Source organism: Symbiopectobacterium sp. (assembly GCF_047692315.1).
Lineage (GTDB): Bacteria > Pseudomonadota > Gammaproteobacteria > Enterobacterales > Enterobacteriaceae > Symbiopectobacterium.
In genome coordinates this window covers 1-57,671 of sequence record NZ_JBLLJS010000030.1, presented here as the reverse complement: position 1 = coordinate 57,671, position 57,671 = coordinate 1, and the positions used below count along the sequence as shown (strand labels likewise).

42 protein-coding genes and 21 pseudogenes (1 of these 63 running past the window's edge) are annotated in these 57,671 nt (G+C 53.7%); 33 read left to right on the top strand and 30 right to left on the bottom strand.

What is annotated here, in order from left to right; all coding sequences use genetic code 11:
• From ACMZI0_RS19515 to ACMZI0_RS19490, 6 genes and pseudogenes are all read left to right on the top strand, one after another.
• Window positions 1-873: pseudogene (locus ACMZI0_RS19515) on the top strand (zinc-binding dehydrogenase); it begins 419 nt to the left of the window's first position.
• 59 nt (window positions 874-932) lie between these two features.
• The gene (locus ACMZI0_RS19510) at window positions 933-1,055 is read left to right on the top strand and encodes a hypothetical protein (protein WP_415674194.1); all 123 of its coding nucleotides are present in this window, start codon (window positions 933-935) and stop codon (window positions 1,053-1,055) included.
• 15 nt (window positions 1,056-1,070) lie between these two features.
• Window positions 1,071-2,219, top strand: a complete 1,149-nt coding sequence (locus ACMZI0_RS19505; RefSeq protein ID WP_415674266.1) for an ABC transporter substrate-binding protein — start codon at window positions 1,071-1,073, stop codon at window positions 2,217-2,219.
• A 102-nt stretch (window positions 2,220-2,321) separates the two neighbouring features.
• A pseudogene (locus ACMZI0_RS19500) lies at window positions 2,322-2,858 on the top strand (glycoside hydrolase family 88 protein); the annotation flags it as partial.
• Window positions 2,830-2,955, top strand: a pseudogene (locus tag ACMZI0_RS19495) (hypothetical protein); the annotation flags it as partial. The pseudogenes ACMZI0_RS19500 and ACMZI0_RS19495, both read left to right, overlap by 29 nt.
• Before the next feature lie 130 nt (window positions 2,956-3,085).
• The gene (locus ACMZI0_RS19490; RefSeq protein ID WP_415674276.1) at window positions 3,086-3,277 is read left to right on the top strand and encodes a hypothetical protein; all 192 of its coding nucleotides are present in this window, start codon (window positions 3,086-3,088) and stop codon (window positions 3,275-3,277) included.
• A 130-nt stretch (window positions 3,278-3,407) separates the two neighbouring features.
• On the opposite strand, the gene ACMZI0_RS19485 is transcribed toward ACMZI0_RS19490, so the two are convergent.
• The gene (locus tag ACMZI0_RS19485) at window positions 3,408-4,376 is read right to left on the bottom strand and encodes a type IV pilus twitching motility protein PilT (RefSeq protein ID WP_415674193.1); all 969 of its coding nucleotides are present in this window, start codon (window positions 4,374-4,376) and stop codon (window positions 3,408-3,410) included.
• A gap of 22 nt (window positions 4,377-4,398) precedes the next feature.
• Between ACMZI0_RS19485 and ACMZI0_RS19480 the strand changes: the two genes are divergently transcribed.
• The 8 genes from ACMZI0_RS19480 (at window position 4,399) to ACMZI0_RS19445 (ending at window position 10,374) form a co-directional block, all read left to right on the top strand.
• A complete protein-coding gene (locus tag ACMZI0_RS19480) occupies window positions 4,399-5,109 on the top strand; it encodes a YggS family pyridoxal phosphate-dependent enzyme (protein ID WP_415674265.1) in 711 nt (236 codons plus the stop codon).
• Window positions 5,110-5,167: 58 nt separating this feature from the next.
• Window positions 5,168-5,989, top strand: a complete 822-nt coding sequence (gene proC / locus ACMZI0_RS19475; protein WP_415674192.1) for a pyrroline-5-carboxylate reductase — start codon at window positions 5,168-5,170, stop codon at window positions 5,987-5,989.
• A 44-nt stretch (window positions 5,990-6,033) separates the two neighbouring features.
• Window positions 6,034-6,588: a YggT family protein gene (locus ACMZI0_RS19470; RefSeq protein WP_415674191.1), complete on the top strand. Its 555-nt coding sequence runs from the start codon at window positions 6,034-6,036 to the stop codon at window positions 6,586-6,588.
• Complete coding sequence (yggU, locus tag ACMZI0_RS19465) at window positions 6,585-6,878, top strand: DUF167 family protein YggU (protein WP_415674190.1); 294 nt, start codon at window positions 6,585-6,587, stop codon at window positions 6,876-6,878. Before ACMZI0_RS19470 ends, yggU begins: the two co-directional genes overlap by 4 nt.
• 81 nt (window positions 6,879-6,959) lie before the next feature.
• On the top strand, window positions 6,960-7,565 hold the full coding sequence (gene rdgB / locus ACMZI0_RS19460) for an RdgB/HAM1 family non-canonical purine NTP pyrophosphatase (RefSeq protein WP_415674189.1): 606 nt from the start codon (window positions 6,960-6,962) through the stop codon (window positions 7,563-7,565).
• Window positions 7,558-8,694, top strand: coding sequence for a radical SAM family heme chaperone HemW (gene hemW, locus ACMZI0_RS19455; RefSeq protein ID WP_415674188.1), 1,137 nt, complete (start codon window positions 7,558-7,560; stop codon window positions 8,692-8,694). Before rdgB ends, hemW begins: the two co-directional genes overlap by 8 nt.
• A 190-nt stretch (window positions 8,695-8,884) precedes the next feature.
• Window positions 8,885-9,322: an MCP four helix bundle domain-containing protein gene (locus tag ACMZI0_RS19450; protein WP_415674187.1), complete on the top strand. Its 438-nt coding sequence runs from the start codon at window positions 8,885-8,887 to the stop codon at window positions 9,320-9,322.
• Between the two features lie 11 nt (window positions 9,323-9,333).
• Window positions 9,334-10,374 carry a methyl-accepting chemotaxis protein gene (locus ACMZI0_RS19445; protein ID WP_415674186.1) on the top strand — a complete coding sequence of 347 codons (1,041 nt, stop codon included), beginning with the start codon at window positions 9,334-9,336 and terminating at the stop codon, window positions 10,372-10,374.
• Between the two features lie 60 nt (window positions 10,375-10,434).
• On the opposite strand, the pseudogene ACMZI0_RS19440 reads toward ACMZI0_RS19445, so the two are convergent.
• The 5 genes and pseudogenes from ACMZI0_RS19440 to ACMZI0_RS19420 all read right to left on the bottom strand — a co-directional run bounded on the left by ACMZI0_RS19440 (window position 10,435) and on the right by ACMZI0_RS19420 (window position 14,344).
• A pseudogene (locus ACMZI0_RS19440) lies at window positions 10,435-10,901 on the bottom strand (GNAT family N-acetyltransferase).
• A 51-nt stretch (window positions 10,902-10,952) separates the two neighbouring features.
• Window positions 10,953-11,714 carry an FCD domain-containing protein gene (locus tag ACMZI0_RS19435; RefSeq protein ID WP_415674185.1) on the bottom strand — a complete coding sequence of 254 codons (762 nt, stop codon included), beginning with the start codon at window positions 11,712-11,714 and terminating at the stop codon, window positions 10,953-10,955.
• Between the two features lie 126 nt (window positions 11,715-11,840).
• Complete coding sequence (locus ACMZI0_RS19430; protein ID WP_415674184.1) at window positions 11,841-12,158, bottom strand: PTS sugar transporter subunit IIB; 318 nt, start codon at window positions 12,156-12,158, stop codon at window positions 11,841-11,843.
• A gap of 18 nt (window positions 12,159-12,176) precedes the next feature.
• Window positions 12,177-12,946 (bottom strand): annotated as a pseudogene (locus ACMZI0_RS19425) (glycoside hydrolase family 1 protein); the annotation flags it as partial.
• 70 nt (window positions 12,947-13,016) lie between these two features.
• Window positions 13,017-14,344: pseudogene (locus tag ACMZI0_RS19420) on the bottom strand (PTS sugar transporter subunit IIC).
• A gap of 135 nt (window positions 14,345-14,479) precedes the next feature.
• Here ACMZI0_RS19420 and ACMZI0_RS19415 point away from each other — a divergent pair.
• A pseudogene (locus ACMZI0_RS19415) lies at window positions 14,480-14,800 on the top strand (PTS lactose/cellobiose transporter subunit IIA).
• Window positions 14,801-14,821: 21 nt separating this feature from the next.
• Here ACMZI0_RS19415 and ACMZI0_RS19410 read toward each other — a convergent pair.
• The 9 genes and pseudogenes from ACMZI0_RS19410 to ACMZI0_RS19370 all read right to left on the bottom strand — a co-directional run bounded on the left by ACMZI0_RS19410 (window position 14,822) and on the right by ACMZI0_RS19370 (window position 25,450).
• Window positions 14,822-15,915 (bottom strand): annotated as a pseudogene (locus ACMZI0_RS19410) (sugar diacid recognition domain-containing protein).
• Window positions 15,916-16,210: 295 nt separating this feature from the next.
• Entirely contained in the window at window positions 16,211-17,653 is a 1,443-nt protein-coding gene (gene pyk / locus ACMZI0_RS19405) for a pyruvate kinase (protein WP_415674183.1), read from the bottom strand.
• 30 nt (window positions 17,654-17,683) lie between these two features.
• Window positions 17,684-18,829 carry a glycerate kinase gene (locus ACMZI0_RS19400; protein WP_415674182.1) on the bottom strand — a complete coding sequence of 382 codons (1,146 nt, stop codon included), beginning with the start codon at window positions 18,827-18,829 and terminating at the stop codon, window positions 17,684-17,686.
• 16 nt (window positions 18,830-18,845) lie between these two features.
• A complete protein-coding gene (locus ACMZI0_RS19395; RefSeq protein WP_415674181.1) occupies window positions 18,846-20,135 on the bottom strand; it encodes a GntP family permease in 1,290 nt (429 codons plus the stop codon).
• A gap of 408 nt (window positions 20,136-20,543) precedes the next feature.
• Window positions 20,544-21,806 (bottom strand): diaminopimelate decarboxylase, encoded by a 1,263-nt coding sequence (lysA, locus tag ACMZI0_RS19390; protein WP_415674180.1) that lies wholly within the window; start codon window positions 21,804-21,806, stop codon window positions 20,544-20,546.
• Window positions 21,807-21,914: 108 nt separating this feature from the next.
• Complete coding sequence (locus ACMZI0_RS19385) at window positions 21,915-22,661, bottom strand: ABC transporter ATP-binding protein (protein ID WP_415674179.1); 747 nt, start codon at window positions 22,659-22,661, stop codon at window positions 21,915-21,917.
• 1 nt (window position 22,662) lies between these two features.
• Window positions 22,663-23,457, bottom strand: coding sequence for an ABC transporter permease (locus ACMZI0_RS19380; RefSeq protein WP_415674178.1), 795 nt, complete (start codon window positions 23,455-23,457; stop codon window positions 22,663-22,665).
• Window positions 23,444-24,297 (bottom strand): annotated as a pseudogene (locus ACMZI0_RS19375) (ABC transporter permease). The gene ACMZI0_RS19380 and the pseudogene ACMZI0_RS19375 overlap by 14 nt, the downstream one beginning before the upstream one ends.
• 82 nt (window positions 24,298-24,379) lie before the next feature.
• Window positions 24,380-25,450, bottom strand: a pseudogene (locus ACMZI0_RS19370) (ABC transporter substrate-binding protein).
• 450 nt (window positions 25,451-25,900) lie between these two features.
• On the opposite strand from ACMZI0_RS19370, the pseudogene ACMZI0_RS19365 reads away from it, so the two are divergent.
• Window positions 25,901-26,819: pseudogene (locus ACMZI0_RS19365) on the top strand (LysR family transcriptional regulator).
• Window positions 26,820-26,827: 8 nt separating this feature from the next.
• Here ACMZI0_RS19365 and ACMZI0_RS19360 read toward each other — a convergent pair.
• Window positions 26,828-27,732 (bottom strand): annotated as a pseudogene (locus ACMZI0_RS19360) (LysR family transcriptional regulator).
• Between the two features lie 134 nt (window positions 27,733-27,866).
• On the opposite strand from ACMZI0_RS19360, the pseudogene ACMZI0_RS19355 reads away from it, so the two are divergent.
• The 4 genes and pseudogenes from ACMZI0_RS19355 to pspG all read left to right on the top strand — a co-directional run bounded on the left by ACMZI0_RS19355 (window position 27,867) and on the right by pspG (window position 30,869).
• Window positions 27,867-28,726 (top strand): annotated as a pseudogene (locus ACMZI0_RS19355) (MBL fold metallo-hydrolase).
• Window positions 28,714-29,328, top strand: coding sequence for a DsbA family protein (locus tag ACMZI0_RS19350; protein ID WP_415674177.1), 615 nt, complete (start codon window positions 28,714-28,716; stop codon window positions 29,326-29,328). Before ACMZI0_RS19355 ends, ACMZI0_RS19350 begins: the two are co-directional and overlap by 13 nt.
• Before the next feature lie 151 nt (window positions 29,329-29,479).
• Window positions 29,480-30,484 carry a tRNA dihydrouridine(20/20a) synthase DusA gene (gene dusA, locus ACMZI0_RS19345; RefSeq protein ID WP_415674176.1) on the top strand — a complete coding sequence of 335 codons (1,005 nt, stop codon included), beginning with the start codon at window positions 29,480-29,482 and terminating at the stop codon, window positions 30,482-30,484.
• 163 nt (window positions 30,485-30,647) lie between these two features.
• Window positions 30,648-30,869, top strand: coding sequence for an envelope stress response protein PspG (pspG, locus tag ACMZI0_RS19340; RefSeq protein ID WP_415674175.1), 222 nt, complete (start codon window positions 30,648-30,650; stop codon window positions 30,867-30,869).
• Window positions 30,870-31,203: 334 nt separating this feature from the next.
• Here the strand turns inward: pspG and ACMZI0_RS19335 are convergent.
• Window positions 31,204-32,194, bottom strand: a pseudogene (locus ACMZI0_RS19335) (quinone oxidoreductase).
• Between the two features lie 127 nt (window positions 32,195-32,321).
• Between ACMZI0_RS19335 and dnaB the strand changes: the two are divergent.
• Window positions 32,322-33,728, top strand: coding sequence for a replicative DNA helicase (gene dnaB / locus ACMZI0_RS19330; protein WP_415674174.1), 1,407 nt, complete (start codon window positions 32,322-32,324; stop codon window positions 33,726-33,728).
• Between the two features lie 62 nt (window positions 33,729-33,790).
• Window positions 33,791-34,870: an alanine racemase gene (gene alr / locus ACMZI0_RS19325; protein WP_415674173.1), complete on the top strand. Its 1,080-nt coding sequence runs from the start codon at window positions 33,791-33,793 to the stop codon at window positions 34,868-34,870.
• Window positions 34,871-34,959: 89 nt separating this feature from the next.
• Here the strand turns inward: alr and ACMZI0_RS19320 are convergent, their stop codons facing one another.
• Window positions 34,960-36,306, bottom strand: a complete 1,347-nt coding sequence (locus ACMZI0_RS19320; protein WP_415674172.1) for an amino acid permease — start codon at window positions 36,304-36,306, stop codon at window positions 34,960-34,962.
• A 361-nt stretch (window positions 36,307-36,667) separates the two neighbouring features.
• On the opposite strand from ACMZI0_RS19320, the gene ACMZI0_RS19315 reads away from it, so the two are divergent.
• The 5 genes and pseudogenes from ACMZI0_RS19315 (at window position 36,668) to ACMZI0_RS19295 (ending at window position 41,125) form a co-directional block, all read left to right on the top strand.
• The gene (locus ACMZI0_RS19315) at window positions 36,668-37,132 is read left to right on the top strand and encodes an Lrp/AsnC family transcriptional regulator (protein WP_415674171.1); all 465 of its coding nucleotides are present in this window, start codon (window positions 36,668-36,670) and stop codon (window positions 37,130-37,132) included.
• 265 nt (window positions 37,133-37,397) lie between these two features.
• Window positions 37,398-38,012, top strand: coding sequence for a YitT family protein (locus ACMZI0_RS19310; RefSeq protein WP_415674170.1), 615 nt, complete (start codon window positions 37,398-37,400; stop codon window positions 38,010-38,012).
• Window positions 38,013-38,109: 97 nt separating this feature from the next.
• Window positions 38,110-39,140: pseudogene (locus ACMZI0_RS19305) on the top strand (amino acid aminotransferase).
• Window positions 39,141-39,753: 613 nt separating this feature from the next.
• Window positions 39,754-40,533 (top strand): cache domain-containing protein, encoded by a 780-nt coding sequence (locus tag ACMZI0_RS19300; protein WP_415674169.1) that lies wholly within the window; start codon window positions 39,754-39,756, stop codon window positions 40,531-40,533.
• The gene (locus tag ACMZI0_RS19295) at window positions 40,478-41,125 is read left to right on the top strand and encodes a GGDEF domain-containing protein (protein WP_415674168.1); all 648 of its coding nucleotides are present in this window, start codon (window positions 40,478-40,480) and stop codon (window positions 41,123-41,125) included. The genes ACMZI0_RS19300 and ACMZI0_RS19295 overlap by 56 nt, the downstream gene beginning before the upstream one ends.
• Before the next feature lie 54 nt (window positions 41,126-41,179).
• On the opposite strand, the pseudogene ACMZI0_RS19290 reads toward ACMZI0_RS19295, so the two are convergent.
• Both ACMZI0_RS19290 and uvrA read right to left on the bottom strand, forming a co-directional pair.
• Window positions 41,180-42,831, bottom strand: a pseudogene (locus ACMZI0_RS19290) (methyl-accepting chemotaxis protein).
• A gap of 658 nt (window positions 42,832-43,489) precedes the next feature.
• Window positions 43,490-46,321 carry an excinuclease ABC subunit UvrA gene (gene uvrA / locus ACMZI0_RS19285; RefSeq protein WP_415674167.1) on the bottom strand — a complete coding sequence of 944 codons (2,832 nt, stop codon included), beginning with the start codon at window positions 46,319-46,321 and terminating at the stop codon, window positions 43,490-43,492.
• 305 nt (window positions 46,322-46,626) lie between these two features.
• Between uvrA and ACMZI0_RS19280 the strand changes: the two genes are divergently transcribed.
• Complete coding sequence (locus tag ACMZI0_RS19280; protein WP_415674166.1) at window positions 46,627-47,169, top strand: single-stranded DNA-binding protein; 543 nt, start codon at window positions 46,627-46,629, stop codon at window positions 47,167-47,169.
• Window positions 47,170-47,258: 89 nt separating this feature from the next.
• Here the strand turns inward: ACMZI0_RS19280 and ACMZI0_RS19275 are convergent, their stop codons facing one another.
• The 6 genes from ACMZI0_RS19275 to ACMZI0_RS19250 form a co-directional block, all read right to left on the bottom strand.
• Window positions 47,259-47,783, bottom strand: a complete 525-nt coding sequence (locus ACMZI0_RS19275) for a hypothetical protein (protein WP_415674165.1) — start codon at window positions 47,781-47,783, stop codon at window positions 47,259-47,261.
• Window positions 47,784-47,894: 111 nt separating this feature from the next.
• On the bottom strand, window positions 47,895-48,917 hold the full coding sequence (locus ACMZI0_RS19270) for a Rieske 2Fe-2S domain-containing protein (RefSeq protein WP_415674164.1): 1,023 nt from the start codon (window positions 48,915-48,917) through the stop codon (window positions 47,895-47,897).
• Window positions 48,918-48,935: 18 nt separating this feature from the next.
• The gene (locus ACMZI0_RS19265; protein ID WP_415674163.1) at window positions 48,936-49,244 is read right to left on the bottom strand and encodes a recombinase-like helix-turn-helix domain-containing protein; all 309 of its coding nucleotides are present in this window, start codon (window positions 49,242-49,244) and stop codon (window positions 48,936-48,938) included.
• On the bottom strand, window positions 49,241-49,564 hold the full coding sequence (locus tag ACMZI0_RS19260) for a Rieske (2Fe-2S) protein (RefSeq protein ID WP_415674162.1): 324 nt from the start codon (window positions 49,562-49,564) through the stop codon (window positions 49,241-49,243). Before ACMZI0_RS19260 ends, ACMZI0_RS19265 begins: the two co-directional genes overlap by 4 nt.
• 209 nt (window positions 49,565-49,773) lie before the next feature.
• Complete coding sequence (locus ACMZI0_RS19255; protein WP_415674264.1) at window positions 49,774-49,869, bottom strand: hypothetical protein; 96 nt, start codon at window positions 49,867-49,869, stop codon at window positions 49,774-49,776.
• Entirely contained in the window at window positions 49,829-50,290 is a 462-nt protein-coding gene (locus tag ACMZI0_RS19250) for an SDR family oxidoreductase (protein WP_415674263.1), read from the bottom strand. Before ACMZI0_RS19250 ends, ACMZI0_RS19255 begins: the two co-directional genes overlap by 41 nt.
• 280 nt (window positions 50,291-50,570) lie before the next feature.
• Between ACMZI0_RS19250 and ACMZI0_RS19245 the strand changes: the two are divergent.
• Window positions 50,571-51,331: pseudogene (locus ACMZI0_RS19245) on the top strand (LysR family transcriptional regulator).
• A 7-nt stretch (window positions 51,332-51,338) separates the two neighbouring features.
• On the opposite strand, the gene ACMZI0_RS19240 reads toward ACMZI0_RS19245, so the two are convergent.
• Window positions 51,339-52,385 carry a LacI family DNA-binding transcriptional regulator gene (locus ACMZI0_RS19240; protein WP_415674161.1) on the bottom strand — a complete coding sequence of 349 codons (1,047 nt, stop codon included), beginning with the start codon at window positions 52,383-52,385 and terminating at the stop codon, window positions 51,339-51,341.
• Between the two features lie 348 nt (window positions 52,386-52,733).
• Between ACMZI0_RS19240 and ACMZI0_RS19235 the strand changes: the two genes are divergently transcribed.
• From ACMZI0_RS19235 to ACMZI0_RS19225, 3 genes and pseudogenes are all read left to right on the top strand, one after another.
• Window positions 52,734-53,441, top strand: coding sequence for a metal ABC transporter ATP-binding protein (locus tag ACMZI0_RS19235; protein ID WP_415674160.1), 708 nt, complete (start codon window positions 52,734-52,736; stop codon window positions 53,439-53,441).
• Entirely contained in the window at window positions 53,438-54,289 is an 852-nt protein-coding gene (locus tag ACMZI0_RS19230; RefSeq protein ID WP_415674159.1) for a metal ABC transporter permease, read from the top strand. Before ACMZI0_RS19235 ends, ACMZI0_RS19230 begins: the two co-directional genes overlap by 4 nt.
• A gap of 30 nt (window positions 54,290-54,319) precedes the next feature.
• Window positions 54,320-54,713, top strand: a pseudogene (locus tag ACMZI0_RS19225) (metal ABC transporter solute-binding protein, Zn/Mn family); the annotation flags it as partial.
• A gap of 64 nt (window positions 54,714-54,777) precedes the next feature.
• On the opposite strand, the pseudogene ACMZI0_RS19220 reads toward ACMZI0_RS19225, so the two are convergent.
• Both ACMZI0_RS19220 and ACMZI0_RS19215 read right to left on the bottom strand, forming a co-directional pair.
• Window positions 54,778-56,116 (bottom strand): annotated as a pseudogene (locus ACMZI0_RS19220) (D-serine ammonia-lyase).
• 369 nt (window positions 56,117-56,485) lie between these two features.
• Entirely contained in the window at window positions 56,486-56,638 is a 153-nt protein-coding gene (locus tag ACMZI0_RS19215) for a hypothetical protein (RefSeq protein ID WP_415674275.1), read from the bottom strand.
• Between ACMZI0_RS19215 and ACMZI0_RS19210 the strand changes: the two are divergent.
• Window positions 56,607-57,113 (top strand): annotated as a pseudogene (locus tag ACMZI0_RS19210) (CSS-motif domain-containing protein); the annotation flags it as partial. The gene ACMZI0_RS19215 and the pseudogene ACMZI0_RS19210 sit on opposite strands and share 32 nt — an antisense overlap.
• 39 nt (window positions 57,114-57,152) lie before the next feature.
• Here the strand turns inward: ACMZI0_RS19210 and ACMZI0_RS19205 are convergent.
• A pseudogene (locus ACMZI0_RS19205) lies at window positions 57,153-57,539 on the bottom strand (DeoR/GlpR family DNA-binding transcription regulator); the annotation flags it as partial.
• Between the last annotated feature and the right edge of the window lie 132 nt (window positions 57,540-57,671).

Below are 57,671 nucleotides of genomic sequence, written 5' to 3'. Positions count from 1 at the left end.
CGCGATCTTCAGATCGTCGCGTTCCCGCAGGAGGGCATTGAATCTTTCGATAATGGCCGTCGTCTGATGGAAGCCGCGATTGATATGGGGGCCGATGTAGTCGGCGGCATTCCCCATTTCGAATACACCCGCGCACATGGCGTCAGCTCCATCAAATTCCTGATGGATTTGGCAAAGCGCACCGGTTGCCTGGTGGATGTGCGCTGCGATGAAACCGATGATGCACAGTCGCGTTTTCTCGAAGTGCTGGCAGAAGGTATTGATCCGGCCGCGGCTGCGCTGATTGAACCCTTCGCCATCAGCGCTCACACCATCCGTCGCGCTGAATGTGCACCGGGAGACAGCGTGCTGGTGGTGGGCGGCGGCCCGATTGGGCTGGGCGTCGCGACCATCGGCCTGGCGGACGGCCTGAATATAGCGCTGGCCGATACGCTGGCCGAGCGGCGAGCGCATACCCATAACCTGCTGGGCATACCGGTGCTGGACCCGGCATCGCCCCAGTTCGAACAACAACTCCGTGCCAACTTCCAGGGAGATTTGCCCAATAAAGTGATTGATGCCACCGGGAATGAAATAGCGATGAATAACAGCGTTAACCTTATTCGTCACGGTGGACAAATTATTTTCGTTGGTTTATTTAAAGGAAATCTCTCATTTTCCGATCCTGATTTTCATAAAAAGGAGACGACCATGAAAGGAAGCCGAAATGCCACCCATGAGGATTTTGCAAAAGTGGCAAGATTGATGAGTGAAGGAAAAATCAGTGCGAAAATGATGTTAAGCCATCGGTTTGACTTTTCGTCTCTCGCAGCGATTTATGAAACTGAAATAGTCAATAATAAAAATCTGTTGAAGGCTGTCGTAGAGTTTTAATCTCACTCTGCGGAATCATCGGACGAATGCCTTACCCTACAAAAAATAATGAGGTTGCTATGAAAATAAAATTACTGCCCTTATGTTTTGCTGTGAGTTTTGCCGTAACAGGAATCGTTGGCGCACAGGCACAAACCAAAGAACTGCGTTTTTCCTGGTGGGGAGGCAACCAGCGCCACTAGGCCACGCTCACCGCCATTGCCGCGTTTGAAAAAGCGCACCCAGACGTCAAAGTGAAAGCAGAGCCCGCCGGTTGGGATGGCTACCTCTCCAAATTAACCATGCAGTTGGCAGGCAACACTGAGCCGGACGTGATGCAAACCAATTGGAACTGGCTGGTGCTGTTCTCCAAAGATGGCAATGGTTTCTATAACCTGAACAATGCCAAAGGGATAGACTTGACGCAGTTCTCTCCGCAAGCGCTCAAAATGACCAGCGTAGACAACAAGCTTAATGCGATTCCTGTGGCCATGACGGGGCGTTCCATGTATTACAACCCGGTGCTGTGGCAAAAAGCAGGGCTGAGCTACCCACAAACCTGGGATGATATGCTGGCAGCCGGGCCGGTTTTTAAACAGAAACTGGGCGACGATCACTACCCGTTCGTGTTGGCTAACCATGACACCACCATCATGACATTTCTGAACTCGTATATGATTCAGAAATACAACAAAACCATGATCGATGATAAAATCCAATCCTTCACGTTTACCCCGCAAGAGTGGCTGGACTACTTTGGGATGTACAAAAAGCTGGTGGACGGGCACGTCATCCCTAACATGAAGTTTTTCGCCGCCTATGGCAAAACCAACGCCTGGGAAATACCCAACTGGCTGGAAGGGAAGATCGGCGGAGTACACACCTGGAGCACCGACAATACCTTCTCCAGTAGCCTGAAAGCACCGGCCACGCTGGAAGTCGGTCCCTATCCGACGCTGCCGGGTGCCAAAGACAGCGGTATGTTCTACAAGCCTGCCATGATGCTCTCTATCGGCAAAAACACCCGCTATCCGCAAGAATCTGCCCAGTTGATCGACTTCCTGCTGAATGCGCCGGAAGGGGTCAGCGCCATGGGGCTACAACGCGGCGTCCCGCTGAGTCAGGTCGCCAGCAAACAGCTCATGGATGCGGGCACGCTCAACGCCACACAACTGCCGGTGCAGGGGCTGAAACAGGTGGAATCGCTGTACGGCAATATCGCCCCCTCTCCCTATATGGAGAATCCGCAGTTACTGGCCTCTTTCCTGGAGCACCTGCAAAAATACGATTACGGCCAGATGACGCTGGAAGAAGTCGCGCAATCATTCCCGAAAGCAGGGCAGCGCATCCTGAAAAAAATCATGTAATACCGGCGCCTACGCTACGCATCCGTGTAGCGTAGGCGCTATCAGTAATAGGTAAACCGTTTTATTCTGTCACTACGTTATTTGTAAACATGCGAGAAAACTATGAACGCCTTTGACACTGCGCACACGGACACTGCGGCAGCCGCAAGCCGCCACGACGCGATTTATCAGAAACTTGAGCTGCTGTTCAATGAGATCATTACCGTTCGCACGGATGACGCAGCACTGAAAAAGCTGAAGGTGATCGCCTCAGATCTCTCGATTGAAAACTGGGACTGGTCGCAAGGCGTTGGGATCTACGGTATCTGGCGTCTTTATCAGGTCACGGGCGAGCAACGTTATCTGGACTATGTACTGGCCTGGTATCAGCGCCGTCTGGCGGAAGGGCTGCCGGAGAAAAACATCAACCGCATGGCACCGATGCTGACGCTTACCACCATGGGGATAGCCCAAGATACACGCGAGCATGAAGCGCTGATCGAGGAATATGCACACTGGATTGAACACGAACTGCTGCGCACCCAGGAGAACGGCTTCACTCACTGCACCAGCGATCACCTGAATGAAGAGCAGCTCTGGGTCGATACGCTGTTTATGAGTGGCTTGTTCTATGCCCGCGCCAGCACCTATCTCAATCGTCCCACCTATTCTGGACGAGGTGAGCTATCAGTTCCTGTTGCACATCAAATACCTGATCGACAGAGATACCGGGCTTTGGATGCACGGTTGGAATTTTACCGGCAATGGCAACTACGGCAAGGCACTGTGGGGGCGCGGCAACGGTTGGGCAGCCATCAGCACCGCCGGTTTCACCTATGCCCTGTTGAAAGGCATACGTCTTGGGCTGCTTGACGAGCGCTACCACGATGCCGCCTGGAAAGGCGTCAATAGCCCTGCTGAGCCGTATCAGCCCGCAGGGAGAAGTGGCGGATGTCTCCGCAGGGACTTCGGTCGGGTTCGATCTCGACCATTATCGCAAGATTGCCATCAAACAACGCGCGTATGGTCAGTCGCTTACCATGCTTGCGTTGACAGAGGCATTAGCCGGGCTGAAGTAAATCTGGCAGCCTCGTGGCGCATCGGGCCGCCGCGGGGCTTTTTTTCCCGTATTCTCAGTGGGCTGTTTGCGGCGTAAAGATCTTTTCAGCATCCGGTGGCAACAGCCCCTCCTGCCGGCTGCTGCCAGCTTTAAGCAAAGGTTTGCATCCCGCTTTGCCCGCCCATCAGCAACAGGCCGGGCAGTTGATGGCTTTTCCCCTCACGAATCAGGTTGGCCACCGCCGTGTTAGCCAGCAAGATTTCATACAGGGCGATGCGCCCGCCACCGCGTCGTGGAACCAGTTGCTGCACCACCACACCTTGCAGACACAGCGCCAACTGGCTGCGCACGAAATCCTTCTCCTGTGCGGGGAACACATCCAGCAAACGCTCTACCGCCTGGGCTGCACCGCGCGTATGCAGCGTCGCCAGCACCAAATGTCCGGTTTCCGCCGCCGTTAACGCCAGCCGAATGGTTTCACCGTCGCGTAATTCCCCCAGCAGGATCACATCGGGATCTTCACGCAGTACACCGCGCAAGCCGTGGGCAAACGACGGGCAGTGCACGCCGATTTCACGCTGTTGGATCAGACCGTGCTCGCCGGAACGCTCACTGGAATAGACGAATTCGATGGGATCTTCCAACGTAATCACATGACAAGCCTGCTGCTGACTGAGCGCATTAACCATCGCCACCAACGTAGTGGATTTGCCGCTCCCGGTTGCCCCTGTCACCAGAATCAACCCGGCGGGTCGCGTCATTAACGATGAAAGAATCGGCGGCGCATGCAGTGTTTCCAAAGCGTGCGCCTTCGTAGCAACCGTGCGTAACGCAATGGAAAGCCCTGCATGCTGATGAAACAGATGCGCACGCAACCGAATGCCATCGGGCGTGGTCAGTGCGCCATCGGCCTGCCCTTGCGTTTGTAATTGCTGACGCTGAAGTGCCGTCATCCAGCCTTCGCCCCAACGCTCGAGCTGCGCAGAGGTGCAACACTCCCCGGTCTGCACGGGTTGTAACTCGCCATCGATACGCCACATCGGCGGATATCCGCTACACAGGTGCAGATCAGAGGCATTCTGTTTTACACTACAGGTTATCCACTCATTGATATCCATAGACTCCATCCTTAGCATGACCATGAACCCGATTGAGCAGAATCTACAGAACGTCAGAGAGAAGATCGCCAACGCCGCCACCGCATGTGGACGCGACCCGCACGCGGTAACCTTGCTTGCCGTCAGTAAAACCAAACCTGTGGCGGCGATCGAAGAAGCGATAGCCAGTGGACAGCTAAGTTTCGGGGAGAATTATGTACAGGAGGGGGTGGACAAGGTGCTTCATTTCCGTGAGGCCATGCCTCATGTAGATTTACAATGGCACTTTATCGGACCGCTGCAATCCAATAAGAGCCGACTGGTCGCCGAACATTTTGACTGGTGCCACACCGTCGATCGCCCTAAAATCGCCCAACGTCTGAGTGAACAACGCGCAGCGACGTTAGCGCCGTTGAACGTGTTATTGCAGGTGAATATCAGCGGTGAAGCCAGCAAATCAGGGATTGTACCGGCAGATCTTCCCGCATTAGCCGCCACCGTCGCCGCGCTGCCGCATCTGACGCTGCGCGGCCTGATGGCGATCCCGGCACCGGAAAGTGATTACGCGCGGCAGTTAGCGGTATTTCAAGCAATGAATGACCTGTTTGCGCAGTTAAAATTGCATTATCCTCAGGTGGATACCCTCTCCATGGGGATGACGGATGATATGAGCGCCGCCATCGCGGCAGGCAGTACGCTGGTACGTATTGGCACCGCCATTTTCGACGCGCGTGACTATCCTCATAATGGATAATCTACATCAGGGATAATGCCTGCTGCTGACCGGTTTACGAAAACGAGAGAACATTTAAATGCAACACCGCAAGCTCACCTTTATTGGTGCCGGAAACATGGCGCAGGCCATCATCGCAGGACTGGTTAACGGCGGCTATCCCGCCAATCTGATCCGAGTCTGTGCACCAAGCCCTGCGCGGCGAGACGCGCTGGCACAGCGCTACGGCGTTATCAGCAGCGACGACAATCTCGCGGGGGCACAGGATGCCGACGTCGTGATACTGGCGGTAAAGCCCCAGTTGATGGCAAACGTATGCGAACCGCTGCGCGGCGTGCTGAACGCGCCGGGCAAACTGGTGCTGTATATCGCTGCTGGCGTTAGCGTAGCGCGTTTTCAAGCCCTGTTAGGGGAGCCGCTGACGCTGGTGCGCATTATGCCAAACACACCGTCACTGGTGGGTCAAGGCATGAGCGGCCTTTACGCGCCTGCTAACGTGTCGGTGAAGGATCGCACCTTTAGCGCCGAGCTGATGCAAAGCGTGGGTAAAGTCTGTTGGGTTGACCAAGAGAGCGGCATCAACGGCGTCATCGCCGCCGCAGGCAGCGCACCGGCTTACTTTTTCCTGTTTATGGAAGCAATGCAACAAGAAGCCATTCGTCAGGGTTTCACGCCGGAAAGTGCGCGTCAGTTGGTGCAGCAGGCCGCACTGGGTGCAGCCGCACTGGTAGAAGCCAGCCCGGATACGCCGCTTTCGACGTTACGTGAGAATGTGACGTCCAAAGGCGGTACCACCGCAGAGGCGCTGCGCGTGTTTAACGAACGTCAACTGACGCAAACTGTCGCTGAAGCCATGCAGGCTGCCGTGCATCGCGCGCAGGAAATGGAAAAACTGTTTTAACGCACCGTTATTGTCTATATCGCTGATAAGGAATCGATGTTTCTATGCTAACCCTGACGTTTCTGGTCAAGACACTGATCGACCTGTATGTAATGGTGCTGCTGTTGCGCATTTGGATGCAGTGGTCGCGCAGTGACTTTTATAACCCGCTGTCGCAATTCGTGGTGAAAATCACGCAGCCTATCGTCAGACCGCTGCGTCGTATCCTCCCTGCTCTGGGCCCCATCGATAGCGCGTCGCTGCTGTTGGCGTTTTTGCTCACCACCTTGAAATACCCGCTGCTGATGCTGATTCAGGTAGGGGCATTCGCGATAAGCCCGGTCAATTTGCTGGTTGGTTTGTTGGCACTGCTGAAATCCGCAGGCTATCTGGTGTTCTGGGTGGTGATTATTCGCGCGCTGATGAGTTGGGTAAGTCAGGGCCGCAGCCCGGTGGACTACCTGTTGTTCCAGCTTACCGAGCCGTTTATGGCACCAATTCGCCGTATTATTCCGGCCATGGGCGGCATCGATTTCTCCGCCATGGCGGTGATTTTAGTCCTGTATTTGCTGAACTACCTCGGTATGGATCTGTTCCCGGAATTCTGGTTCCTGCTGTGAGTGCTATCGCCCTTCAGCCCGATGGGTTGGTCATTCGGCTCTATATTCAGCCGAAGGCCAGCCGTGACCAGGTCGTCGGCCTGCACGGTGATGAGCTGAAAATCGCCATCACTGCGCCGCCTGTCGACGGCCAGGCCAACGCGCACCTGATCAAATACCTTGCCAAACAGTTCCGCGTGGCAAAAGGCGCAGTGACCATTGAAAAAGGTGAGCTGGGCCGCCATAAACAGATTAGAATTGCGAACCCGCAGCACATTCCTACGGAAATCGCCGCATTGATCCCGCAGTAACCCACAGCAGGGAACTGCGCATCGCAACACACAACCCTCAGTCATCACTCGCGATGGCGTTAACAGATGCAGGACACACGCATGGATACCACGAGGCAAAACGTTGTTTTAGCCACCGGCAACCCCGGGAAAGTACGCGAACTCGCCGATCTGCTGGCAGATTTTGGTATGAATATCGTCGCGCAAACCGAGCTGAGCGTTGATTCTGCCGAAGAAACCGGGCTGACTTTTATCGAGAATGCGCTGCTCAAAGCGCGCCACGCAGCAAAAATCACCGGATTGCCCGCCGTTGCTGATGACTCCGGTCTTGCAGTTGATGCGTTAGGCGGCGCTCCGGGCATCTACTCTGCGCGCTACGCCGGGGTAGATGCCAGCGATCAAGCCGATCTGGACAAGTTGCTGAATGCGATCAAGGATGTACCGGATGAAAAACGTGGGGCCAGCTTCCACTGCGTACTGGTCTACCTGCGCCATGCGGATGACCCAACGCCGCTGGTATGCCACGGTCGTTGGGATGGCGTGCTGACACGTACAGCAATGGGCGAAGGCGGTTTCGGTTACGATCCTATCTTCTATGTACCGAGCGCAGGTAAAACCGCCGCAGAAATGACGCGCGACGAGAAAAATGCGCTGTCGCACCGTGGTCAGGCGCTGCGTTTACTGCTGGATGCGCTGCGCCATGCATAAACTGCCGCCGCTCAGCCTTTATATTCACATTCCCTGGTGTGTGCAAAAATGCCCATACTGCGATTTTAACTCCCACGCCCTCAAGGGCGAGGTGCCGCATCAGGAATATGTAGATCACTTATTGGCAGATCTGGATGCGGATCTGCCGCTGAGCGGCAACCGGGCTCTCAGTTCTATCTTTATCGGCGGCGGCACTCCCAGCCTACTGAGCGCAGAAGGCATGCAGGCGCTGCTCGACGGCGTGCGCGCCCGCCTGCCTCTCACTGCTGATGCCGAAATTACCATGGAAGCGAACCCGGGCACGGTAGAAGCCGATCGCTTTAGCGGCTATCAGCGCGCAGGAATCAATCGTATCTCCATCGGCGTGCAAAGTTTCAGCCCGGAAAAGCTGACGCGTCTCGGGCGGATTCACGGCCCGGAAGAAGCCAAACGGCCCGCACATCTGGCTGCCGGACTTGGGCTACGCAGTTTCAATCTGGATCTGATGCATGGCCTGCCGGATCAAACGTTGGAAGAGGCGCTGGACGATTTGCGTCAGGCTATTGCCCTCAATCCACCGCATCTGTCGTGGTATCAGTTGACGATCGAGCCTAACACCCTGTTTGGTTCGCGCCCGCCAGTGCTGCCCGATGACGATGCGCTGTGGGATATCTTCGCACAGGGCCACGCATTGCTCACTGCGGCAGGCTATCAGCAGTATGAAACCTCCGCCTACGCCAAGCCGGGATATCAGTGTCAACATAACCTCAACTATTGGCGCTTTGGCGATTATCTGGGGATTGGGTGTGGTGCGCATGGCAAAATCACCCTTGATGACGAACGTATCCTGAGAACGGTGAAAACCCGCCATCCGAGCGGTTATATGCGCGGCAATTACCTGGACCAGCGCAATGAAGTGCAAGCGGAAGATTTGCCGTTCGAATTCTTTATGAACCGCTTTCGCTTACTGGAGCCAGCACCGCGCAGCGAGTTCAGTGCCTATACAGGCCTGGCGGAAAGCGTGGTTCGTCCGCAAATCGACTGGGCGCTGGCGCAAGGCTACCTGACGGAGACCGTTACCCACTGGCAGATTACCGAACACGGCAAGCTGTTTTTAAACTCTTTGCTGGAAGGATTTCTGGCCGAGTGAACGTAGTCAGATAAAGAAAAAACAGGTGACGGTTAGATAACACTAACCGTCACCTGTCATCGAAAAATTGATAACGCCTTTTTTTTGATTGTTAGCAGACCTCCGAGGTGATAATTTCATGCCCCTTGACGGATTCAAAGGAAATTATCAATGATAATAAAAATATATGCACGGGGCGCTGGTGGCAGGTGTGCAGCGTAGTATGGCCGTTGCGATGAGTGACGATCCGGCGCTGGCAAAACTGTTCGAAGCGGAGAACGTTGCCGCGAGTAAAGAGAGCACCAAACGTCAGGATGCCTTTGCCAGCCTGATTTCGACGCCGGAAGAGAAAGCCCTGTTCGATAAACTCGGGGAATTCCGTCAGCTCTATCTGGACAAGCGCAACGCGATCACTGCCGCCAAAAAAGCCGGCAATATGGAACAGGCCAAGCAACTGTTCGAAAATGAGTTTATGTCCGCATCACGCGGCTATCTGGCCAGCGTAGAGGCGTTGAGCGAGCACCAGCGCAGCGCCATCGATGAGATGGGGAAAGCCATCAACAACAGCGCACGCAGTGGCTATCTGTTTCTCGGGGTTATCGGCCTGCTAATTGCCGTGGGGCCGGCCTGCTTATCGCCTGGGTGTTAAAGCGCAGTATCGTGCATCCGTTAGAGCGTGCCGTGCAGGCGACACAAGCGGTAGCCGATGGCGATTTGACCCATGACACACGCCCGGAAGGGCGCGACGAAGCCGCGCAACTGCTGCACGCCCTGCATAATATGACGCAGCGCCTGCGTACTATCGTGGGTGAAGTGCGTGAAGGGTCTGAGTCCATTGCCGGTGCGTCAGGACAACTGGCGGCGGGCAATATCGATCTTTCAAGCCGTACCGAAGAGCAAGCCAGCACACTGCAAGAAACCGCCGCCTCCATTGAACAACTGGCATCCACCGTACGTCAAAACGCCGACAACGCCAAGCAGGCTAACCATCTGGCGCAGTCTACTGCCGGTCAGGCGCAGGCGGGCGGGCAGTTGGTGAATGACGTAGTGAAAACCATGGGCGCTATCGATGCGTCATCGAAAAAAATCGTTGATATCATTGGAGTAATTGACAGCATCGCCTTCCAGACCAACATTCTTGCGCTGAACGCCGCAGTAGAAGCAGCCCGTGCAGGTGAACAGGGTCGTGGTTTTGCCGTGGTCGCCAGCGAAGTGCGTAATCTGGCGCAGCGCAGTGCGGGTGCCGCCAAAGAAATCAAAGAGCTGATCGACCATTCCGTGCAAACGGTAGAAGCCGGTAACCGCCTGGTTGAACAGGCAGGCGAATCGATTGTCGGGATTGTTAACGGTGTGCGTCAGGTGAGCGATCTGGTCGGTGAAATCAGCTCTGCCAGTCAGGAACAAACCCTGGGCATTGAGCAGGTGAACGTGGCCGTCAACCAGATGGAAACCACCACCCATCAGAACGCCGCGCTGGTCAATGAAGCCTCTGCGGCAACCCAATCACTGCAACAACAGGCCGCACAGTTGGCACGTACTGTCAGCATTTTCCACCTCAGCAACCGGGAAAACAGCGCTGCACTGCCCACCAAACCGCTGCCCGCAGCGGCGGCGGTCGCACCGGCCCCCCTTGCCCTTCAGCCTGCGCTCGGCGTAAGCAAAAGTGCCGCAGATAAAGAAGGCGACTGGACATCATTCTGATTTGATATCTGGTGAGTGCCACCCACGACAGCTCGCCCCGAGAGGCGAGCTGTCGTGGGTCTATACCAAAGCCTGCTGGTAGAGCCGTACCGGTTTGGCCGGATATTCCAGTCCATCACCGATATAGTGCCAGCCCATTTTTTCGTAGTAGCCGCTAATGGTGGCATACAGATAGAGGGATGAAAAACCGACGTGAAGACTATAAGTCAACACGTGCTGTTGCAACGTTTTTCCTAATCCCTTATCCCGATATTTTTCATCGACGTAGAGCGCAGCCAGCCAGGGCGAAAGATCCTGACGGCTTTGCATATCGCAAAGCCACAGCCCCACAGTGCCCACCAGTTGCCCACCAGTTGCCCTTCATCCAGTGCGATAAAGGTCAGGGGCAACCCCTCTTGCCGCATACTGCTTTGTACAATACTGGCAAAAAACTCACGACCATTGTGGCGATCGAACGCCTGCCACAGCCAGTCCGTCACCAGAGCCTGATGGTGCGGGTGATCGGCTAAAGGAACGAACTCAACCATAACCCTGATTCAATCCTGATACGGGCACAACACGCGCCCCAAGGTGTGTACTCAGACCAATTTTCCCTGAAAAATCAGTACTGAATCAAAAAGATAACCATAAAATTCTGGCACATCCGCATCGAAAATCGCCATCAACGTACTTTTCACATTTTCCAGATGCTCCCACATGGCCTGATAAGAGCCCGGCACATCGCGCCGACGCAGCGCCGCCAGAATGGTCTGGTGATCCGCCAGCCACTTCAGGCGATAACCGTGTTTGCCCACGTGAGTATAAAGCTGCTGCCACAGCGGGTTATCGTCACGACAGGCCCAGATATGGCTGACCGATTCCAGCAGCATCTGATTCTGCGTCACTCCGGCAATTTGCAGATGAAACAGTTTATCGTAATCGCTGCGGTAGTCATTCGCGGCGATCGCAGTCTGCTCTTTTTCCAGCGTAATGCGCAGGTTTTCAATATCGGCTCGGGTTGCCATGCGCGCGGCAAACGCCGCAATATTACTTTCCAGCAGTTGGCGCGCCTGCAACATTTCAAAGGCACCAATGCGGTGATGCGCCCGACTCTCTTCGGTTTCCTCATCAGGAATACAGAGCACGTAGACACCCGACCCTTGGCGAATATCGACAGTGCCTTCCAGCCTCAGCAACGCCTCACGCACGATAGTGCGGCTAACGCCATAGGTTTCAGCGATGTTTCTTTCCGGCGGCAGACGTGACCCGACCGGGAATTTTCCCTGCTGGATTTTCACGCTCAGATCGCTGCCGATCTCCTGATACTGTTTCTTTTCTTGCAGAACCACATCTTTCGCCACACATTCACCCTAGCTACCGCTGCCCACCAGATAACGCGCACGTTGACCGGCTGCCACCACGCCAGAAAGACGACAGCACACCGGCTAACAACAACGCGCGGCATGCCGCGCGTCAGGATATTGCGGCTAGTTTACCAAATTCAGCGTCTGATCAAGCACTTTGGCACCATTTAATGTGCCATAAGCGACGGGATCGATCACGGCAATCGGCACCTGGTAGCTGTCAGTCAACTTTTGATTTTCCGCCAGTTTAAAGCGAACCTGCGGCCCCAGCAATACCGCGATGATGTCCTGACCGTAATCTTGCAATTCCTCACGCAAATTTTGCTCTGGGATGGCGTAAATTTTCAATTCCAGCCCACGCGCAGTAGCTTCTTTCTCCATTTTTGTCACCACCAGCGAGGTGGACATGCCCGCCGAGCGGGCCAATACAATACGTTTCATGGCTAACCCCCTTGGGTGCTATTTATCTTCATCATCCAGCGTAACGTTGAGCGTGCGCGTGTCGCGCAGTTGCCGGAACCAACCTGCCGAGGCTTTAGGTCGGCGCGCCCGTTCTTGCTCAAGATCGATCTCAATCAGGCCATAGCGGTTTTTAAACGCATTCATCGGGGAGACGTTATCGGTAAAGGCCCACAGCATATAGCCCTGGCAGTTCGCCTCCTCTTCGCGCGCTTTCAGCGCCCAGTAGAGGTGCTCGGCAATAAAATCGATGCGGTAATCATCCTGAATCACACCGTCGCTGTTTTTAAAGCGCGCCTCGTTTTCCACCCCCATACCGTTTTCCGCCACAAACCAGGGAATATTGCCGTACTCCTGCGTCATGCGTTGCGCCATGTCATAAATGATTTTTGGCTGAATTTCCCACCCACGGGGGGGGGGGGGTCATGCGGTGTCCCGGCAAGGCAAAATGCTCATAGTAGTAAGCGGGGTGAAACGGCGTATCTGGATGCCATGCCCGCTCCGGCGCTTTTACTCGGTGCGGGAAATAGAGATTAATGCCCAATTCATCCACTCGATTAGCGCGGATAATCGCCAGTTCATCATCGGTATACTCCCACTTCACCTGATGCTTGCTTGTTCAGCAGCGCCAGCAACTCCGCCGGATACTCGCCCTTCACCGCCGGATCGAGAAACACGCGGTTGAAGAACAGATCGTACAGACGCGCCGCCTCAACGTCATGCGCGGCACGGGAGCGCGGATAAGTCACTTCCGGGTTAAGAATGGTGCCGATGCGCCAAGGATAAAATCCTCGGAAATAGAGATAGTGACCTTACTCATCGTTTTGCTTCTCCCTCTAATTATTTACCCGCCGCGTTAGCCTGCTGTGCCGCCTGCTCGGCTTCCCGCTGTGCCAAATCGGCACGGCGGGAAGCCACCTGCACAAAGGGCAGATAAATCAGGGTCGCAGTCAGAATACACACCAGTTGCGTCACCACCGCCCCCATGGAACCGGCGGTGGAGAGCCAGGCGTTAATGATGGGCGGCGTGGTCCAGGGCACCATCACCACCGCTTTGCCAGCGAAGCCCATGCTGGTAGCAAAGTAGCCGATGGTGCCGGTGACTAACGGTGTGATGATGAAAGGGATAGCCAGGATCGGGTTCAGCATGATAGGCATACCAAAATCACCGGCTCATTGATATTAAACACACAAGGACCAAAGGAGATCTTGGCGATCTCTTTCATTTCCCGCCGTTTGGAGGCAATCATCACCGCCAGCAAAAGTCCGATGGTCAGCCCGGAACCCCCTATACTCATATAGACGTCCCAAAACGGCATGGTGATGATATTGGGGATCTCCTGCCCTTGCTCAAACGCAGTCATGTTGACGGCGATGGCCCCCAGCAGCAGCGGTTCGAGGCTCGGTTTGATCATCTGGTTACCGTGGATGCCAATCACCCAGAACATCTGGGCGACAAACATCAGCACCAACAGCCCCGGCAAGCTCTGCACCACGGATTCCAATGGCTGCTGCACCACCTTGTATATGGCGTCATACAGGTACATACCGGTAATGGCATGGAAGGTAAAACCGAGCGTGGCAATCAGCGTCACGGTAATGATGACGGGGATCAACGCCGAAAACGACGCGGCCACGTTAGGCGGTACGCTATCCGGCATTTTGATACGCAAACGATCTATCTTTTCCAGCTTGCTATAGATCTCCACAGAGAAGATGGCGATAAACATGCCGAGAAACAGGCTCTTGGTATCAGAGAATTGCCGCGCCAGTACGTCTTTCACGGGTACGGTCTGTCCGTTGACGACCAGATCGATGGTGGTTGGCGTAATCGAAATCAGGCAGATTACCGCCAGCAGCCCGGGGAACAGGCTGCGTGAGCCGTTAATGCGCCCCAGTTCGATCCCGATCAGAAATACCGCGCCGATGGTCAGGAAATTGAGCGTCGCATAGTTGATGCCACTCATGATGGGTTTGAGCGGTGCCAAAAATGAAAACAGGGCGAAACTGGCCAGACCATTTTTCGGATCGAGCACCATGTTTGAGATCAGTACGGAAAAGGCACCGACGATAATGACCGGCATCAGGGTAATAAACGAGGCCTTGATGGCCATGATATAACGCAGCCTATTGAGCTTATTGGCAAAAGAACCCAATGCGTCAATCACTTAGTCCTTGAATGACATAACAGCACCTCATCACAATGGTAGTGTAGTGCGGGACAGCGCCCCAGATAGCCGTTACGCGCAGAATGCATACCGCTCATCGCGCATGTGCGTTTGGCATACCATAAGGGGATAGAAATGACGATCGAGATGGAAACCACCGTGATGGAGCTGATCATCAATGCCGGAGAAGCGCGTTCTCAGGCAATGATGGCCATTCAGGCGGCACGCCAAAAGAAATGGGAACTGGCTACCGCATCATTAGCCGCCTCTCAGGAGGCAGTGCGGGCAGCGCACCTGATCCAGACGCAGTTGATTGGGGAAGATGGGGGGTAGGGAAAGATACCGGTCTATCTGATCCTGGTACACGCCCAGGATCATTTGATGACAGCGATGCTGTGTCGCGATCTGGCTGAAGAGATCGTGCTACTGCGCCGAGAATGTGCCGGCGCCGCCTGAGCGGGGTGCCGCTATGCGGCACTAGGCCTGATCCAGTTGCGCAGCGACGTAGAGCAGAAAACGATCCTCAAAATTTGCCAGATTCAGTCCGGTCAGCTCAGCAATGCGCCGCAAGCGATATTCAAGCGTATTTTTGTGAATAAACAGCGCTTTGGCTGTTTCACCGGCCTGCTGATTGTGGCGAAACCAAGTATGCAGCGTTTTTCTGAACACCCCGTTGCCGTCGTTGGCTTTTAGCCGCTGCAACGGGCTTACCAGCTCTGCCGCCCGCCAACCATAGCGTAGACTATCAAGCAGCACTGGCAGCTTGATGTCCTGATAGCAGAAACAGTACACGTCCGGCATCCGCTGTTTGCCCACGCTAATGGTGGTTTTCGCCGTGTGGTAAGAGCGCACCACGCCCCCTTCATTAGGGAAAAAATGACCCAGCGCTAAACGCACTTTAAGCGGGCTGCCCTGCTGTAAACGCTGGTAGAGCTGTGCCATACGGCGCTTATGCTCTTCCGGCTCCCAGCGTTCAGCATGCAGATAAGCGGGTTTTAGCACCACCATTTCGGTCAGTGAAACAATCGCCATCAGATCATCTTTGCCGGTTTCCATCAGCAGCGATTGCAACTGCTGCAATTCACCCATTGCCGTGCTGACACCAAGCTGACCGCTGTCCAACTCCACCACCATAGCGACACGCGGCAATGCCAGATCGACCCCCAAACCTGCGCCCACTCCTGCATGGTGGAAGAATAGGTGTCGTTGCGCACCATGCTCAACACCAGTTCTTCACGCAAACGGCTGTTTTGCGCCAGTAGTTGCAGCAGCCCGTCGGGATCGCCAGTCAGGCCAATCACGCCGACGATTTGGTTGTTTAACCGCAGCGGCAGGTTAAGACCGGGCCTGACGCCGTGCAGCGTATGCATAGAGGCATCATCAATCGATACCACCCGTTACTGGCTGAGCGCCAATAGCGCGCCTTCGTGTATTTCGCTAATGCGCTCACGATCGCCGCTGTCAATAATACGTCCTCTGGCATCCATGACGTTGATATTACAGTCAATAATTTTCATGGTGCGTTCGACGATCGAATAAGCTAATTTCGCGTCGAAATCATAATCTGTCATTTATTATTCCCCTGGTGCAGCGCCAAAATATTTCACCAGCAGGAAATAACCCAATTGCAAATACGCCGCATCAATAACCACTGTTTTTTGTAATTTAATAAAGTTATTTATACCAACCCACCCATTATAGAGGGAAAGGCGAATAACTTTATTTCATAACATGCCTTGTCTTTTATTTCCGTTAAAAAATAAAGACTTCAACAGCAATGAAAAAAATAAATCATGAATTTCAGCGCGGAAAATTAACTGAACACTTCGCCGCCATGACACACAGACGGCGATGATAATCAATGGCTTATTCCACAACGCAAATACGGCAGGTATTGGTACTGCCAATTTGCCCGACGCTGTCGCCCTGTGTCAGAATAACGCTATCTCCAGGCGCAATCGCACCGTTTGCTTTCAGCAGGGCGATGGCATCCTGCGCCGCTCCCAGTCCTTCGGCGCGACCGTTGAACGGCAATGGCGTAACACCGCGATACAGCGCAACCTGGTTCTGCGTCGCCGTATGGCGTGATAGCGCAAAAATTGGCAAACGGGAGCTAATGCGAGACATCATGCGGGCAGTACGGCCCGATTCGGTCATGGCAATCACGGCTTTTACCCCTTGCAAATGGTTAGCCGCATACATGGCCGACATCGCCGCCATCTCTTCAACGTTGGTAAACTGCACGTCGAGACGGTGTTTCGAGGTGGTGACGCTCGGGCTGCGTTCTGCCCCCAGACACACGTTCGCCATCGCAGCCACCGCTTCAGCCGGATAGCTGCCTGCTGCGGTTTCGGCCGACAGCATCACGGCATCCGTGCCGTCCAGCACTGCATTGGCAACGTCCATCACTTCAGCACGCGTCGGCATCGGGCTGGAAATCATGGATTCCATCATCTGCGTCGCGGTGATAACCAGTCGGTTCAACTGGCGAGATCGCTGAATCAGGCGTTTCTGAACACCTACCAGCGCGGCATCACCAATTTCTACGCCCAGATCGCCGCGCGCCACCATGATGACATCAGCAGCCAGAATCATGTCATCCATGTTTTCTGGCGTGGCAACGGTTTCTGCACGTTCCACTTTGGCAACAATGGCCGCCTGACAGCCCGCCTCCCGCGCCAGACGACGCGCATAGCGCAAATCTTCCCCGGTGCGTGGAAAAGAAACCGCCAGAAAATCTACCTTCATTCTGGCTGCCAGCAGAATATCCGCCTTGTCTTTTTCCGTCAGCGCCTCGACAGACAGTCCGCCGCCTAGCTTGTTGACGCCTTTGTTATTGGAAAGGGTTCCGCCCACCGCCACTGCCGTAATGATTTTTTCGCCGTCAATGCGCACAACTCGCAGTTGAATACGGCCGTCATCCAGTAGCAGAATATCGCCCGGCACTACATCACGCGGTAGCGCCTTATAATCGATACCAACCTGGGTATTATCGCCCAAGCCTTTTTCCAATAAGGCACCCAGAATAAACGTATCTTCAACATGCAGAAATACTTTACCTTCTTTAAAGGTTGATACCCAAATTTTCGGTCCTTGCAAATCGCCCAAAATAGCCACTGACTTACCCAACCGCTGGGCAATAGCGCGAACCTTTTCCGCACGAGCAATATGATCGTCTGCCGCGCCGTAAGAGAAATTAAAACGCACCACGTTAACCCCTGCGCTAATTATTTTCTCCAAATTATTATCGCGATCGGTTGCCGGACCGAGGGTAGCAACAATCTTTGTGCGCCGAATGATCTCAGTCACATTCTTTCCTTTTTTATTACTGGCGCTTAATTATGCTGCCGCTTTTTTCAACAGGCGGCCAATATTCTCGCACGCACGTTCCATATTAATCGGGCCATCTTTCAGCAACTCTTCAATATTGTCTGCACGCGGAATAATACCGAAAATGGTGTCGATGCCTTCACCGTAGAGTGCTTCAACGCCTTCGCCAACGCAGCCGGATACTGCGATGACCGGCATCCCCTGCGCTTTGGCAGTTCTGGCGACGCCATAAGGCGTTTTGCCGAACTTGGTTTGGTAGTCGATACGCCCTTCTCCGGTAAAGCAGAAATCTGCGCCAGCCAGCTTGTCGCGCAATCCGCTGAACTCAACAACAATATCAATGCCTTTACGCAGTGTGCACTGGGTGAAGGCCATCAGCCCCGCCCCCAGTCCACCTGCTGCGCCAGCGCCCGGCACATCGGCAATCTCTTTGCCTAACTGGTTAAGGATCACCGCCGCGTAGTGCGCCAGATTATTATCCAACTGTGCCACCATCTCCGGCGTTGCGCCTTTCTGCGGGCCAAAAATGGCGGATGCGCCCTGCTCGCCGCACAGTGGGTTAGTCACATCACAGGCCACCTGAATATCCGCCTGTGCCAGACGGCTATCCAGCCCGGAAAGATCGATGTGCTGCAAGCGCCCTAAAGCACCGCCGCCACGCGGCAGCATGTTGCCCGCTTCGTCATAAAAACGTACGCCCAGTGCTTCTGCCATACCCGCACCGCCATCATTGGTCGCGCTGCCACCGATACCCAGAATGATTTTCTTGATGCCTTTGTCCAGACAGGCGCGGATCAGTTCTCCAGTGCCGTAGGTGGTGGTCACCAGAGGATTTTTGGTGTCCCGGTTCACGAACTGAATACCGCTGGCTGAGGCCATCTCAATCACGGCAATCTCGCCGTTACCCATGATGCCGTAGCTGGCCTCAACCGTTTCTCCCAACGGCCCGGTCACGCTCAACGCATAGAGGCTGCCCTCGGTAGCATCAATCAGCGACTGGGTGGTACCTTCACCGCCATCCGCCATGGGGACGTGCACGAAATTCGCCTCGGGAAACACCTTACGCAACCCTTTTTCCATCGCGTTACACACTTCTTTCGCCGTCATGCTCTCTTTAAATGAATCGGGCGCTAATACAAATGTCTCTTTTTTCATTGTGGGGTGCCTCATACTAGAGAATAAAGCCGTACAGCACGGCAGCGACAAGGGTCATGGTGCCGCCGACAATCGCTTCGTAAGGCAGCAAACCCATACGTTGTCTGATTGTCATGTTCATGCTCTGCGCTGTGACATGGAAATAGTTGCCCTGCGGCAAGGAGTCGATCACGGCCGCCCCGGTGTGCACCATGACCGCAGAGGCAATCGGCGCAATACCGATAGTGGCAATGGCATTACCAAACGTACCGGTCGCCAGAATCGTCCCCGTTGACGTAGAGGCTGTCGCTACCGCCATCAAAATGCCGGAGATAGGTGCCAGGAAGGTGTCGGAAATGCCCATTACGTTAATCAGTTGCACCACCTGCGCGGAGAGGTTGGAAGCCGCAATCAGGCCTGCAATCGCGCCGGCACCGATCAGGATCAGCACGGTGGCGGTCATTTTTTCCAGACCGGAGGCGGTATAAGCAATCACCTTGTGCTTTTGCCCCATGGCAATCAGTCCAACGATACCGGCGATCGGTAGTACATACATCGCATCGAGCTTGAATGCTGTCAGCACGTTAATGTGAAAAATGGAACTAATCGGGTTAATCATCAGCAAGATAACAGCAACCGCTGGTGCGACGATGGCTTTGCCCAGGGTCGGGTAGGTTTTGTCGTTTTTCGCGCTCTGGGTACCGTAGGCCGCGGCAGCTTCTTCACCACTCACCATAATGCCCTTATTTTTCAGCATCGAAGCGACAACAACGGTAATAATCAGACCGAATACGGCAGGAATAAAACCGGCGATCATTACGTCGCTCAAATTCAGGTGAAAACCGTTTGCTGCGGCAATGGTATTGGGGTTAGGAGAAATAATATTCCCAGCTTTACCACCGCCGGAAAGCGCCAGTAATAATGCCAGTTTGGAAATACCCATTTTATTACCGACCGATAACGCAATAGGTGCAACAATTAATACTGCGACCGGAATAAAGACACCCACCACGGTAATGATCATGGTGGCCAGCGCCAGCGCTAAAATGGCTTTATTTTCCCCCATCTTTCTGACAATGGCCTGGGCGATGGTTTCCGCCGCTCCCGATTCCATCATCACGCCAGCCAGCACACCGGCGGCCAGCACGCGAATGACTGTGCCCATCACGCTTTGCGTGCCAGACGTCAGCAGCTCGATGGTCTGCTCAAGATTGCCACCGCCGATCACAGCACCGAGAATGGCACCGAGGAACAATGAATAAACAGGATTAATTTTTTCAGGATGAGCGCAATGGCAATAAAAAGACCAATTAACGCCCCGTACCATGCCAAGGGTTCTACGGTATGCATAATGAGACCTCTTATATTTTATATGTCATCGACAATAGGGTGCCAATGCAAATACATTCCTGGTGGAATTTGCATTATTTAATGCGGTAATAAATTACGCCGTTCTAAATATCTTTCTTTCAGAAAAAATCAGAACCGATAAATAATTCCTTATCACATGCTCTTATGGATTAAGAATTATTCTATGACTTGACAATAAAATAACCTATGTGTCGAGACACGAAAAAATTGGGCATTTGTATAAAATTTTTTGTGTTGCAGAACAAGAAAGCGAGAGGTTTATCACATTGCTAGGAGGGAGATGCCACATTCCTTCGGCGCATTCTGACATCATCCGTATCCTCAGCGTCATTGGACGCTGAGGAGTAAATACCACAAGGAACGGTTATAGCGCCTCGAGCGCCAACAATTCTTCGATGCTTTGACGACGGCGAATCAGGCGCGCTTCTCCGCTTTCGAACAACACTTCCGGCAGAAGCGGCCGGCTGTTGTAGTTGGAAGACATGGAGGCACCATAAGCACCGGTATCATGAAACACCAGATAGTCACCCACCTGAACCGCAGGCAAGGCCACGGTTTCCACACCGCCACCTGCCTGCTGCGTAAACACGTCACCAGATTCACACAGCGGCCCCGCCACAACCGTATCGCGCAATGGCACGCCGGCAAGAGAACGTTGGTCTCCCGGCAACAGCGAAATATGATGATAGCTGCCGTACATGGCGGGGCGCATCAGATCGTTAAATCCGGCATCCACCAGCACGAAATGGCGGCTGCCCATGTTTTTGACAGCACGCACCTGCGCCACCAGCACGCCGGATTCCGCCACCAGAAAACGTCCTGGTTCGATCTCCAGCGTGACTGAATGGCCAAGGTGCGCTTCAATATGCTGGCGTGCCGCGTGCCACAAACCAAAGTAGTGCGCGGTATCGATCACCAGCTCGTCGGCACGATAGGGAATGGAAAGCCCGCCGCCTGCGGAAATGGCTTCAATATCCTGACCGAACTCAATCACCTGACGCACCATGGCGTCACACACCTGCTCCAGATGGGCATAGTCCACACCAGAGCCGATATGCATATGAATCCCAACCAGCTTGAGGGAGTAACGTTGGAGCTGCGCCAGCGCCAGCGGCAAATCGGCATACCAGATCCCGTGTTTGCTGTTTTCACCGCCGGTGTTGGTTTTCTGACTGTGGCCGTGACCAAACCCTGGATTAACACGCAGCCACACCGGATAACCGGGCCTGACCGCCCCTAACTGCGCCAGCATATCCACTGAGCCGGCATTCACCGGAATATTCAGTTCCACCACGCGCGCCAGAGTTGGCTCATCCAGCATATCGGCCGTAAACACAATCTCGTGATCTGCCGTACTCGGTACAAACCCTGCCACCAACGCCCGCTCAATTTCCCCCAGCGATACCGAATCCACTTTGACTCCGTTTGTGCGCATCAGACGCAGAATGTGCGTGTTGGAGCAGGCTTTCTGCGCAAAGCGAATGGTGTCAAACTGGCGGAGTTGTGCAATGCGCGCCACAATGGTGTGCGCATCATAGGCCCATACCGGGCATCCAAAGCGAGCGGGTAATTCACGCAGGCTATGCGCGTTAAGAGCGTGGGTGAGGTCATTCAGATCGTGCGGCATAAGGTTTCCGTGCAACAAATCGGGAGCAATAGCCACACGATAACGGGCCACAACGATTTAAACAAATATCGTTTTTCGCATACTCTATTCATCCATGATATGGATTAGCTAAGCCACCTCATGCAACGCATCGGCTGTAATATGCACCCCCACCATGCTGCCGGTGCCATACAGATCGCCAGGGGCACGGTTAAGCACATCCACTGAAAGCTCCACACCATTGACCAATACCCGATATCGCACCACGTTACCCAACAGGCTGTGGTTGAGGATCTCTCCGGCAATGCCCTGTTCAGGCGCACAGAGCGTGATGGATTCGGGCCGTAACGCTACCTGACCGCTGAAGCGCTCTCCCGTCAACTGCTGCGCCTGCGCGGCACTCAGCAGGTTATAGCTGCCGATAAAGCTGGCGGCAAACAGGTTGGCAGGCTGGGTGTACAGTGATACCGCATCGCTATCCTGCACGATTTCACCGTTGTTCATCAGCACGATGCGATCGGAGAGCGTCAGCGCCACACGCTGACGAATCTCCCCCGCGCCGAGTTTCTGCATTTTTAAGCCGAAAGCCACGTTACCTTCCGCTGTCATGTTGGGGAACAGCGCGTAGTTCTGGAACACCATGCCGATGCCGCGTTTTTGCGGAGACACCGGCACAATATCCTGCCCTTGTAACAGGATCTGCCCACTGTCGACCGGGGTCAGGCCCGCCAGACAACGCAGCAGCGTCGATTTGCCGCAGCCACTCGGCCCCAGCAGGGTAACGAACTCCCCTTCCGCCGCCGAGAAATCGATATTGTGGAACACCTTGGTCGGCCCGTAGTGTTTGTTGAGCTGTTTTACATCAAGATAGGGCATATCAGGATTTCTCCCGGTTCAAAATATTGGCCAGCCAGGTCACCAGCAACACGACGAGGAAATAGGAGATAACCAAGGCGCTGGTAAAATGTCCGCTGTCATTACGTTTGTTGTAGAGATACACCCGCAACGTTTCAAAGCGGGTGCCTACCAGCAAGTTGGCAAACACAAACTCGCCAATCAGGAAAGAGAACGAGAGCAAGACCGCAATCATCACGCCTTTACGCAGATTAGGCAGCACCACCCACAGCGCGGCCTGCCAGGCACCGGCCCCCGGCAAATGTGCCGCGTCGAGCAATTCTTTGAGATTAATCGCCTGAATATTGTTGGAGATAGCACGGTAGATAAAGGGTAACGCGATAGCAAAATAACAACCGATCAGAATCCACGGCGTGCCGGTAATGGCGAGCGGGCCAGAGGAGTAGAGTTGCAATAAGCCCACAGAAGAGACCACCGGCGGCACGGAGAACGGCAGCAAGATCAACACATTCATAACGCCATCCAGACGTGGAAACAGCCAGGCGATAACAAACATTGCGGGCAGCACCAGCAGCAGAGAAAACAGCAGTGCGCCAAAACAGATCAACAGTGAATGGCCCAGCGCCACCAAAAAACGACTATCGCCCCACAGGGTAATGAACCACTTCAGCGTCACGCCGTTGGGCAGAATGGTCTCTCCCCACTCCGTCGCCAGCGCATAACCCAAGGTGGCGAGCAGCGGCAATAGCAGGATCAGCAGCACCAACAGCACCAACAGCACCACCGTCTGATGATAGCGCCGTTCAAGAGACGACATGGCAACCTCCGGTCATGAGATTACGGCGCAGCAGCCATTGGTGGATCACGGTGATCAGCGCCATCAGCAACACCAGCAGCACAGAAAGCGCGCTGCCAAGATTAGGTCCAAAGTGATATCTCCCGCAACCAGCGCCGCAATACGTATCGACACCACGTTGAAATTGCCAGTGGTCAGCGCATAAATGGTAGCGTAGGCGCCGAGCGCATTGGCGAGCAGGATAACAAAGGCGCCAAGCAATGCTGGCGTCAACACCGGAATGCCGATGTGCAGCCAGAAACGCCAGCGCGGTGCGCCCAGCAGCGCTGCCGACTCCAGCCACCCGTTGCGCAGCCCGTCAAAGGCGGGATAGAGCAGCAATATCCCCAAAGGGATCTGAAAATAGGTGTATATCAGGATCAAGCCATCGCGGGAGTAGATGTTGAAGCCGTCAATCACGCCATATTTTTTCAGCAACAGCGTAAAAAAGCCGTTCAGTCCGACCATAATCACAAAAGCAAAGGCCAGCGGGACGCCAGCAAAGTTGCTGGTCATATTGGCAAACGACAACCCGAAGCGCTGCAAACGCCCCGGCCCCAGTTGACGCAACGAGTATCCGCCAATCAAGACGATAATCACCCCGTAGCAACTGGACCAAAACGAGATATCCAGCGAAAAACGTATCGCCCGGAGGTAAAACGGCGAGGAAAGGATATAGCTATAGTTCGCCAGCCCCCACGCCTCTTCGGTTTGGCTGTAGAAGTTGTTCACCAGGATCCAGATAAGCGGCGCTATCTGAAACGCGAAAAATACGGCAAAAAACGGCAGCAGAATCCCTGCGGCCAGCCAGGTTTTTTTCACGCATTACCCTCCCTCTGCGGCGTGGACCACATCTCTGCGCCACAGCATCCGCATACGGACGCTGTGCGCACAGGAATATGCCTTACTGTTTCATGTTGATAATGACGTGCTCTCGCCACTGGCGCGGCAGCGTTTTCACGGTTTTATCCCAGGCCTCGCCATCAGCAATCGGGCGTACGCTCTTGTACTGCTCTTCCGGCAACAGTTTGGCTTTCACGTCATCCGGCAGCGTTAAGTGCTGCGCTCGGATCGGGCGAGCATAGCCACGCGCCAGATTGATTTGCCCGGCATCAGAGAAGATGTACTCACGCACCAGTTTGGCCGCGTTGGGGTTTTTAGCATATTTATTGATGATGGTGGTGTAACCGGAGATCACCGAGCCATCGGAAGGGATCAGCACTTCAAAGCGATCTTTGTTGATTTTGTCACGGTAGTTCAGGCCGTTGAAATCCCACACCACGCCAACCTGTACTTCCCCTTTTTCGATATTGGAGATCACCGGATCGGTAACGCCAAGACGCCCCGCTTTTGCCAGCTTGCCAAAAAATTCCAGCGCCGGCTTCAGGTTTTTCTCGTCACCGCCCAGCGCAAAGTTGGCTGCCAGCACGCCGCTTACCGCCTGCGACGCGGAGTTAACGTCGCCGATGGTCACCACATAGTCACCTTTGAGCAGATCGGCCCAGCTGTGTGGAATGTCTTTCACCTGCTGTTTATCGATAATAAAGGCGATAGATCCGGTGTATGCCAGCGCCCAATGCCCGTCTTTATCTTTAGCCCAGTCTAGCACTTGTTCCCAGGTGGTCGGTTTATAAGGCTGCGTCACACCTTTTTGCACCGCAATCGGCCCGAACGCTGCGCCTACGTCACCGATGTCGGCGCTGGCATTCTCTTTTTCAGCCGCAAACTTGGCGACTTCCTACGCAGAAGACATATAGGTATCACTGTGCTTCAGGCCATATTTAGTGGAGAGATCCTGCCAGGTATCTTTCCAGTTGGCCCAGCTATCCGGCACCCCTACGCTGTTTACCGCGCCTTCGGCCCGCGCCGCTTTTTCCAGCGCAGCCACATCCTGCGCCAGCACCGGGGTGGAAACAAAGGCGATTGAGGAGAACAGTGCGCTACTGATTAACACGGAAGACAACAATTTCTTCATCATGATGCTCCTGATTTCATAGGTTCGCGACGCTGGTCTAGCCAACAATAACTACGCCAATTCAGCACAGCGGGATGAAAGTTATATGTCGGGTGTATGACAACCGTATGTCAGCGCAAGAAGGGGGACAGCGAACCGATCGGGTTACGCTCCCGCTCCCCGTCATGGTGCAAATTGCGTGATATCGGTGTTTAGCTCTGGTGAAATGCCCTTGCATGAAGAGCAGTAACCCGATGATAGTTCAGCCTCATGGCTTCATCCATTCAGAGGCCGTGAACCACAGTGATAACATTACCGTCATGTGACATTAACCGCAGAAAATGTGCTTCGTCATTGATTGAGCAGCAGCCCAACGCGATTTCCTCCGAATTTGGTGAAAAAATAAATAAACCCTGCCATTCCTATTCATTTATGATATCGGTTAGCAGGGCACCAACGACTGAGGCAACGATGCCGACCATTTCATTGCGCCACATCGAAATTTTTCATGCCGTCATGACCACCGGTAACCTCACCGAGGCCGCCGCGCTGCTCAATACCTCACAGCCCACCGTCAGCCGCGAGCTGGCGCGCTTCGAGCATCTGGTACAGATGCCGCTATTCGAGCGGGTGCGCGGGCGCCTCCACCCCACTGCGCAGGGGCTGCAACTGTTCGAAGAGGTGCAGCGTTCCTACTACGGATCGCATCATCAATGTCGCTCGCGATATTCGGCGCTTTGAACAGGCACAGCTTTCTATCGCTTGTCTGCCGGTGTTTTCTCAGTCTCTGCTGCCCAACGTGTGCAAGCCGTTACTGGACAGCTATCCATCCCTCAGCCTGCATGTCATTCCTCAAGAATCGCCACTGCTGGAAGAGTGGCTGTCAGCACAGCGTCACGATCTCGGGCTGACGGAGAACAGCGTGACGCCCGCAGGCACCGAGCGCCATACCCTGCTTACGCTAAACGAAGTGTGCGTGCTGCCAGCGCAGCACCGTTTAGCCGCGCGCCAGATGCTGACGCCAGAAGATTTTCACAATGAGCGATTTATCAGCCTTTCAAGCAGCGATAGCTATCGCCAACTGCTGGACAAACTGTTTGATACCGCAGGGATAGCGCGTGATATGGTGCTGGAAACGCACAGTGCCGCCTCGGTATGCGCCATGGTGCGCGCCGGAGTCGGTATTTCTATCGTCAATCCGCTTACTGCGCTGGATTATGCTGCATCCGGCGTGGTGGTACGCCCATTCAGCGTGGCGGTGCCTTTTACCGTCAGTCTGATTCGCCCGTTGCACCGTCCGGCCTCTGCGCTGGTCGATACCGTGATCGCTCACCTGACACGCTACACGGCGGGCATTGCCGGGCAACTGGACGCCGTGCTGGAACGCTGAAGCGATCGTTATTCTGCTTGCAGCGCCAGCCAACGCGGTTCATGCGCAAACCACTGCACCAGAAAATCCAGCAGCGCAGGCGGCATATGCTGACGCGATGCATAGATGCCGTAAATGCCCATATCCTGCGGTCGGTACTTGGTCAGCAGCGGCACCAGTGCGCCGCTGGCGAGATGACGCTGAACCGAATAGCGCGGTTGCAGCGTAATGCCTGCCCCATCCAGCGCACTGGATAACAACACCAGCGATTCATTGCCACTCAGATTGCCACTCACGGGTACGGTAAACGGCTCACCTTCATGGGTAAAATGCCACAGACTTTTGCCAAAAAATAGGTGTAAGTCAGGCAATTGTGCAGCGACAGATCGCTCAGTTGACGCGGCATCCCCTGTTTTGCAAGGTAAGCGGGCGCGGCGCACAGCACTGACGCGCATTGGCCGAGGGGACGAGCGATAAGGTTTGGATCGAGGGCATTGGTGATGCGTAGCGCCAGATCGATACGATCTTCCACCAGATTGACCGCACGGTTATTCATCTGCATATCCACCGCCACGTGCGGGTGGCGTTGCAAAAATGCCGTTACCGCCACGCCCAACACCGTTTGCCCAAGCGATTGCGAACAACTGACGCGTAATAATCCGCCGATAGAGGCGACATCCGAGGCGTTTTCCACCCGCATATCGCCCGCCAGCGCCAACATATCACGACAGCGTTGCAAGGTTTTCTCGCCAGCATCCGTTAAACTCAATTTACGCGTAGTGCGGTGCAGCAGACGAGCCTGCGCCCAGGTTTTCATTTCATTCAGGTAGCGGCTCACCATGGCACGCGACATATCCAACACATCGGCGGCAGCACTCATGCTCCCCCGTTCAACAATAGCGACAAACACTTCAGCAGCGGTGATGCGATCCATGATTAGCTCGATTTATGCAACAGAGAAGTCACTATTTAGCCATTTTTATTCCGATAATTGCAACATAAGATAGACCCCGTTCCGTACTTTTAAACGAATCGAACCTTTAACGAATAACGAATGGAGTTCCTGCTATGAAAAAGTCTACCTTAACGCTGGTTACCGCCGCAGTCCTCAGCATGGCCACCATGGCTCATGCCGCTTCCCCGTTGAAGCTTGAAGTCTTTAACCCCGGCGAAGCCAGTATTTTCCCGGTATCATCCGCTCTGGTGGTGGGTGAACATGAAGTGGCGCTGATTGACGCCAGTTCCAGCGCAACGATGCGCAAACGCTGGTGGGCCGCATTAAAGCCACCGGCAAGCCGCTGACAACCATTTATATCAGCCATTCCGATCCGGATTACTACTTTGGTCTGGATGTGATCAAGGCTGCCTTCCCAGATACAAAAGTGATAGCGACGCCGGCAACCATTGCTGCGATTGAGGCCAGCCAGGCAGGTAAAGTGGCCTACTGGGGCCCGATCATGAAGGAAAATGCGCCGCAGAAAATCATCGTCCCAACGCCGTTAAAGGGTGACAGCTTTACGGTTGACGATCAGAAACTTGAAGTCAAAGGTCTGACAGGGCCGACGCCGGATCGCACTTTCGTGTGGATCCCGTCGCTGAGCACCGTAGTGGGGGGTATTCCGGTTTCTGCCAATATCCACCTGTGGATTGTCGATACGCAAACGCCGCAATCTCGCGCTGACTGGCGTCAGACGTTGCAGCAGATTGAGCAACTGAAACCGAAACAAGTGGTGCCGATGGATTACAGCCTGAGCAGCGTCACCTTCAGCCTGCAATATCTGGATACGCTGGAAAAAGCGCTGGCCACCAGCAAAGATTCTGCTGCGTTGATTGATACCATGAAAAAGCAATACCCTAACCTGCATGAAGAGTCCAGCCTGGAACTGAGTGCAAAAATGCTTAAAGGTGAAATGAAATGGCCGCAGTAACTCTGCACTATATTTATGACCCACTGTGTGGCTGGTGCTACGGTGCCGCGCCACTGGCGCAGGCCGCACACGAGATGTCAGGCGTCAATGTGGTGCTACACGGTGGCGGCATGATGACAGGCAGCAACCGCCGTCAGGTCACGCCGCAGTGGCATGACTACGTGCTGCCTCACGATCAGCGCATCGCCGAACTGACCGGTCAGCCTTTTGGCCGGCCTTACTTCGATAAGCTGCTGCGCGACACCAGCGTAGTGCTGGATTCCGCACCGCCGACGGCGGCCGTTCTTGCGGCAGAGCGTATGGCAAACAAAGGCTATGAGATGCTGCACCATTTGCAGCGTGCCCATTACGAACAGGGCAGAAAAATCGCTGATGCCGCCGTGTTGACGCAATGTGCCAGCGAAATCGGACTGGACAGCATAGCCTTTGCCAACGAGTATGCCTTTGTTAACGCTGATGGCCTGGAGCAACATTTCAAGGAGAGCCGTGCCTTGTTGGCGAAAGTGGGTGGACACGGCTTCCCAACCTTTGTGCTGGAAACCGCAGACGGCAACAGAAAGATTGTCCAGACGGTCGAATTTCTGGGCAATATGGCGGCGTAGCGCGCATTTTTGCAGGTCAAAATCGGCGGGTTTGCCGCATAAGCAGCGCTCACAACGAGTAAGCCGGTGTCGATGACACCGGCTTTCAATGATACAATGTGTTCAGGTTTCCCTGTATGGGGATAGATATTTACCAGACACAGTAAGACGTATGCACCCATCTTCTGATACTCACCGCCGTTTCCCTGCACAACACTTCTCTATCGCGCCGATGCTCGATTGGACCAATCGTCATTGTCGTTATTTCCACCGCCAGTTAACGCGCCAAACGCTACTGTATACCGAGATGGTGACCACCGGTGCCATTCTTCACGGCAAGGGCGACTATCTGGCCTATAGCGAAGAAGAGCACCCGGTGGCGTTACAGCTGGGGGGCAGCGATCCTGCCGCGCTGGCACAATGTGCGCAGTTGGCAGAGCAGCGTGGTTACGATGAGATCAACCTTAACGTCGGCTGTCCTTCGGACCGGGTGCAAAATGGACGCTTTGGTGCCTGCCTAATGGCAGAAGCCGAGTTGGTAGCAGATTGCATCAAAGCGATGCACGATCGGGTCGCGATCCCCGTCACGGTGAAAACCCGTATCGGCATTGACGATCAGGATAGCTACGCCTTCCTGTGTGATTTTATTCACACCGTGGCAGAACGCGGCCAATGCGACACCTTTATTATTCATGCGCGCAAAGCCTGGCTTTCCGGCCTGAGTCCAAAAGAGAATCGCGAGATTCCTCCGTTGGATTATCCTCGCGTCTATCAGCTCAAACGCGATTTCCCCACGCTGACCATCGCCATTAACGGCGGCGTGAAAACGCTGGAAGAAGCAAAGATCCATTTGGCACAGCTTGATGGCGTGATGATGGGGCGCGAAGCCTATCAGAATCCTGACCTGCTGCTGAATGTCGATCCACAACTGTTTGGCGCGGAAGCGCCAGCGGCCAACTCGGTTGCGGTGGTAGAAGCGATGTACCCGTATATTGAACACGAGCTGACGCACGGTGCCAATCTGGGCCACATCACCCGCCATATGCTCGGTTTGTTCCAGGGCATTCCCGGCGCACGCCAATGGCGTCACCACCTAAGCGAGAATGTCCACAAGCCTGGAGAAGGCATTCCCGTGTTGGAAGCGGCGTTAGCGCTGGTACGCTATCGCGTAGCGTAAAACACGCCAACAATTAGCCAAAATCACCACAATATTCTCCGCACATCTGCATCTCCCTTTGATAAATCAATAGATTATCTCAGGGAGAGGGTTGGCATGTTTCTTGTAATAACGCTTTCAGAGAGTGCCATTGTATCGGTACACCTGACTGAGGAGAGGAATCATGCTGGAGTTTTTGTTCGTTGTGGGCTTTTTTGTGATGTTAATGGTCACCGGGATTTCGCTGATTGGCGTACTGTGCGCGCTGGCGATTGCCGCCGTGGTGATGCTGGTAGGTGGGTTGATCGTTACCGCCATCAAAGTACTTCCCTGGCTGCTGCTGGCCGTGGCGATCGTCTGGCTGTGGCGTCACTGGCAGCAAAAACCATTGCGAGATTACCGCTAACACTATACACTGCGCCACAGCAATTTACGCCAATTTTGTGCGCCAGCAGATATTTTTTCCCTAAGCCGCTGTTAGGGTGGCAGCTCTTGGTACTATGACTGCCCCCATGTAGCAAGGCGGTTTGCGTAACCGGCAACACGCACAGGGCACGCGGCCTGTGCGAATCAATAAAAAATGATTTCATCCGCGTCAGAGCATTACCATCCAAAAAAACTACGCCTCAATGCGCTGACGTTTGCCACTCTGTACCCTACATACAGCATGATGAAATATTAAAAATAATGCAGTAACAAGGGCCCCATTCGGGGCCCTTACTTTTTATTACCAAAAGCCATTAACGACCGGGGATCAGCAGACTGGAGCCATATGTCTCGCGGCTTTCCAGTGCACGATGCGCCTTTTGCGCTTCCGACAGCCCGAAGATCTGACTGGCAGAGACATCCACCTTGATAGCACCGCTGGCAATCAGCGAAAACAGCTCATTGCTTGCTTTATCCAGCTCTGCACGGTTGGTCACGTAGCCAAACAGCGATGGACGCGTCACGTAAAGTGACCCTTTCTGGTTCAGAACGCCCAGATTCACACCGGTGACCGGGCCTGAAGCGTTACCGAAGCTCACCATCAAACCGCGGCGGCGCAGGGCTATCAAGGGAAGCTTCCCAGGTGTCTTTCCCCACAGAATCGTACACCACAGGCACTTTTTGCCCATCGGTTAATTCCTGCGCCCGCTGCGCGATGTTCTCGCTGCGATAGTTAATGGTGGCCCAGGCACCTGCCTGACGCGCCAGTTCGGCCTTGTCATCCGATCCGACCGTGCCGATAAGTTTCGCTCCCAACGCCTTGGCCCATTGGCAGGCGATCAGGCCAACGCCACCGGCTGCCGCGTGAAACAGGAATGTTTCACTGGCCTTGATCTCATAAGTTTCACGCAGCAGGTAGTACACGGTCAGCCCTTTCAGGAAAGATGCGGCCCCCTGTTCAAAACTGATGGCATCCGGCAGGTGCGCCACGCGATCGCCCACCACGTTGTGAATCTCACTGTAAGCGCCCAGCCCGGCTTGCGCATACACCACGCGATCGCCCACCTGGAAATCGCTCACGCCCGCGCCGATTTTCACCACCACACCTGCCGCCTCGGTACCCAGCCCTGACGGAAACGCCTGTACCGGGTAAAGACCGCTGCGCACATAGGTATCGATAAAGTTAATCCCGACAGCACGGTTTTCAATTTGCACCTCACCCGCCGCCGGTTCGCGCGGGGTAAAATCAACGTACTCCAACACCTCAGGACCGCCGTGGGCACTGAATTGAATGCGTTTCGCCATGTTTTCTCTTTGTGCGCTGCCGTGTGATAAACACACAGACGCAAGTGTAGAACGGTTTTTATCACGTCAGTTTCGTATACAATGCCTCCTTAAGAATGACAAATCAACCCATAAAGAACGTAATCCCATGGCAGAAAAGCGCACCGCACAATCTTCGACTCCGCCCCGTGACCGGCAGGTGGAAGGATTAAAACTTCCTCCTCATTCACTGGAAGCGGAACAATCGGTGCTGGGTGGCCTCATGCTCGACAACGAGCGCTGGGATAACGTCGCTGAGCGCGTCGTCGCCAACGATTTCTACAACCGCGCCCATCGCCTGATTTTCAGCGAAATGCAGCGCCTGCTGGAAATGAGCAAGCCCATCGATCTGATCACCCTGTCCGAATCGCTGGAACAAAAGGGCGAGCTGGACACGGTCGGCGGTTTTGCGTATCTGGCTGAACTGGCCAAGAATACCCCCAGCGCCGCCAACATCAGCGCCTATGCCGATATCGTGCGCGAACGGGCCGTAGTGCGTGAAATGATCGCCGTCGCCCATGAAATCGCCGATGCCGGTTATGATCCGCAGGGCCGCAGCAGTGAAGATCTGCTGGATCTGGCAGAATCGCGCGTATTTCAGATCGCCGAAAACCGTGCCAGCAAGGATGAAGGCCCGAAAAGTATCGATCGAATTCTGGAAGACACCGTCTCGCGCATCGAGCAGTTGTATCAACGTCCGCACGACGGGGTGACCGGCGTTTCTACCGGCTATCAGGATCTGGATAAAAAAACTGCCGGGCTGCAAAAATCGGATTTGATCATCGTCGCGGCGCGCCCCTCAATGGGGAAAACCACCTTCGCCATGAACCTGTGCGAAAACGCCGCCATGATGCAAGAGAAGCCGGTGCTGATTTTCAGTCTGGAAATGCCCGGCGAACAGATCATGATGCGTATGTTGGCGTCGCTGTCTCGCGTCGATCAAACCCGTATCCGTACCGGACAGTTGGATGACGAGGATTGGGCTCGTATTTCCAGCACCATGGGCATCCTGCTTGAGAAGAAGAACATGTATATCGATGACTCTTCCGGCCTGACCCCCACAGAAGTGCGCTCCCGCGCGCGGCGCGTTTTCCGCGAACACGATGGCCTCAGCCTGATCATGATCGACTACCTGCAATTGATGCGGGTACCTGCCCTTTCGGATAACCGAACGCTCGAGATCGCCGAAATTTCCCGTTCCCTCAAAGCATTGGCAAAAGAATTGCAAGTGCCTGTGGTCGCACTCTCTCAGCTTAACCGTAGTCTGGAGCAGCGAGCGGACAAACGCCCGGTCAACTCAGACCTGCGTGAATCCGGCTCTATCGAGCAGGATGCTGACCTGATTATGTTTATCTATCGTGATGAGGTTTATCATGAAAACAGCGATTTGAAAGGCATCGCTGAGATTATCTTGGGGAAACAGCGTAACGGCCCTATCGGTACCGTTCGGTTGACCTTCAACGGGCAGTGGTCGCGTTTTGATAATTACGCCGGTCCACAATACGATGATGAATAAGATGATGAATAAGATGATGAATAAATAGCGCACCTGAGCGGGCTGCGTTAAGGACAGTAGAAATGAAAACGGCAACCGCCGTCATCAGTCGCCGCGCATTGCGTCACAATATGCAGCGCGTGCGTCAGTTAGCACCGAATAGTCGGCTGGTCGCCGTCATCAAGGCCAATGCATACGGCCACGGCGCAGTAGAATGCGCCAATACCCTGCAAGATGCCGACTGCTTCGGCGTCGCCCGACTCTCGGAAGCGCTGGCGCTGCGCAAGGCGGGCATCACCAAACCCATCCTGCTGCTGGAAGGGTTTTTCTCTGCCGACGATCTTCCCATACTGGCGCAGCATCAATTGGAAACCGCAGTGCACAGCATTGAACAGTTGGCGGCATTGGAGCAAGCCGATTTGCCTCATCCCCTGACCGTGTGGATGAAACTCGATACCGGCATACACCGCCTGGGAGTGCGCCCTGATAAAGCGGAAGCGTTTTATCAACGGCTGACGCAATGCCGCAATGTGGTGCAACCGGTGAATATCATGAGCCATTTTTGCCGCGCCGATGAGCCTGAGTTCAATACCACCCTGAAGCAAATCGCCTGCTTTGATGCCTTTGTCGAAGGGAAACCCGGCGCGCAATCCATCGCCGCCTCCGGCGGAATTCTGCTGTGGCCACAGGCGCACCGCAATCAGGTGCGACCGGGGATTATTCTTTATGGCGTTTCACCGCTGGCAACGGAAACGGCCACGCACTTTGGGCTACAACCCGCCATGACGCTCACCTCACACCTGATCGCAGTGCGCGAGCACAAAGCTGGTGAAGCCGAGGGGTACGGCTGCATCTGGACCAGCGAGCGTGACACCCTGCTCGGCGTGGTCGCAATAGGTTACGGCGACGGCTATCCGCGCACTGCGCCGTTTGGTACACCGGTGTTGGTCAATGGCCGCGAAGTGCCGCTGGTGGGACGCGTATCGATGGATATGTTGACGGTCGATCTGGGACCGGGCGCGCTGGAGCAGGTCGGCGATGAAGTGGTTTTGTGGGGCGACGCGCTGCCCGTGGAGCGGATCGCCGCACATACGGGCATCAGCGCTTATGAACTCATTACCCGCGTGACGCAGCGCCTGGCGCTGGAATATCTCGACGATTAACGCTCAAGCACAATAGTAAAGGCGTACCGCAGGGTACGCCTTTTTTCGTCTATTACACGTCACTGACCGCAATATCTGCCGGCGTGCGGTTACGGTTCTTCACTCGATAAGGCAAGGGCCATCGCCACCAGCCACACCGGAATCAACCATACCGAGATCTGGATGCCGGGCGTCATCGCCATGATCACCAGTATTCCCGCCAGAAACAGCAAGCAAATCACGTTGGTCACCGGATAGCTCCAGCTTTTAAAACGTGTCTCCTTTGCCGCCGCTTGCATCGCATGGCGGAACTTGAGGTGCGTAATGCAAATCATCGCCCAGTTGATCACCAGCGCAGAAACCACCAGCGCCATCAGCAGCTCAAACGCTTTGCCCGGCATCAGGTAGTTCAACACCACGCACAGCCCGGTCGCCAGTGCCGATACCCCCAGTGCGGCCAAGGGGATGCCGCGCTTATTGATGTTTAACAGGGCGCGCGGTGCGTTGCCCTGCTTAGCCAGGCCAAACAGCATACGGCTGTTGCAATAAACACAGCTGTTGTATACCGAAAGCGCCGCAGAAAGCACCACCAGATTGAGTACCGTTGCCACCACGTTGCTATCCAGCGCATGGAAAATCAGCACGAACGGGCTGCCGCCTTCCACCACTTTCTGCCAGGGATACAGTGACAGCAGCACCGCCAATGCGCCCACATAAAACAGCAGAATGCGATAGATTACCTGGTTGGTGGCACGCGGAATACTTTTCTCCGGCTGATCGGCCTCGGCAGCAGTGATCCCCACCAGCTCAAGACCGCCAAACGAGAACATGATGACCGCCATCGCCATCACCATGCCGCCAAAGCCGTTGGGAAAGAACCCACCGTACTGCCACAGGTTAGCGACACTCGCCTCTGGCCCGCCGCGGCCGCTTACCAGCAGATAGCCCCCGAACGCAATCATGCCGATGATCGCTGCCACCTTGATGATGGCAAACCAGAACTCCATTTCACCATAAACCTTTACGTTGGTGAGATTGATGGCATTAATCAGCAGGAAGAAAACGGCGGCAGAAACCCAGGTCGGCACATCAAGAAACCAGTATTGAATATAGATACCGACCGCTGACAGCTCCGCCATGCTGACCAGTACATAGAGCACCCAGTAGTTCCAGCCGGACATAAAGCCCGCAAAACTGCCCCAATATTTATTGGCGAAATGGCTAAAGGAGCCTGCGACGGGCTCTTCCACCACCATTTCCCCCAGTTGACGCATAATGAAGAACGCGATAACCCCGGCAATCGCATAGCCCAACAGCACCGAAGGCCCGGCCATTTTGATGGTTTGTGCAATCCCCAGAAACAGCCCGGTTCCGACCGCTCCCCCTAATGCGATCAACTGGATATGGCGGTTCTTTAACCCTCTTTTTAGCTGATCCGTCGTCTGCGGTGTTTCCATGACATTCCCCGAACAAGATGTAGTGTTGGGAATCTCATAGCAACATTCAGGCCATCCTCTGCGGTAGCGCGCCGAACGCATGCCACAACCGAAATTAATATCATGAATATATTCATTATTTTTATTATCACGGCGAGTGATATTGCATTGTGGTAAAAAACAGATTGATGCATAAACAGGCACAGTGATGCACGAAATGCCCTCAATTACGTCATAACACGCATGACATTGCGCCAACACGGTGCATGCCCGTTTGTAGTGCAACCCGCCAATTGGCCGGGAGGTGGAAAAGAACCGGCACGGCCGGGTAAAAAGCTGTTAGTCTGTTTTATCTCCCGATACATCATGCGGATAAAGCACCATGTACCAGATAGACGATTATGATTTGAAAATGTTGACCTTACTGCAAACCAATGGCCGTTTAACCAATCAGGAGTTAAGCGAGCTTATCGGGTTATCCGCATCGCAATGCTCGCGCCGCCGCATTGCGCTTGAGCAGGCTCAGCAGATTCTGGGCTACCACGCCCGTCTGGCCCCTAATGCCATCGGGTTAGAGTGCCTTGGTTTGATCGAAGTAAGGCTTATCAACCATACTGCGGACTATGTAGAACGCTTTCACCAGATGCAGGGAGAGGTGGATGCGATTATTGATGCCTACAAAACCACCGGCGATGCCGACTATTTACTGAAAGTTGCGGTGGCCGATTTGCAGGGGCTGAGCGATCTTATCAGCCGTATTTTGTCACAGAACAAAAGCGTTTCTCACCTTAAAACATCCGTTGTGCTGAATCGTCTGAAAGAGAACGGGCTGATGTTGCCAAACTGAATGCTTGCACCACACTGGGGCAAAACGCTTCTTTTTGGTGCATGAAGATAATGAATTCACGCATAAAAGCCGTTATTCACGCGCAAACCATGCAATTAATAAAGAAATAATGCAATTTTCATGCAGTATGTAACTTAAACATTTCAATAACTTAAACTTATTTCCGGTGCGAGTGCGCCAGAACGACCTGCGTCAACGCCATTTTTGGTGCATTTCTTGCTTTGCTATCCCCACATTTGATTTTTTTTATGCCATTGAGCACACCATGGATAACGTTGTTACAACCGAAAATCTAAAACATACGCTGCTGGAAGATGTTCTGGCCCTGTTGATTGGCTCATTGATGGTGTCGTTCGGGATCATCTTATCACGTCAATCCGGCGCGCTCACCGGCGGCACGGTGGGCATGGCTTTCCTGCTGCACTACATAACGCGTATCTCTTTCGGCACCATTTTCTTTTTGATTAACCTGCCGTTTTATTACCTGGCCGTTCGCCGTATGGGCTGGCATTTCACCATCAAGACCTTCTGCGCCGTCGGTCTGGTTTCCCTGCTGTCAGACGTGCACCCGCTGTTTGTGCACTTCGATAAACTTCAGCCTTTCTATGCTACGCTGTTTGGCAATATCATCATCGGTCTGGGCTTTATCGTGCTGTTTCGCCATAAGGCGAGCCTGGGCGGCGTCAATATTTTAGCGCTCTATCTTCAGGATCATTACGGCATTCGCGCCGGTAAGTTTCAAATGGCGCTTGATGTGGTGATTGTGCTGGCTTCCCTGTTTGTGGTAAGCATACCTATGCTGGTGGTTTCCGTATTGGGCGCCGTGATTCTTAACTTAATCATTGCGATGAATCACCGCCCGGGGCGTTATACGGTCTAACCCTCTTCGGCGTTAGCGCACGAGCTATAATAATGATTTACCCCCGATACCCCGCCACGCGTAAGGCGGGCAGACGATTATTTCAAGAGAAAAAACCGTGTTTCAACATGTCGATACCTATGCCGGAGATCCCATCCTGTCTCTGATGGAAAAATATAAGCAGGATCCGCGCACGGATAAGATCAATCTCAGTATCGGGCTCTATTACAACGAACAGAACATCATCCCGCAATTACGCGCCGTGAGCGGTGCGGTTGATGTGCTTGAAGCACAGCCTAGAGCAGCCACTTCCTATCTGCCCATGGAAGGTTTCCAGCCGTATCGTTCCGCTATCCAGACGCTACTGTTTGGTAAAGAACATCCGGCGCTGACCACTAACCGCATCGCAACTATCCAGACGCTGGGCGGTTCTGGCGCACTGAAAGTGGGTGCCGATTTTCTCAAACACTATTTCCCTGAATCCGAGGTGTGGGTCAGCGATCCGGCCTGGGAAAACCACATTGCCATTTTTGCCGGTACCGGATTTAAGGTACACACCTATCCCTATTTTGATGCGCAGACGCTCGGCGCGAATTTTGAGGCTATGCTCGCCACGCTGGAAAGCCTGCCGGCACGCAGCATTGTCTTGCTGCACCCGTGCTGCCATAACCCGACAGGTTCCGATCTGACCAACGCACAATGGGATCGCATTATTGAAACGGTGATCAAACACGAACTGATTCCGTTTATGGATATCGCCTATCAAGGCTTTGGCGGCGGCATTGATGCCGATGCTTACGCGCTGCGCGCAGTCGCCAGCGCGGGCGTTCCCGCCTTGATTGCCAACTCTTTCTCTAAGATTTTTTCGCTCTACAGTGAACGCGTCGGTGGGCTGTCCGTGGTATGTGAAGATGCCGATAGCGCCCAGCGCGTACTGGGGCAACTGAAAGCAGAACTGCCAACGCGCAATTTTAACTACCTGCTGACACAGCGCGGCATGTTCAGTTACACCGGTTTCAGCCCGGCACAGGTTGACCGTCTGCGCGAAGAATTTGGTGTTTACCTCATTGCCAGCGGCAGAATGTGCGTTGCGGGCCTTAACTCAGCAACGTCGTGCGCGTTGCCAAGGCGTTCGCCGCGGTTCAATAATTTTTCTCAAAGGCTTAACGCTGAAGTTAAGCCTTTTTTCCTCTGCCACCAACTCCTCTGACCTCCTCGCCATTACGTTGAGATTCATAAGAAACTTTTATATAGGGTAACATTGACACTCTGCCCACTCTGAACTACTACTTATGTGATATCTCACAATTTATTACCCAAAAGATTTCGATGGATAGGGCGAAGTCCTCGGCTGAGTCTGAGGTGAATGGGAGCCTGGCTCCCCCCTACCGTGAAAGAGAAAGGGTATTTTTCACATTCACTTTCTTAATCATTAACTTATATCATGATGTTGAACAGCCGATCGCTCGCTGTTTTGCGACAACAATAATAAGCATGAAAGATAATAAATGAAATCATTTCAGAAGCATTTCATTCTTCAAGTCAATTTACGACGACTCATTCTTTTCATCGCACTCTCCGGTATGTCGATTATTTTTGTAAATAGCTATTTCGCCTTCTATGACACGCAAAAAAAGTTATTGACCGATCAGTTTTTTAAAATAAATCTGAACTATTCATTAAAACTGGCAAATACTGTCGAGACTTTTTTTCCTCTTCTCAGTCACAACTCAGTTTTAGCGCTCAGCAGCTCGCTAATAGCATGCAAAATGCAGATACGCTGCAAAAAGAGGTGGAACGGATCCGGCAGATCGGTCATCGCTTCAATTCCGTCTCCGTCATTGATAAACAGGGCTATGTTCGTGCCTTTTCTCCATTACAACCTGGCGTTATTGATGCGCGGCTGACCTCCCCGTCTCATGGGGCCGCCGTTAACGCTAACGCCTTTTTTATCAGCCAGCCTTATGTTTCCCTGATCGGTAATCTGATTGTTTTTATTTCCGTGCCAATCTACAATGCTGAGGGTGAACAGTTAGGGTATGTCGGCGGTTCTATTTACCTTAATAACCGCAATGCGACAAATGAATTTATGAATTCCCAATTCGATGATGATAATTACGATACCTTTGTCCTTAATAAAGACGGTACGATTATTTATCATCATGATAAAAACAGAATTGGCCAGAAAATTGATGATAGTTCCTTACAACAAATGGCCCTGTTAGGAAATAAAGGCAATTTTCGGTTGACCTATTCGCAAGGGGCAACATTTTTAGCTGGCTTTGCAAAAGTTAAAGGGGCGGATTGGGTTATTCTCACTTTACAATCGGAGCAGATCGTCACCCAGGCATTGAATAATGTGATGATCGATGTGACCAAGAAAAGCGCCCCCGTGGTGCTGATCACGTTCTTTATGATTACCCTGCTCACCATCTATATTGCTAACCCATTGCGGATGTTGGATGTTGGGGTTGGCAGCCAGTCGAATGGACGACCCCGACGTGATCAGCAAGATTCGCGCGGTATCCTCCTGGTATTTTGAGGTTGAGCACCTCAAACGCGTTATTCTGTGGGGTACCATTCTGCTGCATAAACGTATTGGTAAACTCAGTTCACAGACTCACACTGACCCGCTCACCGGCCTGCTTAACCGACGTGGGTTACATGACAATATTGAGATGTCGCTGCTCAATAACAGCGTCGTTTCCGTGATTGTTATCGATATCGATCACTTTAAAAACGTGAATGACACCTATGGGCACGATGTGGGTGATGAAGTGATCAAAATGTTGGGACGCCATCTGAAAACCAACTCACGCAAAACGGATCTGATGTGCCGAACGGGAGGTGAGGAGTTTTTAATGCTGTTGCCCGGCATTGATATTCATCTGGCTGTTGTCATCGCTGAGCGTTTGCGCAAAAACGTCGCGGAAATGAGTTTCCCCATCTGCCAGCACATCACCATTTCAATTGGTGCCACTTTCTTCCTGCCAAAAGAAGTGCCTATCGATGCTGCGCTGAAAACCGCGGACAATGCACTCTATCGCGCCAAAAAAGCGGGGCGTAATAAGGTGATTGTGCAGAATATTCCAGAAGATTTGGCGCTGATGCTGCATGAGCAGCAGAAGGATTGATATTGGCGAGTGCAGGAAAAACTGAGCGCTGCCATGCAGCGCTCAGAATAGAAGTCAAAATGAGGTCCAGTCCTGATTATTTTGTGCTGCCGTACCCGCAGCCAACGCCAATGCCGGCTTGGCAGGCCGAGTAACCGTTGCTTCTCGTGGCGCCGATTGGGCTGAAACCGTATTCCCGACATTGAGTTTAAATACGCTCACCGTATGGGTTAATACAGAAGCCTGTGATTGCAGCGACATTGCTGCTGCCGCAGACTCTTCTACCAGAGCAGCATTTTGCTGCGTCGTGGTATCTATCTGCCCAACCGCGATGTTGATCTGGCTGACACCATCGCTCTGCTCTTGGCTTGCTTGTGAAATCTCCGCAATAATCGCGTTAACTTCCTGCACATGGTTGGTCAAACGGCCCAGGGCTTCATCAGCGTTGTCCACCAGATTCATCCCGTCCTGAATTTTGCTGACGGAATCATCGATCAACTCTTTGATCTCCTTGGAGGCCGTTGCGCTGCGCCAGAGAACGCACCTCGCTCGCGACCACGGCAAAACCGCGCCCCTGCTCACCGGCACGCGCTGCTTCTACGGCCGCATTCAACACCAGAATATTGGTTTGAAACGCAATGCTGTCGATAACGCCGATAATCTCAGCCATACGCTGCGATGACGATTGAATGCCGCGCATTTTTTGCGTCACTGAGAGCATCACTTCACTGCTATTTTTAGCTGCATCCGATGCCTGATGAGAAACCGATGTTGCCTGACGCGTGTTATCTGCGGTGTTCTTAATGGTCGAGGTCAGTTCTTCCATGAAAGAAGCGGTTTGCTCAAGCGAACTGGCCTGCTCTTCCGTGCGTGCAGAAAGATCCTGATTACCTGCGGCAATCTGCGAAGCGGCAGTGGAAATGGCCTCAGCACCATCGCGCACCTGACCGACAATATGACGTAAGATGCTGTTCATATTGTCCAGAGCCTTGAGCAACAGCCCGGTTTCATCCTGATGGGCGGCCTGCACCTGAAAAGTAAGATCGCCCTGTGCGACACGATCGGCCAATGCCAGCGCTTGATGAATCGGACGCGTCACGCTACGTGTAATCAGCCAGGCTATCACCACACCCGCCACGGCTGCCACCAGGCAGATCAACACCAGCAGTAGACGAGTTTGATTGTAGGTGGTCGTCATGGTGTCGAGGGTTTTGTTCATCGTGCCATTTTGAAAAGCAACCAATTTGCGCACTTGCTCGCGGTAGTTACGTTGCACCTCATTCATGGTGGTGATGAATTCCCGCACACCAGCGTCACGATCGCCCGCATTCAGTGAAGAGATAATTTTATCGCCTGATGCCAGAAACTGTGGGCGAATTTGTTGGATATCCCGAATAATTTGTTGAGATGCCTCAGGGCTGTTACTGGCAACCAATTTATCCAACAGTTGGACACCGCGTTTGCGCAAGTCACTTAGCATATCCAGCATGCTTTTCACCTGAGCAGAATCGGTAACCAGCAGCAGACGCTGATAAGCGACAAGCGTGCTATTCACCACCGGTGGTTGTCACCGTATCCGGATAAACCCGTGTCACAATCAGCTTCGCATCTTCGTGAAATAGCGATAATTTCGTGATTGAGAACGCATTAACCACAAACAACATCAGCACCAGAAAAGCAAACCCACTGCCCAAGCGATAGCCGATGCGCCAGTTAGCGATATTCATTCTTCACTCCTTTCCCCTATTGCATACCACAGTCAGGTTATTCTTCCATTGTTAAATACCATCAGAATGAGTAATGACCTGTTGCTGGCGAAGCACACAGAATCGCCTGTCTCGCATTAACACTAAGCAATATAAATGGCTGTTTTGCCGATGTAAGGGAAATAGCATTCCCTCACCCATGATTCAGTGCTATCATCGAAAAATAAAATTAGACGCTAAGTATTCTGCTCGACGTTAACAAGCAATCGCCGTCATGGTACGTTGCTGATCTTTGTTATCTGCTTCGTTTTGCCCCAGCCCCCCCTGATGTCTCTAGGTTTATCGGCAGCAACCCTATAATCTTTACCACATTGATCGTTTTAATCACTTAAAAAATAACAAAAAAAAACAAAAACTATCAATATAGGTAGATCGATAGAATCATGCAATAAGTAAAAAATCTCTCTGCATATATTTTTTCACGGGGTGAGTAACACCCTGCATGCAGGGAAAATAGAAAATATTTCTATTAGGATAAACGCCAGAGGGGAATTTCATGGCCGAGAAAATAACATTAAATAATAGTGCTGCAACAAAGACGTGCTTATCGAAATAACAGGCATACGAACACACAATTATAATCACGACGCCCGGCTTAACCCAGGCGTCGTGAAAAGCACTAACCGCGTGCCAATATTGGCTTAAGGAAACGCGCAGTGTGTGATTGTTCGCAATTCGCTACCGTTTCAGGGGTGCCGAACACCAGAATCTGACCGCCGCCGCTGCCCCCTTCCGGGCCAAGATCCACAATCCAGTCTGCGGTTTTAATCACATCCAGGTTATGCTCAATCACCACAATGGTATTGCCCTGATCGCGCAACTGGTGCAAAACATCCAACAGTTGCTGAATATCAGCAAAGTGCAGCCCGGTGGTCGGCTCATCGAGAATGTAGAGGGTCTGGCCCGTTCCACGTTTGGACAGCTCGCGAGAGAGCTTCACGCGTTGCGCCTCCCCGCCAGAGAGCGTCGTGGCCGACTGCCCAAGACGAATATAGGAAAGCCCAACGTCGATCAACGTTTGCAGTTTACGCGCCAATGCGGGAATGACATCAAAGAAATCACGCGCTTCTTCAATAGTCATTTCCAGCACTTTGTGAATGCTTTTACCTTTATATGTGATTTCCAGCGTTTCACGGTTGTAGCGTTTGCCTTTGCACTGATCGCACGGCACGTAGATATCCGGCAGAAAGTGCATTTCCACTTTGATAACGCCATCACCCTGACAGGCCTCACAGCGTCCGCCGCGCACGTTAAAACTGAAACGCCCTGGGTTGTATCCTCGGCTTCTGGCCTCCGGCACGCCAGCAAACAGTTCACGGATCGATGTAAACACGCCGGTGTAAGTCGCCGGATTGGATCGCGGTGTACGCCCGATCGGACTTTGATCGATATCGATCACCTTATCAAAATGCTCAAGACCGTGAATCTCGCGATACGGTGCCGGTTCTACCAGCGTCGCCCCGTTAAGCTGGCGCTGTGCCAGCGGGAACAGCGTGTCGTTAATCAGCGTCGATTTACCGGAACCGGAGACACCGGTAATACAGGTGAACAACCCGACAGGCAGCGTCAGTGTCACGTCTTTCAGGTTGTTGCCTTTGGCACCCACCAGTCTCAATACTTTGGTGGGGTCGGCGGATACACGCTGAGGCGGTACTGAGATTTTCCGTTCGCCACTGAGATACTGGCCAGTCAGCGATTCTGGCACCGCCATAATCTGCTCAACCGAGCCTTCCGCTACCACCTGCCCACCGTGTACCCCCGCGCCCGGCCCGATATCAATCACATGGTCCGCAGCACGGATGGCGTCTTCATTGTGCTCCACCACGATCACGGTGTTACCCAGATTACGCAGGTGGATCAGCGTCTCCAGCAGGCGTTCGTTATCACGCTGGTGCAGACCGATAGAGGGTTCATCCAGTACATACATCACCCCGACCAGCCCAGCGCCAATTTGGCTCGCCAGACGGATGCGTTGCGCCTCACCGCCAGAAAGCGTTTCGGCAGAACGCGACAGCGACAGGTAGTTCAATCCCACGTTCACCAGAAACTTCAAACGATCGCCTATCTCCTTCAACACTTTTTCGGCAATCTGCGCGCGCTGTCCGCTCAACTTCATGTTTTGGAAGAACGTCATCGCATGGCCGATGCTCATGTCTGAGATCTGCGGCAGCGTAGTCTGTTCGACAAACACACGGCGCGCTTCTTTACGTAAACGCGTACCATTGCAACTGGCGCAAGGACGGTTGCTGATGAACTTGGCCAGCTCTTCACGCACCGCGCTCGATTCCGTTTCCTTGTAACGCCGCTCCATGTTATTCAACACCCCTTCGAAAGGGTGGCGTCGCACGGAGGTGTCACCACGATCGTTGATGTATTTGAACTCGATGGTCTCTTTACCGGAACCGTAGAGAATAATGTGGCGGATTTTTTCACTCAGGCTGTCGTAAGGCGCTTCTACATCAAAGCGGTAATGATCCACCAACGAACGCAGCATCTGAAAATAGTAAAAGTTACGCTGATCCCAGCCGCGAATCGCTCCACCCGCCAGCGACAGCTCGCCGTTCTGCACGACGCGAGCCGGATCGAAGAACTGCTGTACGCCCAACCCATCACAGCTCGGGCAAGCACCTGCCGGGTTGTTGAAGGAGAACATGCGCGGCTCCAACTCGTGCATGCTATAGCCACACTGTGGGCAGGCGAAGTTGGCGGAGAACAGCAGTTCAGGCTGCTTGCTGTCATCCATATCCGCCACGATGGCGCTACCGCCGGAGAGCTCGAGTGCGGTTTCAAACGATTCCGCCAGGCGCTGCGCCAAATCCTCACGCACTTTGAAACGATCGACCACCACTTCAATGGTGTGCTTCTTCTGTAACTCCAGCTTGGGTGGATCGGAAAGATCGCACACCTCGCCGTCGATACGGGCGCGGATATAACCTTGTGTCGCCAGGTTTTCCAGCGTCTTGGTGTGTTCCCCTTTGCGATCTTTGACGATGGGAGCAAGCAGCATCAGGCGTGTACCTTCCGGCTGCGCCAGCACGTTATCCACCATCTGACTGACCGTCTGGGCCGCCAGCGGCACGTCGTGATCCGGACAGCGCGGCTCACCCACTCGGGCAAAAAGCAGGCGCAGATAGTCATGAATTTCGGTAATCGTGCCTACGGTAGAGCGCGGGTTATGAGAAGTGGATTTTTGCTCAATGGAAATCGCCGGTGAAAGCCCTTCGATATGGTCAACGTCCGGTTTTTCCATCAAAGAGAGAAACTGGCGCGCATAGGCAGACAACGATTCAACGTAGCGCCGCTGCCCTTCCGCATACAGGGTATCAAACGCCAGCGACGACTTACCGGACCCCGACAGCCCGGTGACCACAATCAGTTCATCGCGCGGAATTATCAGGTTGATATTTTTGAGGTTATGAGTACGGGCACCACGAACTTCGATCTTATCCATTCACATACATCCCGGAGTTAACGCTATTTTCATCATCCCGCAGGAGGAGATAACCGGTACGAAACGTGCAATTATGACACAAAAAAACACCCACTGCGTTTTTTAGCACCGCGTCTGGCGGTCCAATAGGGGGGACAAGCAGAAGAAATACGCTAACAAAAAACTGAATAAATATCCAGTACTGCGATGCAACTATGTAATCAACAAAAAAGTGTGGATGCGACATCGCGGGTACTCAGCACAGTGCTAGCATGTTATGATTTCTGGCTTAGACTTTAAGTATTTACTCATCAGGAGATACAAGCATGGCCAGCAGAGGCGTTAATAAAGTGATTCTTGTTGGAAATCTGGGGCAAGACCCGGAAGTCCGTTATCTGCCGAACGGCGGTGCCGTTGCTAACCTGACTCTGGCCACGTCAGATACCTGGCGCAACAAGCAGACTGGCGAGCAAAAAGAGCGCACAGAATGGCACCGTGTCACGCTGTACGGAAAGCTGGCTGAAGTGGCAGGGGAATACCTGCGTAAAGGCTCACAGGTATATGTCGAAGGCCAATTACGCACGCGTAAATGGCAGGATCAAAGCGGGCAGGATCGCTACGCCACGGAAGTGGTGGTAGACATCTCCGGCTCCATGCAGATGTTGGGTGGCCGTCAAGGCGGTGGCGCACCGGCAGGCGGCAATGCAGGCAACAACGCACCGCAGGGTGGCTGGGGACAGCCGCAGCAACCGCAGGGCGGTCAGGCCTTCAGCGGTGGCGCACAGCAAGCGCCACGCCAGCAGAACAATGCCCCGATGTCTGGCGGCAATGAACCACCGATGGACTTTGACGACGATATTCCATTCTAAGTTGTTGGTTCAGTAAAAACATAACGTCCTGCTTTAGCAGGACGTTATGTTTGAAACATGCATAATGGTACAACTTCGCTAACCATCCGCTATTTCACCATACCGCCGTTATACAGCTCATCGCCTCTTCCTGAGTTAATCATTTCATTGACATATTGCCGACGCTCAGAGCGCGCTTTTGCACTCTTCTCTTGGTCTTCCCTGTATTGCTCTTCTCGTGCTCGCATAAATTGCATATGTTTCTGTGAGCTATTAAATTTGGCATTGGCGCTTTTACTCAGCGTATCAATTTTTGCATTGATCTTTTCCAAGTTAGCCATTTTTGATGCGTGATGCCGGTAGGAAGATGTCTTTATTTGACCTGCCAGCTGGTTCGCGCGCGCTTTTACCGCGCCCAGATCGGTTAACACCTGTTTAAGACTGCGTGCATCAGGACGCTGCCAGAACGTGGAATTGTACAGATTACGATTAAACATCGCCGTCTGATTTTCAACGTGTTTCAATGCTTTTCTCAACGCCAGAATGTCCTTCATTCGGACAGTTTTAGCACTGGTTGTCGTCTCTCTATTCGCCGCACTGATTTGATAACTGTTTGCTGCCGAAATACTCAACATTATCGCTAATACCTTTCAATTGTTAAATCCAGCGCTAATGTTAAAAGGTGATCAAAGAGTAATCTTCCATTTATAGCTTGCAATCTGAGTAAGGCCCGGCGTCTTCACCGATTAACGCAATGCGTGCTGAGTTTCCCGCTCTGCAAGCTGTGTTTGCGCGGTTTTCTGCATCATGCGGCGCAAGCGGGAAAGCCCGACATCATGCTGGTAGAGATATTCATAAGTGCGGGCGTCCGGGGCAAGATTCTCCAGCAAGAGACGATCCTGTTCCAGCACCGCCCAATGCAATTTTTCCAAACGATTTCGATACATAAAACGCCACAAATCGCGCTGCCAACCGGTAACACGACGAATACGCCAGAAAAAAACGCGGCAGTTATCGTTATCCTCCGGCACTACCATGCTGACAATCCAGAAAGGACCGCCGGGCCCGAAACGTTTTTGATAGGGGATCGAGAGTCGCATCCAGTAAACACCGCTGACACCTAACTCCACCCAATCAAAATTAACGCCACGTTGGTTTTCTTTTCTGAAAATAAAACCACTTGATGTCGGATCGAGCACCATCTCCGCTTTACGCTCGCCCTGCGCCATAGAGTGAGAAGTGGAGTGCAGATAAGTGCCGTGCATCGGGTCCATCACATTTTCCAGCGCATACTGGTAGTTACATCGCCAGGCGGCAGTACAGAGAAAATGGCTATAGGTTTCGCTGTCAGTCAGTTCTTCAGGAAACACGAGCGCTTCCGGTTCCTGATTGGCGGTAATACCAAACCAGAGAAAAATGGCGCCATAAGCTTCTTTAACCGGATAGCTCAACACCATACGTTGCCCAATTAACGGACAGCGTTCAACGGCGGGCACATCTTTGACTACCCCATCGCCTGCGACCTCGACACCGTGATACCAACAGGCGATGCGATCGCCAAGATTCCATCCCAATGACAGACGAGCGCCCCGGTGCGGACAACGGTCTTCCAACGCCTGGACCTGCCCATTGCTGTCGCGCCATACAACAATCTGCTCCCCCAAACGCGTGATGCCGACAGGGGTAGACTGCACCTCCCAACTGGCCAAAACGGGATACCATAAACCCTGTAATCCTCGATCGAGGTACTTCTGCACAGCTGAATCCATTGCACCTCCTTTACTCACCTACTCACCGTGTTCTTGCAAAAAAGTCCGCAGGTTCGCTTCCAGCCAGGGTTGTCCCTGCTGATCGTACATCGCGGCGGCGTTCAATCTCTCTACCAGCGCGGGCAGAGTTTCAATGCCTTGATCAAACAGGGTTTCCAGCTCTGCAATAAAGGTCAACGTCCAAGGATCTAGCACGCAGTTTCGGCTCTGCCAGATAAGATTGCGATAATCGCCGGGAGAATGGATGCACCCGTTGCCACCGCCAATGGAAGGGATGGCAGGCTGCTGCTGTACCAGCGCCGGGTTGAATTCCTGATCGGCCTTCATGCTACGGTTTCCTCCGTTAATAGAATTTGAATTTGGTTTTCAAATCGCCGTACCCGGTAACAGTGCAGGTCACGTTCACCCGGCCCGCCGAGGCATTGCCCGCTTTTAATATCGAACACCGCGCCGTGTAGGGGGCACTCAACGCTACCGTCTTCAATAAATCCCTGACTCAACAAGGCGTAGGCGTGCGGGCAAATATCCTCAAGGGCGTAGTAATCGCCTTCGAGCAGATAGATACCGACAGCGTGGTCTTCCACGCTAGCGCTAAACGGCCTGTTTTCCTGTATCTGGTCTGCTTCGCAAACACGGACCCAGCACATAGCACTCTCCGGCATAAGTTTTATTAAAGAAACAAAGGTTCTTCACATCGAACAACTATAAAATTGATGCTTAAATCGTCAAGGCAGGGAGCTTATCAAGAGTGGAATTTGTTAAAGCGCGCGATTCAAGCGCAGTCAGATATTCCTGATGAGGGAATACAAAGAAGGTATTGAGAATGGCAACGCCAGCCAACTGACGTTGCCCAATCCTAGCGCAACGTATAACCCCCGTCGCAATAGAGCGTGTTGCCCGTCATATGCGAGTTATCGAGCAGAAACAGCGCCGCGTGGGCCTGTTCTTCCACGGTCGCAGGGCGTTGCAGCACGTTGAGTGCACCACTGCTGGTAAGCCGCTTCGCGCACCTGCGCCGGGCGTCGCTGCCACAGTGCGCTGTCAGTCGTCCCGGGTGACAAGCAGTTTACCCTGCGCAGCGCCAACTCAACGGCCAGCCCGCGAGCCAGCCCCTCCAGCGCGGCATTGCACGCCGCATAAGCGGGCGCGCCAAGGGGACGAGCGGAAGCCGCGCCCGACATCAATACCACGGCGGCATTCGGCAACAGAGAGGGCAAAGCGGCATAGACTGCCCAATACTGCCCCCAGCATTTGGCCTGAAACAGAGCTTCGCTGGTCTCAATGCTCCCTTCCTGAAAAGCGCCGGTGGTATAGGAAGCCGCAGGCGTAAAGAGTCCGGCAAGCGATGAGGTGTACGAGAAGAAGGCAGCCAGAGAAGCGAGATCGGTACTCTGTCAACAGCGTATCCGGACGCACGCTCCCCCAACAACACAAGCGCGTTAGCCCGCTTTTCCGGCGAACGCCCCCCGATCACCACGCGATCGCCGCGCGCGACCTAGTTGCTGAGCAAGAGCAAACCCAATGCCTGAAGTTCCACCAAGAATGGCGTAAGTCTGTGTATTTTTCATAAATCAGAGCATATTGGCGAATTGTATTCCGGTAAAATGAAATAAACTACATTAATCTATTCCTGAAATTCACTAATTGATTAACATGCGACATTATCCGGGTGACGATATTGGTGTGTTCCTGACAGTATGTGACAGCGGTAACTTCACCGCAGCGGCAGCGCTGCTTGGGCTCACACCTTCTGCGGTCACCAAATCCATTCAGCGACTCGAGAACCGTCTGAGAACCCGGTTATTCACTCGCACCACCCGACAGCAGGTAATAACGGCAGAAGGAGTGACCTATCGGGATGCCTGCCGAGCAGCCAGGAACGATGTCGAGCGCGTCGAGACGCTGCTCGCCAGCCTCAATGCAGAACCGGCAGGCCGGTTAGCGGTGAGTGTACCGCCACTGCTCGGCGCAAGCGTCGCCACTCCCACTCTGTTAGCGCTGTGCCAGCAGTGGCCACAGTTGAGTATCAGTATCTCGACGTCTATCGACATGGCCGATCTGTTCGATGGGTCGGTCGATCTGGCCGTGCGCGTTGGAGAATTGCCAGATACCGCAGGCATAATCGCCAAAAGGTTAGGAACGCAACGCATCGTGTTATCACGCCAGATACCCGTCTGCTACTCGATGGCGCGCTGCTGACGGTTAACGCGATAAAAGCCGGATACGGCCTGGGTACAATCCCCTACTGGTTGGTCAAAGAGGAACTCGAAAGCGGCTTGCTGGTGAGCGTACTGGACGAGATTATTGCCGGGCATTTGGCCATTCATGCCTTATGGCGGGCAACACGCGTGATGTTGCCGCGTTTACGCCTAGCAATAGATGCACTGGTCGCCGCCACCGCAACACGGTTCTAAGGTGGCATCAGGCAAGTGTGTTGAGCGGTTTTACCGACTCTCGCGCCACCAAACGCCCGGCCAATTCAACATGCTGCGTCACCCCAAGCGACTGCGCAGGAACGAGCTGCTGTGTTAGTAATTGCAGCGCAGCTCTGGCAACCGCATCAAGCGGCAAATGCATCGTGGTGAGCGATACCGGCAGCATATCCAGCGGCAAAATATTATCCATTCCCACCAGCGAAATATCATCAGGAACACGGATGCCACGCTGCGCCAACGCATCCACCACGCCCACCGCCTGATTGTCCGCAGCGCAAAAAATCGCGGTAACACCGAGGCGATCAGGATGTGCAGAGAGCCAGCGCAGCATGGCATCGCGCGCCGTGAGGGGGTGAAAATCAGGCAAAGAAAGAATCAATGATTCATCGACAGCAATACCCGCCCGCAGCAATGCATCACGGTAGCCGCGTTCTCGCTGTTTGATTGTAATACAAGACGACCAGGTCAAATGCAGAATACGGCGGTGCCCGTGTTCTATCAGGTGGCGCACAGCACAGGCCGCAGCGGGATAGTTAGCCGGCATGACACTGTTTAAACACATCGAAGGATCTTCACCGTTAATCAGAACAGCAGACATTCCGCTTTTCACCACCGCCTGCAACAACGGGGCGCGATCGTCATTGACAATCAGAATTCCACTCTGGCGTCCACCTTGTAGTGCCGCGATCAGTTGATCTTCCGTAATGGCGTCATTCTCCGCAGGAAACGGACGCAGTCGGATATTACGCTGCACACACAACGCTTTTAGCGCATTGATCAATGACAGTGAAACCAGATTGTAGTCGCTCTCCAGCATCAGGTTGCGCGGTGCGACCAGCAGGACATGACGCAAGGGCTCCGTGGCTTCTGGCACCGGTTTCGCCAACTTGTACAGCGGATAGCCCTGCTCAGCAGCGATCGCCAGGATCTGTTGCTTTACTTTGGCACTGATAGGCGCTGTGCCATTTAATACACGAGAAACGGTACTGATAGAAACGCCTGCGCACTCCGCGATATCCTTTAATGTCGCCATTGTTATTTTATCCCTGTGTTTGCGAGGCCGACGATAAGCGGTCCCGGCAAGAAATCACCGCCCCATCAGCCGCTCTGGTACCGTTTATCTCTACACTGCTGATGGTGAACGTAACAACAACCGCAAGGATATTTGCGCACAGACCTTGAGGCTCAAGCCACAATGTCACATTTTCTTACGCCTTTCTGCTAGCACCAATGTTGTTATAATATAACATAACAGTATCATTTTCTTTGTATGGTACTCGCGTGTGAGTCTCTATTCCCTTTCTGCCCGGATGCGTATCAGCATCGCGCTGGCATTATTGTCGTTGTTATGGGCGTTAATTGCCTGGGCGGTAGCGCTGCCATGATCACATTGCACAACCTCACGTTCGGCTATGCCTCCTCTTCTCCACTTGGCACACTGAGCGGCTGCTTCAGCGCCGGTTCACTGACGGCTATCGTCGGCGAAAATGGCAGCGGCAAATCAACGTTGTTAAAAACCCTCGCGGGGCTTATTCCACCGCTGGCAGGATCGCTGACTCGCGATCGTAGCGCACTGCCGCGCATTGGCTATTTGCCACAGCTGTCGGAGTTCGATCGCCAGTTTCCGCTAAGCGTGCTGGATTTGGTTTTGATGGGAAGCCTGCCACAACGCGGGCTGTTCGGCGATCTGAATAGCGTCTGGCGACGCAACGCTCAGGCTGCGCTAGAGGCCGTCGCGATGGCAGGGTTCGCTGCCCGTCCCATCAGCCATTTGTCTGGCGGCCAGCTACAGCGTGTCCTGTTTGCCCGCTTGTTGCTGGCAGACACACCGGTGCTGTTACTGGATGAGCCGTTTACCGGCGTGGATGAAGAAACCACACAGGCGCTGCTGACCTTGATCCACCATCGTCATCAGCAAGGGTGTACCGTTCTGGCCGTGCTGCACGATCGCGCCATCGTCGAACACCATTTTCCGTTGGTGTTACAGCTCAGTACTGCGGGTCATCGTTGGGGAGCGACTCATGACATATTCACCTCGACAGTCCCCGCTTCGCGCAGCGATCAAGCGCGCGTCAGGGCGGTAGTATGATGACGATAAGTCTCCTTTCACCGCTGCTGGAGTTCGGATTTATGCGCCGCGCGCTGGTGGGTTGTATCGCGCTCACACTCAGCGCAACCCCGCTAGGGTGTTTTCTGCTGCTACGCCGCATGAGCCTGATCGGTGATGCGCTGTCGCACGCGGTGTTGCCTGGCGTCGCCATCGGGTATCTGCTCTCCGGCATGTCGCTATTGGCAATGGGCACCGGGGGATTTATCGCCGGGCTGGTCGTGGCGCTGCTTTCCGGTTTTGTCAGCCGCAACACGGCGCTAAAAGAGGATGCCAGCTTTGCCGGACTTTATCTTGGATCGCTGGCGCTCGGCGTGACGTTAGTGTCACTGCGCGGTTCTAGTGTCGATCTGCTGCACGTACTGTTTGGATCTATTTTGGCGGTGGATCGCAGTGCATTGATCGACATCGGCCTGATCTGCTCTGCCTCAATACTGCTGCTGGCGTGGCTATATCGCGCGCTGGTGATCGAATCGTTTGATGCCACCTTTATGCAGCTCAGTTCACCCCGAGGGCGCACGCTGATCCACGCATTATTTCTCGCGTTGGTGGTGCTCAATCTGGTGGCGGGCTTTCAACTGTTAGGCACGCTGATGACGGTAGGCATGATGATGTTGCCCGCCACCTGCGCCCGCTTCTGGACACAGCGCCTGCCGGTCATGCTGGCCGTCGCGGTGCTGGTGGGCATCGTATCCAGCCTTATCGGCCTGCTCTGGTCCTACTCTGCCTCACTGCCCGCCGAGCCTGCCATCATCCTGACAGCAACGCTGTTTTTCGCATTCTCCGTCGCATTCGGCTCAGAGGGCGGCATGCTTCGCGCGCGCCGCTAACATCATCCACCTGTCATCAATGAGGAAATCATGAAACATCCTGTTATCGCACTGGCGCTTTCCAGCCTGTTATTCAGCACGTTCGCGCTGGCGAAGCCCTTGCAAGTCGTGGCAAGCTTTTCCGTTTTAGGCGATATGGTCAGCCATATTGGCGGCGATCGCATCATCGTCACCGATTTGGTCAAGCCCAACGGCGATCCGCATGAATTCGAACCCTCGCCGCAAGACAGCAAAACGCTGGCGAAAGCGGATCTCGTTGTTGTTAACGGTCTGGGTCTGGAAGGCTGGCTGACGCGTCTGGTATCCGCCTCGGGCTATCAAGTATCAAGGGAAAGTAGTGACCGCTTCGCAGGGGATCCACACGCTGACCATGGAAGAAGATGGGAAGACTCAGACCGACCCACACGCCTGGAACAGCGCCGCCTTTAAACACAATGTGGACACCCTTGCCGCCAGCATGAAGTAAAGACAGCATTCTGGCGCGCGGGCTATTGTGCTCCCTGCGCCAGATATTTCTGCATCTCTGCCTCTGGCACCATCCCACCACCTGTCGCCCACACCAGATGTGTCGCCTGTTACATCACCGAAGCAGGCAGCGCAAGACGAGCCTGATAGTCAGCATCGCCAGCCACGCGCCACGGGCCCGCCATGCCGGCCAACGCGGAAGGTTCCAGACGAAGCGCTTCGGTTTGCGCCAGAATCGCCAGCAAACGATACATTTCATCGTCGCTCAGGGTGTAGTAACCATCAATGAGCCGCGCCATCGCGCGCCCGACAAAACCTGACGGGCGGCCCACAGCCAGTCCATCGGCAGCGGTCAGGTTGTCGATCCCCAAATCCTGTACCGCAATGCCATCATGCAAGCCGGTATAACCCCCCCCCCTCAGCAGCATACAGGGTGAATGCGTCGGCTCAGCGAAGATACAGTGTACGTGATCGCCAAATGCCAGTTTCAAACCGAACGCCACACCGTCCAGCCCACCGCCCACACCACAGGGCAGGTAGACAAACAGAGGATGCTCTGCATCCACCACGATGCCACGTTCGGCAAACTGGGCTTTGAGTCGACCACCCGCTACCGCATAGCCAAGAAACAGTGAGCGAGAGTTCTCGTCATCAATGAAAGAAGCAGTAGGGGTCGTCCTGTGCAGCCTTGCGACCTTGCGCGACGGCAACGCCGTAGTCCTGCTGATATTCCACGACGTCAACGCCGTGTGCGCGCAATCTGTCTTTTTTCCATTGGCGCGCATCCGCCGACATGTGAACCGAGACCTTGAAACCAAGGGTCGCCCCCATAATCCCGATCGACATACCGGGATTGCCCGTCGAACCGACGGCAATCCGGTATTGGCTAAAGAAGTGCCGTGCCTCTTCACTCGCCAGTTGGCGATAGTCATCCGTTGGTGCAATCAATCCCGCATTCAGCGCCAGTTGCTCTGCGTGTACCAGCACTTCATAGATACCGCCGCGCGCCTTGATCGAGCCGGAAATCGGCAGATGACTGTCTTTTTTCAGCAACAACTTTCCGGGCAATGCCTTGCCATAGCGGGAATCCAGCGCGGTTTGCATCGCGGCAATGTTCACCACATCAGACTCGATAATGCCTTCACTCGCCTCCAGCTCGGGGAATACCTGGCGCAGATAGGGGGCAAAACGGCGCAAACGCGCTTCGGCCTCCTGAACATCGGCCTGCGTAAGCCCCACATAGGGCAATCCCTCAGCAAGCGTTGTGCTGTCCGGGTTAAACCAGGTCACGTCACGCAGCGCAACCAGATCGGCCATGAGCGGATCGCGCTCAACCAACGTTTCAATATGAATATCAACCATTGTCTCCCTGCCTCCCTTTCACCCGATGCCACGCCAACAATACGCCGAATCCCGTTTGGGATCATCAACGTCATTTACCCATAAAAACACACCTGTTGACCCTGACAATGTTTATATCTGTATAAAAAACCTAACACTTCAAGTAAGTTATATTAATTAAAAAATTACCCTCATTGATAATCGGCATTTATAATTATCATTCTCAGCAACGCCGACATCATGCAGAGTACAGACTGGGTATTCAGTGGCTTGTAGCACATACACACCGCTTTTATCCTGCAACGGGTTCAACGAATACAGGTTAAACATTGCGTCATGCGGCAAACCGAAACGCCTTTTCTCAAGCCACGGTAGACATGGCCGATAACTTCACCAGATTGGCAAGGATGCGATATCTGAATCCACATGCCGAGTTATGTTCATCACCACTGATTGGATAATAACGATGCTATCCTCCAACAATGCCGGATTATGGTTCAGATTAATCATCATGCTGCTCAGCGCGGTATTGGCACTGTTCATTGGCCAATCCTTTATTGCGCAGTCGGAACAAAAGCGTCTGGTGAGCTACGCACAAGAAGTGCTGGCGCAAGGGGTCGCCGTCGCGCAAGAGAGTCGGGACACCGTGCAACGCATATTGTTACTGGGCAATATCCCCTGTTCCGATACCGACCTGCGTGAGTTACGCCTGCTGTCCTTTTACGCGCTTAATCTACGCGATGTGGGACGCATCGAGAACGATCGGCTGATCTGCTCTGCGGGATGGGGAAGGCTAACCCCCCCCATCGCCCTGCCGCCGCCCGATTTGACCACCTCAACCGGTACACAGCTGTGGACGGCAATGGAAAGGCTGGTCGACCCCAGGATCACCGCAGATATCGCCAGTCAGGGAGGCGTCGCGACCATTACCTCCTCAGCCGCTTTCCGCCGCTATTCACAGCCTCCACAGGGCTACAGCGCCACCTTAATCAATAAAAACCTCGACCATCCCTATCAAACCTTCGGCTCCCTCACACTCCCCCGTAAAGAAGACTTATGGCGTGGTGATGCCCTTTTCCATGCTCCAGGAATTGCAACTGATAAAGGCGATATCCGGGTAGATACTGCGCAGCAAGCGGCGACCATGCTCGCCAATGCAAGACTGGCTGCTGTCATCAATGCGGCCACCGATAATGGTCACTTCTATCTGTTTGAATTCCGACAAGAACAGCGCAATCTGCAAATCTACCGTGATGGCGCGCAGCGGCAGGTGAGTCAGATTACGCGCCAGCTCAAGCGTTGTGGTACCGGCATCCAGAACCACGGCATCCCCCGGTTGCACCAGTGAAGCCGCGTAGCGGGCGATAGCCTGCTTCTCTGCCAGATTACGGTGCAGCTTCTCATTGGTAGTCGGCTGCGAGGGAATAAAGCGGTTGAGCATGACGCAATCCACCATGTCCGGGCCGAAATGCAGCCGGGCGGCCTCGGCCAGATACCCGCCGTTGCCGGTGGCGTCAAAGGCGGCCCCCACCAGACGCGGCAGCCGGGTCAGGATAGTGAGCATTATCTGCTTTTG

Coding starts and splice junctions, on each gene's coding strand:
- ACMZI0_RS19510 (WP_415674194.1), top strand. CDS start 933: ATGAAAATAAAATTACTGCCCTTATGTTTTGCTGTGAGTTTTGCCGTA.
- ACMZI0_RS19490 (WP_415674276.1), top strand. CDS start 3,086: ATGCCGCCTGGAAAGGCGTCAATAGCCCTGCTGAGCCGTATCAGCCCG.
- ACMZI0_RS19485 (WP_415674193.1), bottom strand. CDS start 4,376: ATGGATATCAATGAGTGGATAACCTGTAGTGTAAAACAGAATGCCTCT.
- ACMZI0_RS19480 (WP_415674265.1), top strand. CDS start 4,399: ATGAACCCGATTGAGCAGAATCTACAGAACGTCAGAGAGAAGATCGCC.
- proC (WP_415674192.1), top strand. CDS start 5,168: ATGCAACACCGCAAGCTCACCTTTATTGGTGCCGGAAACATGGCGCAG.
- ACMZI0_RS19470 (WP_415674191.1), top strand. CDS start 6,034: ATGCTAACCCTGACGTTTCTGGTCAAGACACTGATCGACCTGTATGTA.
- rdgB (WP_415674189.1), top strand. CDS start 6,960: ATGGATACCACGAGGCAAAACGTTGTTTTAGCCACCGGCAACCCCGGG.
- hemW (WP_415674188.1), top strand. CDS start 7,558: ATGCATAAACTGCCGCCGCTCAGCCTTTATATTCACATTCCCTGGTGT.
- ACMZI0_RS19430 (WP_415674184.1), bottom strand. CDS start 12,158: ATGAAACGTATTGTATTGGCCCGCTCGGCGGGCATGTCCACCTCGCTG.
- ACMZI0_RS19400 (WP_415674182.1), bottom strand. CDS start 18,829: ATGAAAAAAGAGACATTTGTATTAGCGCCCGATTCATTTAAAGAGAGC.
- ACMZI0_RS19395 (WP_415674181.1), bottom strand. CDS start 20,135: ATGGTACGGGGCGTTAATTGGTCTTTTTATTGCCATTGCGCTCATCCT.
- lysA (WP_415674180.1), bottom strand. CDS start 21,806: ATGCCGCACGATCTGAATGACCTCACCCACGCTCTTAACGCGCATAGC.
- ACMZI0_RS19385 (WP_415674179.1), bottom strand. CDS start 22,661: ATGCCCTATCTTGATGTAAAACAGCTCAACAAACACTACGGGCCGACC.
- ACMZI0_RS19380 (WP_415674178.1), bottom strand. CDS start 23,457: ATGTCGTCTCTTGAACGGCGCTATCATCAGACGGTGGTGCTGTTGGTG.
- ACMZI0_RS19350 (WP_415674177.1), top strand. CDS start 28,714: ATGGCCGCAGTAACTCTGCACTATATTTATGACCCACTGTGTGGCTGG.
- dusA (WP_415674176.1), top strand. CDS start 29,480: ATGCACCCATCTTCTGATACTCACCGCCGTTTCCCTGCACAACACTTC.
- pspG (WP_415674175.1), top strand. CDS start 30,648: ATGCTGGAGTTTTTGTTCGTTGTGGGCTTTTTTGTGATGTTAATGGTC.
- dnaB (WP_415674174.1), top strand. CDS start 32,322: ATGGCAGAAAAGCGCACCGCACAATCTTCGACTCCGCCCCGTGACCGG.
- alr (WP_415674173.1), top strand. CDS start 33,791: ATGAAAACGGCAACCGCCGTCATCAGTCGCCGCGCATTGCGTCACAAT.
- ACMZI0_RS19320 (WP_415674172.1), bottom strand. CDS start 36,306: ATGGAAACACCGCAGACGACGGATCAGCTAAAAAGAGGGTTAAAGAAC.
- ACMZI0_RS19315 (WP_415674171.1), top strand. CDS start 36,668: ATGTACCAGATAGACGATTATGATTTGAAAATGTTGACCTTACTGCAA.
- ACMZI0_RS19310 (WP_415674170.1), top strand. CDS start 37,398: ATGGATAACGTTGTTACAACCGAAAATCTAAAACATACGCTGCTGGAA.
- ACMZI0_RS19300 (WP_415674169.1), top strand. CDS start 39,754: ATGCAAAATGCAGATACGCTGCAAAAAGAGGTGGAACGGATCCGGCAG.
- ACMZI0_RS19295 (WP_415674168.1), top strand. CDS start 40,478: ATGGACGACCCCGACGTGATCAGCAAGATTCGCGCGGTATCCTCCTGG.
- uvrA (WP_415674167.1), bottom strand. CDS start 46,321: ATGGATAAGATCGAAGTTCGTGGTGCCCGTACTCATAACCTCAAAAAT.
- ACMZI0_RS19280 (WP_415674166.1), top strand. CDS start 46,627: ATGGCCAGCAGAGGCGTTAATAAAGTGATTCTTGTTGGAAATCTGGGG.
- ACMZI0_RS19275 (WP_415674165.1), bottom strand. CDS start 47,783: ATGTTGAGTATTTCGGCAGCAAACAGTTATCAAATCAGTGCGGCGAAT.
- ACMZI0_RS19270 (WP_415674164.1), bottom strand. CDS start 48,917: ATGGATTCAGCTGTGCAGAAGTACCTCGATCGAGGATTACAGGGTTTA.
- ACMZI0_RS19265 (WP_415674163.1), bottom strand. CDS start 49,244: ATGAAGGCCGATCAGGAATTCAACCCGGCGCTGGTACAGCAGCAGCCT.
- ACMZI0_RS19260 (WP_415674162.1), bottom strand. CDS start 49,564: ATGTGCTGGGTCCGTGTTTGCGAAGCAGACCAGATACAGGAAAACAGG.
- ACMZI0_RS19240 (WP_415674161.1), bottom strand. CDS start 52,385: ATGGCGACATTAAAGGATATCGCGGAGTGCGCAGGCGTTTCTATCAGT.
- ACMZI0_RS19235 (WP_415674160.1), top strand. CDS start 52,734: ATGATCACATTGCACAACCTCACGTTCGGCTATGCCTCCTCTTCTCCA.
- ACMZI0_RS19230 (WP_415674159.1), top strand. CDS start 53,438: ATGATGACGATAAGTCTCCTTTCACCGCTGCTGGAGTTCGGATTTATG.
- ACMZI0_RS19215 (WP_415674275.1), bottom strand. CDS start 56,638: ATGAACAGTGCCAATACCGCGCTGAGCAGCATGATGATTAATCTGAAC.